Below are 57671 nucleotides of genomic sequence, written 5' to 3'. Positions count from 1 at the left end.
TGGCTGGTGGAGCAGGTGCGACAGCGTTACGCCCGCCGGCCGACGCTGCTCAGCTGACGGCCACCGCACCGACCGCCCGTCAAGCCGGCCGCCGGCCGTAGCCCCACCCGGTAGGAGAGCTTTCCGATGAGCACCCCGCAGCCCATCTTCGCGCCCGGTTCGCGGATCGTCGTCCGCGACGAGGAGTGGCTGGTGCGTACGGCGACACCGGCCCCACCCGACGGCACGATGATCAAGGCGGTCGGGGTGTCCGAGTTCGTCCAGGACATCGAGGCAACCTTCTTCACCGGGATCGACACGGTGCGATCGATGCGGCCGGAGGAGACGATCCTGGTCCAGGACAGCACATCCCGGTTCCGGCAGAGCCGACTGTTCCTGGAGGCGGTGCTGCGCCGCACCCCGCTGCCCCGGTCCGAGCGCAACCTGGCGCTCGCCGACAGGTTCCTGCTCGACCCGTTGACCTACCAGCTGCGCCCGGTCGAGCTGGCCCTCGCCGGGCTGCGGCCACGGATCCTGCTCGCCGACGTGGTCGGCCTCGGCAAGACCCTGGAGATCGGTCTGATCCTCGCCGAGCTGATCCGGCGTGGTCGAGGGGAACGGATCCTGGTGGTCTCGCCGCAGCAGGTGCTGGAGCAGTTCCAACGGGAGCTGTGGACCCGGTTCGCGATCCCGCTGGTGCGGCTCGACTCCACCGGCATCCAGCGCATCCAGCAGGAGATCCCGGCCGGGCGTAACCCGTTCACCTACTTCAAACGGGCGATCATCTCGGTCGACACCCTCAAGGACGCCGGCCAGTTCGGCCACCACCTCGACGCGATCACCTGGGACGCGGTGGTCATCGACGAGTCACACAATCTCATCAACAGAGGCACCCAACGCAACGAGCTGGCCCGCCGGCTCGCCGCCAAGACCGACGCGCTGCTGCTGGCCAGCGCCACCCCGCACAACGGCGACAAGGAGTCGTTCGCCGAGCTGATCTCGCTGCTCGACCCGGCGGCGATCGTCGACAAACGTAACTACCAGCCCGACGACATCGCCCACCTCTACCTGCGCCGCACCAAGATCAGCCCGGAGGTACGGGACCAGATCGGCGACCGCTGGGCCGACCGGGGGCCCTCGCTGCCGGTGCCCTGCCCGGCCACCCCGGCCGAGGAGGAGATCTTCGCCGAGCTGACCCAGGTGTGGCTGGCCGGCAAGTGGAGCGACGAACCGGCCCGCGGCCAGGACCGGCTGTTCCCGTACACGTTGTTGAAGTCGTTCCTGTCCTCGCACGTCGCGCTGGCCGAGACGGTCGCCGTCCGCCGCCGTAAGGCGACCGGCACCGAACGGGCGGCCCTGGACCGACTCGCCGAGCTGACCTCCGCGATGACCGACCGTGACTCCAGCAAACTCGACCATCTGATCGAGGAGCTGCGGTCCATCGGCGTCGGGCCGGGCAGCACCACCCGGGTGGTGATCTTCTCCGAGCGGGTGCAGACGCTGAACTGGCTCGCCGAGGTGGTGCCCGCCCGGCTCGGCCTCCGCCCGGCCGCCATCCGGGTGCTACACGGCGGTGTCGCCGACGCCGACGAGCAGCGGATTCTGCAGGAGTTCGAGCTGGAAGGCAGTACGGTGCGGCTGCTGTTTACCGGCGACGTCGCCTCCGAGGGCGTCAACCTGCACCGGCAGTGTCACCACCTGATCCACTACGACATCCCGTGGAGTCTGATTCGCATCGAGCAGCGCAACGGCCGGGTCGACCGCTACGACCAGCGGCGCAGCCCCGAGTTCCGGGCGCTGATCCTCACCTCCGAGGTGCCCGACGCCAAGGACGACCGGACAGTGGCGGAGAAGCTGCTGCACCGCGAGCAGCACGCACACCGCACCCTCGGCAGCGTCGAAGCGGCCACCGGCTACTTCGACGCCAAGGTGGAGGAGGACCGGCTGGTCAAGGACCTGCTCGCCGGCAAGACGGTCGAAGAGTCGTACGCCGAGGCCGGCGTCGAAGCCGAGCTGGACCCGATGGCGCAGCTGCTCGCCGAAGTCGGCAGCGCACCGGAGGCCGCCGAGGTGCCCCGGGCGCAGGTGCCGAAACTGTTCGACTCCACTCGCGACTTCGTCGACACCGCGCTGCGTGAGCTCTACGCCGACCGGCCCGAGGACGCCCTCGACCTGCGCCGTGAAGACACGCTGCTGACCTTCCACGCCCCTGACGACCTGGTGGCGCGCCTGTCCGACCTGCCCCGCTCCTACCTGAAAGCGCACCAGGAAGGCGACCAGCTGCGGCTCAAGGTCACCCTCGACCGTCGGCTCGCCCAGCGCAAACTCGCCGAGGCGCGGGAAAGCCGCACCACCGTCTGGCCGGAGATCGCCTACCTCAGCGACGTACACCCGATGATCGACTGGCTGGTCGACAAGGTGCTGATCCGGCTCGGCCGCCAGCAGGCCCCGGTGCTCACCGCCGACGTGCCCGGCCCGGTCTTCCTGATCCAGGGCGTCTACACCAACCGGCTCGGCCAGCCGACCGTGGTGCAGTGGATGGCCGTCGCCGGGCTGCCCGACACGCCGACGATCCGCCCGATGGACGAGGTGCTGCGGGAAGCCGGCGTCGGCCCCGACATGGTCAACCCCGCGCGGCCCGTCCCGCTGGACCCGCTGACCGACCTGCTCCCGGCCGCCGTCGACGCCGCCCGCGGCTACCTCGCCGCCCGCCGCGACGAGGTGACCGAGGCCAACGCCGAGCCGCTGCGCCACTACCGGGCACGGCTCGGCCGATTCGAGCAGGCCAGCCTCTTCGACGAGCTGTCGGCCGCCCAGCAGACCCGCCGCCGCCAGCGGGTCAGCGCCACCGTGCAGGAGCAGCACGACCTGCTCGACCGGCTGGAAACCGCCGGCGACCCGCTGCTGCGGGTGCTCGCCGTCCTCGCACCGTCCACGTTGCCCGCCTCGCCCGTCTCATCCACCTCGCCCGCCTCGTCGCCGGAGACCGCCGCATGAGTTTCGACGCACTGACCAACCGTGGCGAATACCTCTCCCCGCACTACCTCGCCGAGGTGCTGCCCACCACCCTCAAGGGCGGCCTGCTGAAACGCTGGGCCGAGGAGGAGAAATCCGGCCGGGTCACGCCCCGGGCCGGGCTGCGCGGGATGCGTCGGGACTACTTCGACGCCCGCACCGAGCTGGCCGACACCGACCTGTACGACGCGGAGCGGCTGCGCAAGCTGCACGACGAGGTGCTGCGCCGCCTCGGCTTCGACCCGGCCCCGCAGCTGCTCACCGTCGAACGCTCCGGCCAGGACCACGAGGTGCGGGTCGCCCACGCCGAGGTCAGCAGCACCGGCCAGGGCATCGTCGCGCTCGACTGCGGCTGGGCCGTCGACACCGACGCCGCCCAGGACCCCGGCGGCGCCGGCCGGCTGCTCGACCCGTTCACCCCGGCCGGCGGCGAGACGATCACCACCGGGCAGAAACTCGCCTCCTGGCTGTTCGCCGCCGAGCAGCCCAACCTGCGGTACGTGCTGATCCTCAGCGGTGGCGTGATCACCCTCGCCGACCGGGCCGCCTGGGGTGAGGGCCGCTACCTGGCGGTCAGCCTGGACACCGCGTACGCCCGCAACGACGAGCGTGAGCTCGACGTCGTCGCGGCGCTGTTCGGCGCCGATTCACTGCGCCCGCCCGCCGAAGGTGGCAGCGAGCCCCTCGCCGACCTGGTCGCCGGCTCCCGGTCGCACGCCGTCGGCGTCTCCGGTGAGCTGCGCCAGGGCCTGCGGGACTCGGTCGAGCTGATCGCCAACGAGGTGCTGGACCGCATCCGGGAAGCCGGTTTCCAGCCGCAGCAGGTGATGCAGCTGGACGAACTGGCCAAGGAGCTGGGCCGGGAAGCGCTGCGCTACCTCTACCGGATCCTGTTCCTGCTCTACGCCGAAGCCCGCCCCGAGCTGGGCGTGCTGCCGGTCGACGACCCCGAGTACGTCAGCGGCTACAGCATGGCCCGCCTCGGCGATCTGGTTGCCCGCCGGCTGCCGCCGTCCGCCGAAAACGGCTTCCACCTGTACGAATCCCTCGACCTGCTGTTCACCAAGGTCAACAAAGGACACCGGCAGCGCGACGGGGTGGCGGTGGCGGACAACGCCAGCGACGGCGTCGGCCTGCGGTTCGAACCCCTGCGCTCCGACCTGTTCCTGCCGGAGAAAACCCATCTGATCGGCCGGCGGCTGCCGCGCCCGGACGCCGACCCCGACGACCCGGCCGCCCCCACCATCGACACCCGGCTGCGCAACGCCACCCTCTACCAGGTGCTGCGCCGGCTGATGCTCACCAAGGGCGGGCGCAAACGTCGCGGCGGCTTCATCTCGTACGCCCAGCTCGGCATCAACCAGCTCGGCGCGGTCTACGAAGGGCTGATGTCCTACACCGGCTTCGTCGCCACCGAAACGCTCTACGAGGTGGCCAAGCACGGCGACCCGAAGGACGGCTCGTGGATGATCCCGGCCTCCAAGGCCGACGAGTACGACGACAGCGTCTTCGTCTACCGGGAGAACCTCTACACCGGGGTGCGGAGCCGGGTCAGCTACGAGCCGGGCCAGTTCGTCTGGCGGCTCGCCGGCCGCGACCGTCAGACCAGCGCCTCCTACTACACCCCGCAGTCGTTGACCGAGGTCACCGTCCAGCTGGCGTTGAAGTACCGGCTCGACCAGCACGGCACCGTCACCCGGGCGCGGGAGCTGCTCGACTGGACGATCTGCGAGCCGGCGCTCGGCTCCGGTGCGTTCCTCAACGAGGCGATCAACCAGGTCGCCGCCGAGTATCTGCGCCGCAGGCAGAAGGAGCTGGGCGTCAGCCTCGACCCGGAGGCGTATCACCTGGAGTTGCAGCGGGTTAAGGCGTACATCGCGTTGCACAACAGTTACGGCGTCGACCTCAACCGCACCGCCGTCGAGCTGGCCGAGGTGTCGATCTGGCTCAACGTCATGCACGCCGGCCTCCAGGCACCCTGGTTCGGCCTGCACCTGCAACGCGGCAACTCACTGATCGGCGGTGCCCGCAAGCTGTACGACCCGAAGCAGCTGGCCGACAAGTCGTGGCTGACCACCGCTCCACAGGACAAACCGTTCCGTGACGGCGACATCGAGCCGGGCACCATCCACCACTTCCTGCTGCCGGCCGACGGCTGGGGCGCGGTCGCGGGGGAGAAGGAGGCCCGCGAGCTGGCACCGACCGAGACCGAACGGCTCCGCAAATGGCGTACGGCGATGCGCCGCACCCCGAACGCGAAGGGCACCAAGGCCAAGCCGTCGCAGGTGGCCAGGCTGCAGGCCCTGGCCGGCCGGGTCGAGTTCCTGTGGACCCTGGTACGCCGTCGGCTCGCCCTCTCCGAGCAGGAGATCCGCCGGCACATCCCGGTCTGGGGTGCCGACGATCTGCCCCCGGTGACCGAGGCGGTGCCCCGCGAGGAGATCCTCGCCGACCTGACCGCCGCAGGAACGCCGTACTGGCGGCTGAAAACCCTGATGGACACCTGGTGCGCCCTGTGGTTCTGGCCGCTGGACAAGGTCGGTCTGCTGGATGGCTCCGATGCGTCGGCGTACCCGGCGGAGCCGGTCGAGGTCACCCATGTGCGGGAGGAGCCGTCGTACGACGATCCGGTGAGCTTCGAGCGCCTTCCGCTGTGGGGTGAGGTGCCGCCGCAGCAGTTGGCGATGCCGCTGCGGCCCACCGGGACCCGCAAGGTTAGCCGGCCTGAGCGGATCGACCGGCCGAGCGCCCTGACCAGCCTCGACGACTGGCTCACCTTCGCCGAGGCGTTGGTCGGCCGGCACGACATTCCGGCTGACTCACTCGTCAGCGGCTTCACCAAGCTGGAGGATTTGAGCGACTACGAGGACTCGCTGATCGGCCCGATGGGCATGGAACAGGCGCACCGCCTCGGCGGCCGATTTCCCTGGCTGTCCGTCGCCGAGGCGATCGCCGACCAGCGGGGCTTCTTCCACTGGGAGCTGACCTTCGCTCACGCCTTTGCCAACGGCGGCTTCGACCTCCAAGTCGGCAACCCACCCTGGGTCCGCCCGCGCTGGGACGAAGGTGGGGTACTTGCCGAGGATGCGCCGTGGTTTCGGCTGGAGGAGAAGCCGCCGACTGAGGTCTGGCGGGAGCGGAAATCGATTCAACTCGATATCAGCTCGATCCGACTGGGATTCCTGCGTCAGCTAGCGAGCAATTCTGGGATGGTGGACCTGCTGACGCACCGGGGAGCCTACCAACTTCTCGTCGGCACCCAGCCTGACCTTTACCGGGCCATGATGTGTCAGGTGTGGGCGCATCTCAGTTCGACTGGCACGGCGGGGATGGTGCATCCCGACACCCACTTTGGCGGTACGAAGGAAGGTACGCTCCGCGAAGCTGCTTATCGACACCTGCGGGTTCATGGCGGATTCGTCAATGTTGCCAATTGGGCCTTCGATGATGCGAGTCGTAATATCGAGTTCGGGGTTCACATCTACGGGAGTCGGCAGGAGATTCGGTTCAAACATCTAAGCCGACTCTATGGTGCCAGAGTATTGGCCGATTCCCTGGAGCACGACGGCAGTGGGCCGATCCCGGGCCAGCGGCACAACGGCTCCTGGGACATCAGGCCACATAGGTCCCGCGTGATCGAGGTGGATTCCGGCACTCTGCAACTTTGGCAGGCTCTGCGTGGGGACAGCGACGGGCGTCCGGAGCGCGCCAGCCTGTTGCAGCCGATCACCACGCAAGAGGAGCGGGCGATTGCCGCTCTCGGCAAGGTGAATCATCGGCTAGGCGATGTGAAGCTCTGGGTGAGCCGTGGCTACGACGAGGCGAACGGGAAGAAAGACGGCTTGATCCGATGGCACCAGGGGCAGCCAAGTTCGCTAAATGATCTGGTTCTGCAGGGTCCACACTTCGGCATCGCCACGCCGTTTGCCAAGCAGCCGCGTATGCCTTATCGTAGCAACAACGACTGGAATCCGGTCGACCTCACGTATTTGCCGCCGGACTTCGTGCCGGGCGCCAACTATGTACTCGCTGGTTCTGAAGCGGAAACCAAAGCGGCTCAAGATGTTTGGGATGAAACTCGCTACACGCAGCGCTACCGCCTAGCCTGGCGGCGAATGATAGCTTTTAATACGGAGCGGTCTCTTTTTGTGGCACTTATTCCACCGGGTGTATCGCATGTCCATGCCGTTCATTCGCTAGCTTTGGGTAGTGATCGATTGACTATACTTCAAGCTGGTCTCTGGTCTTCTATTCCTATTGACTACCTGTTGCGAATTTCTGCTCGCGCGGATCTGGGTACTTCGGACGCTGTTCTGCTGCCAATGATGGACGCCTCTCATCCATTATCATCCGATTTATTGTTGCGGACATTGCGTTTGAATTGCCTGACGGGTGCATATGTGATGCTGTGGTCCTACTTGTACCAATCAAGCTGGCGGACGGCAAGTTGGGCCGCTGGTTGGCTAAACCTTGAAGCATTGGGTCGGGTCGGGTCGGTTTGGGGAGAGGGAACTCCGCTCAGGAGTGATCGATCTCGGCGGGCGGCCTTGGTGGAGATCGATGCGTTAGTTGCGGTTTGGCTTGGTATCGGGATCGAGGAGCTTTGTGCAATTCTGCGGTCGCGGTTTCCGATACTGGTCGAGCGTGAGAGCCAAATGTGGTTTGATGCTACAGGTCGGAGGATTGCTGCTGATTCCTATGCGTTCGGGATTGGGCAGGCCAAGGAGCAATACGAGCAGTTGATGGCGTACTTGGAGGACCCGGAGCGGAATCCGGTGCCGGATGGGTACGCGGCGCCGTTTTATAAGGCTGATCGCGAGAATGAGTACCGTCAGGCGCATGCCGTGTTCAGCAAGCGACTCCAGGACGCCATCGATGCGGGCTGGGAGCCGTCGTAGCTCGCGCAGCCACGCGACGGGACCTGCGGGTTTCCGTTCCCGTCGGTGAGTCGGCCGACTGAGACCCGGCTGTCGGCGAGTGGGGGCGCTGCGCGTCGCCAGCGCGCGGTCAGGTCTGGGGCACCAGCACGGCGGTGCCTGACCAGTTGATGTGTTCGTGCCGGATGTGGTGCCACGGTTCGCCGTCCTCGTCGAGGCCGGTCAGCTCGGCGAGGTAGTGGCCGATGCCGTACCCGGCGGCCCGTAGGGTGGCGACGGCCCACGTGTGAAGCTGGTCGGCGACACGCTCGGGGTGGCGCTGGTCGAACGGAACCTCGATGACCCCGAGCAGGTCGTAGCGTTCGTTGACCGTACCTGGGTTGATCACCTGGCACAGCGAGAATCCGTACCGTTCGTGCTGCTCGCCGTCCACCCATGCCAACTGTCCTGCCACTGTGCCCTCCTTGACCAACTCATGCTGCTCTGTGGAGGAAGCATCGCGCGACAGGAAAGTTATATCAACCCCTTGTGTTGTTCATGATCACCTGGTGTGATGTTGTGGTCACCATCCAATCGCGAGGGAGGCCACCGATGGCACGTGCACCGAGGACACGTAAGACACCTACCAGCGCCGCCATGTCGCCCACCGTGCAGGCCATGGAGCTCGGCCTCCGGTTACGCGAGCGCCGCGAGGAGCTGGGCATGACCGCCGTCGGTGTCGGCCGCAGCAGCGGCATCACCCAGGCGTACGTCTCCGGAGTGGAGATCGGCAAGGTCAAACTCCCCGCCGACCGGCTCGCCCAGCTCGTCAAGATCTACGAGATCGACGACCAGGAGGCCGCCGAGCTGGAGGCGCTGCGGGTCGGCGCGATGGCCCGCGCCTGGTGGCACACGTACAAGCAGCTCTTCCCGGCCGAGTTCCTGCGTTTCCTCGGCTACGAAGCGGGCGCCGACCACATTCGCACCTACCAGGGCGAACTCATCAACGGCCTGCTGCAGACCCAGGCGTACGCCCGCGCGATCCTGCGTGGCGGCAACACCTACGTCCGGCTCACCGAGACCGAGCAGCGCATTGAGGTGCGCCTGGCCCGGCAGCGCCGGCTCGCCGAAGACCCGCCGCTGCGTGTCACCGCGATTTTCGGCGAAGGGGCGATCCGGCAGCAGGTCGGCGGCCCCGAGGTGATGCGCGCCCAGCTCGACCACCTGACGGACCTGATGACCCGGCAGCCGGAGCAGTTCCAGATCCACATCGTTCCGTACTCCGCCGGTGCGTACCCGGCGCTCGGTGGGCCGTTTCAGATTTTGTCGTTCCCGTCGACGCGGGTGCCGGATCTGGTCTGGCAGGAGGTGCTGACCTCCAGTGACATCATCGACCAGTCGAGCCGGGTCGCCGACTACACGATTACCTTCGGGGAGACGTTGGAGCGGGCGTTAAGCTTCGAGGAGTCCCTCGCCCTGATCCGCCAGGTCGCCCAGGAGATGGAATGACCGAGCAAGACCCCGTAAGTGGCTGGTTCAAGTCCTCCCGCAGCTCCGACAACGCTGCCTGCGTCGAGGTCCGCCTCAGCGCCGACACCATCGGCGTACGCGACTCTAAGGACCGCGGCGGCCCCGCGCTCGCCTTCGACCCGGCCGCCTGGACCGGCTTCCTCACCACCCTCAAGGCAACCGACCCCAGCTGACCGGCGACCTGCCGGGAATGCTCGTGCCGGGTACGTCGGGCCACACCTCGGTGGCCCGGCGTTCCGGCGTAGGTGGCGGTGCGAAGTGACGAGTTGAAGGCAGGCCGAGTGGCGCAGTGGGTGTTGCAGTGCAACCCGGAGCGGTGGCGGATCCACGACTTCTTCGCCTCTGGCCAGGAGCTGGGCTACTGGTCCATCACGCGGTACGCCTCGGAGGTCGCCAGCGGAGACCGGTTCGCGTTGTGGGTCAGCGGCAAGAACGCCGGCGTCGTCGGCCTGGGTGAGGTCGTGGGCAGCCCGACCGAGGAGGACCCGGGCGACGCGGCGGACGGCGTACAGTGGGCGGTCGCGCTCGGCCGGGGGCAACGCCGCTGGCTGCTACCGATCACCCTGACCAGCAACTTTGTTGACGATGCCGTGCCCAAAGCCGAGCTGGCGGCGGATCCGCAGTTCGCTGACAGCGCGATCATCCGGCAGCCCGTTCCGGGTGACCGACACGGAATGGGCAGCCCTGCTCCGACACGTCGGGGATCGCGGCGCAACACCCTTCGGAGCCGTGCTGCTGACATTGCCAGGTGCCCGCGCCTCCGGAAGCCCGCCGGTGGTCAGGCTGGCGGCACCCGACGAGGAGTCCGCAGCGGTCGGTGACTTCACCTTCGAAGGCGACCTCCGGCGTGTCGGCACTGCGGAACATCGTGGTGAACAGGCGTCCCTACGCCGCCGGCTGTTCGGGTCAGCCGCTGAAGCGACCTGCGCGCTGTGCGGCCAGCGATACCCGGTGCGCTTCCTCTGGGCCGCGCACATCAAGAAACGGGCCGCGTGCAGCGACGACGAGCTGCGCGACCTGGACAACATCGCCATGCCGGCCTGCCTGTTCGGCTGCGACGCCCTGTTCGAGGCCGGCTACATCGCTGTTGGCGACGACGGCCGGGTCATCGCGGCCGACCATGCCGACGCTGGTATCGCCCTTGCCGAACGGCTCGACCTGCTCGCCGGGAAAGAGATCGTTGTGTATGCCCCGGCCAGTGCTGGCTACTTCAGGTGGCACCGGGAGAACATCTTCCGGGGGTAGCTCCGTTCGCAGCATGGATGCGAGGCCCCTCAGGTGACCTTGATGATTTCCGACAGTGCTCGGCGGGTGACGGAACTTTAATCTGGTGGGGAGGTCGGTCGGGGACCGGCGGTGGGCCAGGTGGTGGCGGAGGATGCCGTGTCCGTTCGACGTGGACCGTCGGCGCTGCTTCTCGCGCCAGCGTACGACCATGGCGAGTACGTCTCCGCCGAAAGCCTGGGTCTTCGAGCCGTGGCGGCGGTGCTGCACCAGCTGGGTGCTGACGTGCACGTGATCGACGAGTGCCCGATGCCGCCTCCGGATGCTGTTCGGCAGTTCGCGCGCGACGCGGTCCTGGTCGGTGTCGGAGTGCTGTTCACGCGGCAGACTTCCGACGCGATCGAGCTGGTCCGCTGGCTGCGCCGTGACGCCCCGGCCGCCTACTACATGATCGGCGGCCAGGGACTCCAGTTCCTGTGGGAAGACGTCATGCGTGACTGCCCTGAGCTGGACTCGGCATGCATGTACGAGGGCGATGAGGTGATCGCCGAGGTCTGGTCGAGGCTGCTCAGCGACCGGGACGACCGCGGGGTGAAAGGCCTGTACGTACGTGATGGCGCCGGTGTCATGAGCGCCGGACCCCGTCCGCCAGTAGCCAGGCTCGATGACCTGCCGTTCGCGTACCGCGAACCGGACGCCGGGGCGTACCGGGGCGGGCACGCCACGATGTCGACCAGTCGTGGATGCGCCGCCCACTGCACCTTCTGCCAGTCCGGCAACTATGCCAATCGCTACCACGAACTGCCGCGATGGCGTCACCGCAGCGCCAGGTCGGTCGTTGACGAGATCGCCTACCTGCACGACGTCCACGGCGTCGACGCGGTCAGCATCGTCGACGACGACTTCCTCGGCGGCGCGGGTCAGGGGCGTGACCGCGCCTTCGAGTTCGCGGACCTGCTCGACCGCCTGCCGTTTCGGATCACCTACTCGATCGAGTGCCGGGTCGACGAGATCGACGAGCAGATTCTGGCCCGGTTGCGGTCGGCCGGGCTGCGGCATTTACTGATCGGCATCGAGTCGGCCACGGACCCCGACATCAAACTCTTCGGCAAGCGGACCACGACAGCGGCGGTGGAGGACGCCATCGCCACGCTGCGGCGGCTGAACATCGACTTCTCGACGGGCTTCATCATGTTCCAGCCGACGTCTACGCTGGACGGCGTGGCGGAGAATCTCGCCTTCCTCGCGCGGAACCGGATCACCAACTACCGTCGGCTCACGAACCGACTTGAGTTGTACCCGGGCGCCCCGCTGCTGCGCTTCTACGAGCGGCAAGGCTTGGCGCTGCGGGCCGACGGCTACCGGGTCTACTACGACTTCGCCGATGATCTGGTGTCGCACCTGTACTCCGGCATGCGCCAGGTACTCGCGCCGTACCGGCAGGTCGAGACGATCTGCGAGTCGCAGAGGTTCGAGGCCGCGCGGAGTCATGACGAGGCCTCGGATCAGCGCCTCGCCCTGCTGCGCGCCTACTCGGACGAGATCTCGTCATCTCTGGTCGCGGCGGCTGTCGGCGGCCGGTAGATGCCTGTCCGAGGTGTCCGAGGAAGGGCTGGCCGCGTCGTTCGGACAGGTCACCGCAGAGGTCGCCATCCAGACGTCACGACTTGCGGCAACGCTGCGACCGGAAAACCTCACGGCCGAGACGACAAGGAGGAGACGGGGGTGATGATGCGATGAAGCGCGACGGAGGTTGGGTCAATGGCAACGGCGGTGGCGGCTGACGAGGGAGTTTCATCGTGGGAATGACCGTGCGCGATGTCATGTACGGCGGCATGTACCTCGCGGAGTGCAGGTTCGCGAACGTCGATCGGTTCGTCGAGTTCGTCGCCGCGCGCATCGACCTGGACGCCGTGGTCACCGCGGAGGCCGGAGCCGCGATGCTCCGGGCGTTGGCCGACGACCTCGCGTCGCAGGGGCACGGGCCGGTCAGGGATGAAGCCTCGGCGCTGCACACCCTCGTCGCGGAGGACCTGCGGACAATCGCCGCGACGCCGCTGCCCGATACGGAATCCTCCGTGCGGGAGCGGATCGACGCGGCGGCCAGGTCCATCAAGACCAGGCTCACCCAAGCCGGCCTGGACCTGGGCGAATCGGACCTGCACATCGTGGACGAGTTCCCCGCACCGTTCAACCAGTTCGGATGGGCGGCGTTCGCGCCGGACCGGGAGGACGAGGAGCGCTACGACATCCGACCCGGCGTCTACTTCCGGCGCGACGCGCTCCGACCGATCTACAGCGAGGCGCTCTTCGCCCACGAACTCATCCACACGGTGCCGGGCCGGGTCGATCCGGAAATCTACGCGATGGGCTTGGAAGAGGGAATAGCCGAGGTGCTGGGCACCTGCTTTGCCGCGACCGCCGCTGTGCCGCTGGCCGCGTTGCGCAATGTGCTTGTCTACGGCCGTCACGGAGTGGAGCGACCGAAGCTCTGGTCGCTCTACCGGGACCACACCCGGCAGGCAAACCTGCTGTACCGGGAGTTCGGCATCGAGGGTCTCGTCGAGCTCGCCCATCGAGGACGCGCCAGCATCCACGCGGCGGAGATCGCGGTCTTCTCCGGAACGTTCGGCCAGCTCGACCTGCCGCGCGGTACCTGGAACGACGACACGACGGCGCTGCTCGACAGCTTCTGCGACGGGTATCTGCCGTCGCACGTGTTCACCCCGCTCGAAGTGGTGTTGCTCGACCAGGTGGACGAGGGACGTTCACTCGTCGAGGTGTGCCGGCAGGCCGACGTGCCGGCCGAGGTCGGCGTACCGGTGCTCAAACGCCTGGGCAGCGAATCGGCGCTGTTCGTCCGAGACGGTGAGCAGGTCGGCTACTCCAACGTGCGGCACTACCTCGCGATGAGCGAGGCGGCGAACCAGCCGGTCATCAGGTACCTACCGCCGAGCGGCAGTACGTCGCGGAGATGAGGTTCCGTGCACCCCCTCACGCCATCGCGCCGGACCCTGCTGGGAGCGCTCTCCGACCTGTACCGCAGTCGGGGACTGCTGCTCGGCACGCTGGCGATGGCCGTCGGGTTGCTGCTGATCCTGATCACTCCCTCGGAGAGCCCCACCATCACCAGCGGACCCGACGGGGCACTGACGATCTCGACACCGGCGAGTCTCTGGTCGAAGCTGCGGATCTACGACGTCGGGATAGCGGTGTTCCAGGCCGGACTGACGATCACCATCTTCCAGGTGCTGCTGAATCAGGTGGCGGAGGACCGGTTCATGGAGATGGTGCGGTCCGCGCTGGCGCAGCAGGAGGACAGGGTACGCACGGCGGTGGCCCAGTCGTTGGCGGCGGGCTCGCGGATCGAAGCGCTCCGGCTCGCGCCCGAGGAACTGGACCGGGTGATCGAAAACGCCGCGCGGCTGCGCAGTGGGAGCGCCGACCTGGGGACGGTGATCGCACGCAAGCTGCGTACCAACGTCTTCGAGTCCCATGAGCGGTGGCGCAACCTGGTGGTGCGGGCTGAGCTGTTCGGGCTGGACACCGCTGAGGCGAGCGGGCGACAGCACGACTACTACGACGTCTTTCTCCAGTTCGGTTACCACACGACGGATGTCAAGCGCACCAGATTCACCTTCAAGGTCGGCACCTGGCAGGAGGACTACGACCGCCTCCTGCGCTCCCCGGACATGGGCGTGGTCTGGCGGCTGCCGTCGACCGGCGAGTTCGACGGCCGGTGGGACGAGGGGTTCTCGCTGCTGAGCGTGAACTTCGGCGGCCAGCAGGTGCAGTTCCAGAAGAACGACCTGGAGCGTGAGTACGTCGCGTTTCCGCCGGCCGAGGAGTTCGCCGACCGGACCGACCTGTTCGTCCAGTACTCGTTCAACGCGAAGGTCCTGGCGGACGGCAACCTGCTCAGCTTCGAAGTACCCAGACCGACGTTCTCCGCGACCTACTCGATCAGCGTCTCCGTCTCGGACATCGCCCGGATCCGGGCGCTGGACTACTTCGGCCTCACCCGCCCGGCATCGGTGGAGTACGCGCCCGGACTCGACGACACCCGGTTCATCGCCATCTCCGTCGACGACTGGATCCTGCCCAAGGCCGGCGCGGTTGTCGTCTGGCGACGCCGTTAGCGCAGACCCAACGGTGGATGCGGACACCTGGCGTGATCGCAGTAGCATGCCCCGGTGAGTGCGTCATGAGGCCGACCATCGCCGCCGACACCCTGCGTGACACCCTGACGCAGTACCTCACCACCACCTTCGGGCTCAGTGAGGACCGGGTGCGCGACGGGCTGCAGCGCTTCCTGACCCACCCCGAGCACGGCATCTTTCGTGGCCCGTACCTGCGGATTCGCACCCCGTTCCGACCCGCCACGGGTGACTGGCGCGCGGACCTGGACTGGGCGCCTGCCGACTTCACGCCCTACCTGCACCAGGCCCGGGCGTTCGCCCGGCTCGCCACCAGGGACGGCCCGGCGCAGCCGACGCTGATCACCACCGGCACCGGATCCGGCAAGACCGAGTCGTTCCTGATCCCGGTGCTCGACCACTGCCGTCGGCGACGGGCCGCCGGGCACGTCGGCGTCAAGGCGGTCCTGCTCTATCCGATGAACGCGTTGGCCACCGACCAGACCCAGCGTGTCAACGAGCTGCTGACCGACCCGGCGCTGGCCGGAGTGACCGCCGGGCTCTACATCGGTGACGTGGCAGCGGTCGAATACCCGCACGTGATGACCAGACGGTCGGAGATGCGCCGCACCCCACCGGACGTCCTGATCACCAACTACAAGATGCTCGACCTGCTGCTGCAACGCGCCGACGACCTGCCGCTGTGGGCAGGCGCCGACCCAGCGTACGTCGTCCTCGACGAGTTCCACACCTACGACGGCGCGCAGGGTACCGACGTGGCGATGCTGCTGCGGCGGCTCGCCGCCGCCCTCAACCTGGCCCGCCCGGACCGGCCACTCGGCCCAATCTGCCCCGTCGCCACCTCCGCCACCCTGGGCGAAGGTGGCGGCCGGGACGGCGGCACCGCGATCCGCGGCGTCGCCGAGCAGGTCTTCGGCGTCGCCTTCGACGACACCTCGGTGATCGGCGAGGAACGCTACGACCCGGACGAGTTCGTCGCCGAGCAGGAGTACGGCCTGCCGCTGCCCAGCCCCGAGGAGCTGGCCGCGATCCGGGACAGCGACGGTGACGGTGGTCGGTCCGCCGCCGATGACGCCGCCGAGCTGCTGCTCGGTGAGCGCTGCGCCGCCGATCCGGCGCGGCTCGGCCGGCTGCTGCGCCGGCACCCGCTGACCCGGGCGGTGCTCCAGGCCATCGGACCCCGGCCGCGTACCCTCGCTGAGGTCATCGACGTGCTGCCGCGCAAGAGCGTCACCGGCTGGGGCGGCGCGCTGCGGACCCGTCCGGAGATCACCGCACGGGCGTTGGCCCGTTTCGTCGGGTTGCTGTCCCTGGCCCACAACCCGGACGACCCGACCCGGCCACTGCTGCACATCGAGACCCACCTGTGGGCGCGGTCGGTCTCCCGGCTGTTGCGCGCCGTCGCCCCACGACCCATGTTCGGCTGGTACGGCGAACCGCACCGCAGCCTCGAACTCGTCGGCTCCGAAGACCACGACGAGGTCGTCGCCGGTGCCCGCCACCAGCTGCTGCCCGCCATCTACTGCCGGCACTGCGGACGGTCCGGGTGGGCGGCCCTGTCGCCGGAGAAGGACCCGCACGAGCTGGACGACGACCCGGACAAGACCTACCGGGCCAGCGTGGGGCGGGACAAGCGCCGGGTCCGAGCCTTCATCGCCGCCACCGACGACGAGGTACGCCAACGGTCCCGCACCCTGCTGGTATTGGAGCACGGCCACCGGGTCCGCCCCTTCGACAGATTCCGCGACCGGGAGATGACCGACGACGCGGTGATCGTGCTCGGCGAGCTGACCAACGTCGAGGCGGCCGAGCGGGACCGCTGCCCGTCCTGCGGGCTCGACCACGGCATCCGGTTCCTCGGTGCCGGCCTGGCCACCCTGGCCTCGGTGGCGATCACCCAGCTGTTCACCAGCGGCGAGTTGGCGGCGCAGGAACGCAGGACGCTGCTGTTCAACGACTCCGTGCAGGACGCGGCGCACCGGGCCGGCTTCGTCGCCAGCCGCTCCTACGGCTTCTCCCTGCGTACGCTGCTCGCCGCCCAGCTGACGGCCGGCGAGCCGGTCGGGCTCGACGACCTGCTCGCCGGCATGGTCGCCGCCGCCACCGATCCGCAGACCCTGGCCAGCGTCGTCCCGCCCGACCTGCACGACCAACCCGGCGTCGATGGGCTGCTCGCCGGGGAACACACCGGCGACCGGGAAACCTGGACGTTGATCGCCGAACGGCTCGTCTTCGCCGCGATCATGGAGACCGGGTTGCGGGCCCGGCAGGGCCGCACCCTGGAGTTGACCCGCAGCGTCGCCGTCGAGGTCGCCCTCGACGACCCGGCCTGCGCGGCGGCGCTCTGCCGCGACGTGCACCTCACCGACCCCGGGCAGCTCACCGATCCGCCCGATGACGCCCGTTACCTGGCCTTTCTACGTGGCCTGCTGGAGCGGCTGCGCAGCAGGGGAGCGGTCTACCACGAGTGGCTGCGGCCGTACCTCAAGCGGGGCGGCACCCGCTGGCAGATCTGGGGCGGCCGCCCGCCCGGCCTGCCGGCGTTCCCCCGGGGACTGTCCGCACCGGCGTTCCTGCTCGCCAGCCCGCAGTCCCGCTCCGAGTTCGACGCGATCACCGCGAAGGGCAACTGGTACCAGGACTGGGCGATCCGCTGCCTCGGTCTGGAGCCGACCGACGCCGCCGGCTACCTGAGCCGGCTGCTGCCCGCGCTCGCCGCCGCCCAGATCGTCGCCGCCGGCAGCACCGAGGGCGGCAACACCGTCTACGGGCTGCTCCCTGGCCACCTGCGGGTCACCCGGCTGGACGACGACGCGGCCGTCGCCGCCGGAATCGGCTGCGACACCTGCCACTGGCAGCAGACCGAACACCCGGATCGGGTGGTCGACTGGGTCGGCCAGCCGTGCCGGCAGTACCGCTGCTCCGGCCGGCTGCGCCCGGCCCTGGACGGCACCGCCCCAGACGACTACTACCGCCGGCTCTACCTGCACCGGCCGGTGTTCCGGGTGGTGACCGGTGAGCACACCGGCATGCTGACCCGGGCGCAGCGGGAAACCGTCGAGCGGCAGTTCCGCGACGGCGTGCGCTACACCGACCCGAACGTGCTGGCCTGCACACCCACGCTGGAGCTGGGTATCGACATCGGGGCGTTGTCGGCGGTGGTGCTGGCGTCACTGCCGCGTGGCCCGGCCAACTACGTGCAACGCGCCGGGCGGGCCGGTCGCCGCAGCGGCAACGCCCTGGTGCTGACCCTGCTCGGCCGCAAGGAACGGGACCGCTACTACCTCACCTCACCGCGCGACATGATCGCCGGGCAGATCGTGCCGCCGGGCTGTTTCCTGTCCGCGGTGGAGATCCTGCGTCGGCAGTACCTCGCCCACCTGATCGATCTCGCCGCCCGTGACCAGGTGCCCGGGCTGACGCAGCCGCTGCCGCGCCGCGCCCATCTGCTGTTCGGCCCGACCGGCTGGCTGACCGGGCTGGCCGACGCCGCCCGCCGGGACGCCAGCCGGCTCGTCGAAGGATTCCTCGCGCTCTTCGGCGACCGGGTGCTGCCGACCGCTGCCGAGGAGCTACGTGACTTCGCCCGGGGCGGCATCAGCGACCGGGTGGCCGAGGCCGAACAGTCCTGGGACGACCGGCTGTCCGACCTGCGCCGTCGCCTCGACGAAATACGGCAGACCCGCGGCACGCTGGTGAGGACCGACCCGGGCCACGCCCGTGAGCTGAAACAGCTGAGATCCGAGGCGAAAGCCGTCCGTAACCGGATGAACGAGATCAACTCGGCTGCCGCGCACGGTGCCATGGTCGAGCTCGGGCTGCTGCCCAACTACGCCCTCATCGACACCCGTACCGCGCTGGAAGCCACCCTCACCTGGGAGGAACGCAGCGGCGAGGGCGACCGTCGGTTCCGCAGCGAACTGCGGGAGTACGACCGACCGGCCCGCCAGGCACTGCGCGAACTCGCCCCCGGCAACAACTACTACGTACGCGGCTACCGGCACGAGATCTCCGGGCTCGACGTCGGCACCCCCGACCGGCCGGCGTACCGGCAGTGGCGGGTGTGCGCCCAGTGCGGCTACGTGCGCACCCACCTGGCGGCCGAGGACCTGAGCGCCTGCCCACGCTGCCTCGACCGGGGCATCGCCGACCACGGACGACTGTTCAACGTGCTGCGACCGGCCCGAGTGCTCAGCCGGGACAAACGCGACGACGCCCGGATCCGCGACGACAGCGACGACCGCGAACACCGGTACTACTCGACCACCGTCGCGGTCGACATCGACCCGGAGCAGATTGACTTTTCCTGGCGACACGCCCGCGACACGTTCGGCGTCGACTACAGTCGCCGGGCGGTGATCCGACACTTCAACCTCGGCGCTCAACGCTACGACCGGGCCACCGAGCTGTTCGCCGGCGACGAAGTACGGATCAACCACTTCCACACCTGCACCGCCTGCGGCGGCACCACAGTCGACGGCGAGCCTGCCACCAGTCAACAGGTCGCCGCCCACGACTCCGGCGTTACCGTCCCGCAGGGCGCCGAACACCACCGGCCGTGGTGCCCGCACCGGCGGACAGCAGCCGGGCCGACCAACCACGTCAGCCTGATCCTCGCCCACGAGCTGGAAACCGAGGCGCTGCGGATCCTCATCCCGGCGGTGACCGCCGCCGTGCGCGAGCGACTGGTCTCCTTCGCCGCCGCCATCCGACTCGGCATCGCCGCCCGGTACGGCGGCGACCCTGCCCACCTGCGGGTGGTGCTCGCCACGATGCCCGACACCGCGCCTCGCCGCACAGGTGAGGTCGGCAGCGGCGAGACCCGAAACTTCGTCGTCGTCTTCGACACCCAACCGCAGGGCACCGGATACCTGCACCGGCTGGCCCGCCCCGAGGAGTTCCGCTCGGTGCTGCGACTGGCCCGCGACCGGATCCTGAGCTGCGAATGCTGGCACGAGGGCCGGCCGGTCTGCCACCGCTGCCTGCTGCGCTACGCCCGCGACGACGAGTTCCCGCTGATGAGTCGGGCCGAAGCGCTCGGGATGCTGGAACGGCTGCTCGACGGCTGGCAGATCCGGGAAGGCACCCGGACCGACGAGATCTCCCTGATCGACCAAGTCGAGAGCGAGCTGGAGCTGCTGTTTCTCAACAAACTGCTGGACCGGCCCAAGCAACCCGACTCCAGGCTGCGCATCGAGCGCCGTACCGACCGGGCCGGGGCCCGGCTGGCGGATCTGACCTTCACCGACACGGACGGGCGACACGTCAGCCGCTGGCAGATGAAGCTGCAGAACACCATCCGTGGCACCCGCCCGGACGTGCACTTCAAACGCCTCGACGCGTCGTCACCGGACGTCGTCGTCTACCTCGACGGCTTCCGTTACCACGGGCAACCCCCGTACAACCGGTTGGCTGACGACGCTGACAAGCGGGCCCGGCTGCGCGACCACGACTACCTGGTCTTCGCCGCGACCTGGGAGGACGCACGTTCCTGGGGTGACGAGGGAGATTCGGGTCGCTGGTCGCCGTACGGCGGGGTCAGCCGGCGGAACGCGCGAGCGTCATACCAGGACGGCAGCGGTGACCCGGACGAGCTGGAACGCGCGGTCTGGGCCAACCCGATCGACCAGCTGATGCACTTCCTGGCCGACCCCGACCTGGACCGGTGGCGGCGTCGGGCGCAGGCGGTCGTCTTCGGGTTGTTCAAACAGGCCCGGGAGCACACCGTGGTGGATTCCGCCCGAGTCCCGGACGCCGTGATCGCCGCGCTACAAGACGAACCGTTGCCAGTGAAGACCGCCGGCCGGATCATCGTCGCGCGAGCCACCGACGACGACGGGTGCCCGGTGACGCTGCTCGCCGACACCCGCCATCAGCCGCCGGCCTGGTCGGCCTTGGTCGCCATCGACGACTCGGCTACCGGCGTCGGCGAACCGGGCCATCGGCGACGCTGGGGCAGTTGGCTCGCCTGGGGCAATGTGATTCAGTTCCTCGCCCTGGGCGACGGTGACGGCCGGCAACTGGCCCGCTCCGCGCTCGGTACCGCGTTCGACCCGGCGCTGCTGCCGGCCGCCGAACAGACCGGCGTCGCGCCGACCCACCGCGTGCCGCCGCTGGACGACGAGACAGCCACCTGGCTCGGGGTGGTCGCCGACCCGACACCACCGCAGGCGGCGCCGGACGACGTCGACACGCAATGGCAGGACGTGCTGCGCTACCTCGACCGCGACGAAACCACTCTGGACCGGCTCGCTCGGCAGTTGGCGAGCCACGGCCTGCCCGCTCCGGTCGTCGGTTACGAACTGGGCGACCAGGGCTGGCAGGCCGAGCTCGCCTGGCCAGACAAGCGGATCGCCATCGTGCTGGCCGGGCCCGACGACGACCCCGAAATTGAGGGGCGTGACCAGGCGTACGCGGCGGACGGTTGGCACGCCCGACCGGCCCGGGACTGGTCGGTCGCCGACCTGGTGGAACGGATCGCAGCCAACGGCAAAGGAGAGGGATGACGAACACCAGGGCGGGTCTGCAGATGCTGGATCGGGCCGACAAGGAGGTCATGAAGCTCACCCGGGCCGACAAGGGCGCCGTATACGAGTTCATGCACAAGTTCCGCGATAACCCGGACAACCCGGGCCTGCATCTGAAGCCGCTGAATGGCGACTCCCGACTGATGTCGGCCCGGATCAGCCGGGAACTGCGGGCTCTGCTGCTGCATATCGAAAATCGCGAGTATCTTCTCGTCGCGGTGAAGCACCGGGGTGAGGTGTACGACAACCTCGACCGCTACGCGTACCGGATCAACCGCGTCACCGGCGGCATCGAGGTGGTCGACCTGACCCCGGTCGGCGACAGCATCGTCGGCCGGGTCCTGCCGCCTGAGCCCGAGCCTGAGCCCGCCAGCAAGGCGCTGTTCGACGCCTACACCGATGAGCAACTGGTCTCGCTCGGCGTCGCGGAGCCGCTGCTGCCGCAGATCCGTGCACTCGCCACCGAAACCGACCTGCTCGGGCTGATCGACCGGGCCCCACAGCTCACCGTCGACGTGCTGCTCGCCCTGTTCGACGGCCGGCCGATCGACGAAGTGCGCGAGTACATCACCGAACCGGTACGGGTCCAGGAGTCGGTGGACCCGGAGGACTTCACCGCCGCGCTGCAGCGACCCGCCACCCAGGTATCCTCCGACGACGAGGCCCTCCAGGCCATGCTCGACCTGCCCTTCGAGCGGTGGCAGGTCTTCCTTCACCCCGCCCAGCGCGAGCTCGCCGAGAAGAGCTTCCGCGGCCCGGCCCGGGTCGGCGGCGGACCGGGCACGGGCAAGACGATCGTCGCCCTGCACCGAGTCGCCCACCTGGTCAGGCAGCTCCCCCCAGGCATCGACAAGCCGGTCCTGCTCACCACTTTCAACCGCAATCTCGCCGCTGACCTGCGCACCCGGCTACTGGCGCTGGGCGGTGAGAAGCTTGTCGAGCGGGTTGACATCGTCAACATCGACCGGCTGGCGGGCCGGGTGGTCGCCGAGGCCAACGGTGGCGGGAGCCGGCGGATCGTCGACGACGACCGAGTGCTGCGGCTGTGGGAGCAGTACCTGGCCGAGACCGGCACCACGGACTGGGACGCCGAGTTCCTGGCCGCCGAGTGGAACCATGTCATCCTCGGGCAGGTGCTCGCCTCGCGTACCGACTACTTCCGGGCTCGCCGCCCCAACCGGGGTCGCAGTCTGAGCCGGGCGGAGCGGGACCGGATCTGGCAGATCACCGAACGGTTCGTCAGCTGGCTGGACGGCCAGGGTCTGTGGACCTGGCGGCAGGTCGCCCAGCGGGCGGCGCGGCTGGAGATGGACCGGGTCGCCCTCGCCAACTCCGCCAGCGACTCGTCAGGCGGCTTTCACCGGCCCAGGTACCAGCATGTCGTCGTCGATGAGGCCCAGGATCTCAGCGCCGCGCACTGGAAGCTGCTGCGGGCGATGGTGGCATCCGGTCCCAACGACATGTTTCTAGCCGGTGACACACATCAGCGCATCTACGACAACCACGTCACGCTGGGCAGCCTCGGCATCAACATCCGGGGGCGTTCCCGCCGGTTGACACTCAGCTACCGCACCACCCGAGAGATCCTCGTCGACGCGCTGGAAATCATGACCGGCGAGGTCTACGACGACCTCGACGGGGGCGAGGAGACTCTCGCCGGGTACCGGTCAGTGCTGCGCGGTGCCCGACCGGTTCTGCAAGGTGCCGCCACCTGGGCCCAGGAGCGTGACCTGATCGCCGAGCAACTGCGTGACTGGGGAAGCCCCGAAGACGGCTCGGTCGCGGTCTGCGTACCAACCCAGGGAATGGCGGCCGAGGTAATGGCCCGGCTGGCGGCGGACGGCGTACCCGTCGGGGAGATTGGCCGGGACGGACCGAAGCGGCCCGACGGCGTCCACGTCGGGACCATGCACCGGTTCAAGGGCTTGGAGTACCAGCGGATGATCATCGCGGGGGTCAGCGACGGGCTGGTGCCCCGGCAGCGGATCAACCGGTACCGGGCCACCGACCCCAAGCGGTACCAGCGGGAACGGAAGCGCGACCGGTCGCTGCTATTCGTGGCGGCCACCCGCGCCCGTGATGAACTCGTCGTCTGCTGGCACGGCACACCGAGCCCGTTCCTCACCAGCCGACTTGTCCAGCGTAGGGCGACTGAAGACTAACGGGCGGCAGCGGAAGCCACCGGGGACCGGATCCGGCGGACCGCCATCTGGCGATCTCGCTCACAGACACCGACCCGGTGGACTGTGAGAGTGGGCGGGTGCGTTCACCAGCCCACCCCAAGCCGGCTGCGGCGGTGCCGCCGCGCCCAGCGGCGGCCGGGCCAGCGTCGGTGCCCTCGGCGGCCGGGGTCCTGCCGCCCTGGCCGGCGCTGGTCGTCGCCGGGGTCGGTGGGGTGGCGTCCGCGTCGCAGAGCGCGGTCACCGCCGAACTCGGCACCCGGATGGGCAGCGCACCGGTCGGCGCGATCATCAATAACATCGTCGGCTCGTCGCTGATCGCCCTCGGGCTGGCTCCGGCGGGCCGGCTCGCGGTCAGCGGTCCCCGGGTCGCCGGGGCGGTGCTCGGTGTCGTCGCGGTCGCGGTCGCCCAGCTCGGCCGCCCGGTCGGACAGCTGGCGGTCGGGCTGGTCGCCGTCGCGGTCGTCGCCGGACTCGCGGTCGCGGTGCAGTCGGCGCTCAACGGGCGGGTCGCCGCGGCCAGCTCCACCACCGCCGCCACGGTGGTCAACTTCGCTGTCGCCACCCCGTTCGTGCTGGGACGGCGGCGCTGCTCGGCGCGGTCGGCGCCGCGACGCGCGGCGGCTGGCCGGGGGAGTGGTTCCTCTACCTGGGCGGCCTGTTCGGGGTGCTGGTGATGATCGGCCTGCTGGTCGGGGTCCGGTCGGTGGGCGTGCTGCGGACCGGGCTGGCCGTACTCGGCGGGCAGCTCGTCTGCGCGCTGCTGATCGACGTGCTCGTCCCGGGCGGGCCCTCGACGGTGCCGGCATGCTGGTCGGCGCGGCACTGATCCTGCTCGCCGTCGTCGTGTCCGGTCGCGGCTCAACTCCTCGTACGGGTGACGCCGGTTCCTGAGGTGGATTCGGTGCTGGTGCGGGAAGGTATGGAGGATTCGGATTCCGACCGGCTGGAGGTTCCTCATGGCACTACTCGACACGACGACGTGGCACGGCATGATCTTCAGCGACGGCTGGACTGAGGCGGCCGGCGGCACCAGGGTCGTCACCTCACCGGCCACCCGGCAGGAGATCGGCCGGGTCGGTGTCGGCAACGCCGACGACGTGACGCGGGCCTGCGTCCGGGCCGCGCAGGCGCAGCGCGACTGGGCCGCCACCAGCTACCTGGAGCGGGCCGCCGTGCTGCGCCGGGCCGGTCAGCTGTTCGAGCAGTACGCCGACGACATCGGTGGCTGGTTGATCCGCGAGGCCGGGTCGGTGCCGCCGAAGGCCGAGGTGGAGACCACCACCGCCGCCCAGGAGTGCTACGAGGCGGCCACCCTGCCGTCGCACCCGACCGGTGAGATCCTGGCCAGCGGCCAGCCCCGGCTGAGTTTGGCGCGCCGGCTGCCGGTCGGAGTGGTCGGCGTCATCGCACCGTTCAACTTCCCGCTGATCCTGTCCATCCGGTCCATCGCGCCGGCCCTGGCGTTGGGCAACGCGGTGGTGTTCAAGCCCGATCCGCGTACGGCGGTCTGCGGCGGGGTGTCGATCGCCCGGATCTTCCAGGAGGCGGGCCTGCCCGACGGGCTGCTGCACGTGCTGCCCGGTGGGGCGGCCGTCGGCGAGGCGTTGATCGTCGACCCCCGGGTCCGGGTGGTCAGCTTCACCGGCTCCACTGCCGCCGGGCGCAAGGTGGGCGAGGCCGCCGCCCGCCATCTCAAGCGTGCCCACCTGGAGCTGGGCGGCAACTCGGCGTTGATCGTGCTCGACGACGCCGACCTGGATCTCGCCGCCTCGGCCGGCGCCTGGGGGTCGTTCCTGCACCAGGGGCAGATCTGCATGGCCACCGGCCGGCACCTGGTGCACGAGCGGATCGCCGACCGGTACGTCGAGCAGTTGGCGGCCAAGGCCGACCACCTGCCGGTCGGGGATCCGGCGGCGGCGCAGGTGGCGCTCGGCCCGATCATCGACGAGCATCAGCGGGACAAGATCCACTCGCTGGTCACGGCCAGCGTCGACGCCGGGGCCCGGTTGGCGGCCGGCGGTACCTACGACGAGCTGTTCTACCGGCCGACGGTGCTGGCCGACGCCAACCCGACCACCCCGGCGTTCGCTCAGGAGGTGTTCGGCCCGGTCGCGCCGGTGGCGACCTTCGCCGACCTGGACCAGGCGGTCGCGATGGCCGGCGACACCGAGTACGGCCTCTCGCTGGGCATCCTGAGCCGGAACGTGATGAAGGCGATGGCGCTGGCCGACCGGATCCCCAGCGGCATCGTGCACATCAACGACCAGACCGTCGACGACGAGGCGGTGGCGCCGTTCGGCGGCGTGGGCGCCTCCGGCACCGGCAGCCGGTTCGGTGGACCGGCCGCCAACATCGAGGCGTTCACCGAGACCCAGTGGCTCACCATGCAGGGCGGCATCAGCCGCTTCCCGTTCTGATCCCGGCTCGCGCGGGCCCGGGTTGACGCTACTGGGCGGGCGGTGCCACGATCAGGGCCGATGTTTACGTAAACATCGGCCCTGATCGTACGCCGAAGGAGGCCGTCCACCGTGCCAGGACTCAAGCCGGCCCGCCGACCCGGTGCCGCGCTGTGCGCCCTCGTCCTCGCCGCCAGTGTCGCGGCCGTCGGGGATCCCGCCACCGGAGTCGCCCGCGCCGGCACACCCGGTCCCGTCGCCGACGCCCCGGCCCCGGTGGTCACCGTCCGACCCGACCCGGCCTACCGGGGGCAGCAGTTCCAGGGCTGGGGCACCAGCCTGGTCTGGTTCGCCAACGCCACCGGCGGCTACCCCGACGAGATCCGTGACCGGCTCGCCGAACTGCTCTTCGGCGATGACGGGCTGAACCTCAACATCGCCCGGTACAACATCGGCGGCGGCAACGCCCCGGACGTGCCCGACTACCTGCGACCCGGCGGTGCCGTACCCGGCTGGTGGCAGGCCCCGGACGGCACCACCCGCGACGACCGCGACTGGTGGGACCCGGACGACCCGACGCACTGGAACTGGGCCGCCGACCCTGCGCAACGCTGGTGGGTCGACCGGATCAAAGCCGACGTCACCCACTGGGAGACGTTCAGCAACTCGCCACCGTGGTTCCAGACGATCAGCGGCTACGTCTCCGGCGGCTTCGACGCCACGGCCGACCAGATCCGCCCGGACACTGTTAACGACTTCGCCACCTATCTGGTGCGGGTCACCGAACACCTGGAGCGGTCCCACGGCATCGACGTCGCCACCATCGACCCGCTCAACGAACCGAACACGCCGTACTGGTCGACCCGGCTCGGCCCGGACGGCCAGCCGGTCGGTGGTCGCCAGGAGGGCGCCCACGCCGGTCCGACCAGCCAGCAGCAGGTGATCGAGGCGGTGGACGCCGCACTGCGGGCCGCCGGCAGCGACACCGTGATCTCGGCGATGGACGAGACCAACCCGGGCACCTTCCTGACCAACTGGCACGCCTACGGCACCGACGCACGCGACCGGATCGCGCAGCTCAACGTGCACACCTACGGCACCGGGCAGCGCACCGCCGTGCGCGACGTCGCCAAGGCCGAAGGTAAACCACTGTGGATGAGCGAGGTGGAGGGCTCGTACGGCAGCGGCGGGCAGGACTTCACCAGCATGCTGCCCGGTCTGGGCATCGCCCAGCACGTCGTCGACGATCTGCGGGAGCTGGAGCCGTCGGCCTGGGTGCTGTGGCAGCCGGTCGAGGACTACGACAACATGGCGCCCGGCGGCGAGTTTCCGCTCGGCTCCAACTGGGGCAGCATCCAGGTGCCGTTCGACTGCACCGCCGCCGACACACTGCAGACCTGCCCGATCTACACCAACACCAAGTTCGACACGCTGCGCAACTTCACCCACCACATCCGCCCCGGTGACCGGCTGATGGCCGTCGACGACCCGAACAGCGTCGCCGCCATCGCCACCGGCAAACGGGCCACCGTGGTGCACGTCAACGCGAGCACCGACGCCCGTACCGTGGCACTGGACCTGTCGGCGTTCCGCGTCGTCGCGCCCGACGCCACCGTCACTCCGGTCGTCACCAGCGCCGCCGGAGCGCTGCGCCCCGGCACCCCGGTGGCCGTCACCGACCGCACCGCCCGCCTCGACGTGCCGGCCCGGTCGGTGACCACCTTCCTGATCGACGGCGTCTCCGGCGTGCTGCTCGACGAGACCCTGATCCGGGACAACCACGTCTACCGGATCGACGGTGTGCCCAGCGGCCGGTCGCTCACCCCGGCCGGCGACGCGCCGGTCATCCGCACCGGCACGCCGCACGATCCCGCCCAACTGTGGCAGCTCACCCGGTTGACCGACGGCTTCGACAACCAGGCCCGGTACGCGGTCGGCACCGTCGACGGACAGCGCCGCCTCGCCGTCGTCGACGCCGCCGCCGCCGCGATCGTGCCGGCCGACGGCGAGCCCGCCCCGGCCGCCCAGTGGATGCTGTCCACCACCGGCGACGGGACGTACACCTTCGTCAACGTTGCCACCGGCCGGCTGCTCGACGTCAGCGGGCAGGCCACCCACGACGGGGCTGCGGTCTCCGTCTGGCTGCCGAACTCCGGCGCCAACCAGCGCTGGCGGATCCTCGACGAAAAGGTCGTCGGGCTGGAACCGGTCGACCTGTTCACCACGCCCGGCACCGCGCCGACGCTGCCGGCGACCGTCGTCGCGCTGCACCGCGACGGCCCCGGCGGCCCGCTCCCGGTGACCTGGCGCGACGTCGCCCCGGCGCGGTGGAAGCAGCCCGGTACCGTCCCCGTCACCGGTCGGGTCACCGACGCGCAGGGCCGCACCCACCTCGCCCGTGCCAGCGTCGTCGTCGACACGCTCACCGCCACCGAACCGGCCCGCGCGAAGGCGTTTGTCGGCGGCCGGCCGGACCTGCCGGCGACGGTCACCGCGCTGTCCAGCCAGGGCCTCGCCGTCGACCGCCCGGTGCGGTGGGACGCCGCGCCGCCCGGCGCGTTCGACCAGCCCGGGGTGGTCACCGTCACCGGCCGGGCCGACGCCGGCGACGGTGCGGAGCTGCCCGCTACGGTCCGGGTCCAGGTCACCCCGCCGGTCGAGGCGACGACCGCGGTCAGCGGCATCGACGCCACCTTCACCGAGCCGGGCTACTCGACCGTGGGTCTGACCAACGGCAACCGCACCGACAAGGCCTGGTCCAACTGGCGGCCGGGGGCCAAGAACCCCACCGACACGCTCACCGTGACCCTGCCCCGGGAACACTCCGTCGCCCGGGTGGCCGTGCACTTCTACCGCGACGGCTCGGACAGCTACGCCAGCAGTCTGCGGGCCCAGGTCCGCGACGCCCACGGTGACTGGGCCGACGCCGGCGGACCGGTGGACGTACCCACCGGCACCCCCACCGCGCCGGTGGTCGAGGTGCCGGTCACGGCCGTCACCGACGCGGTGCGGATCATCCTCACCGCGTACCCGGACCGGCACATCACCCTCAGTGAGATCGAGGTCGCCGTGGCGGTGCCGGGGACGTCCGCGCAGGCGGACGCCGCCGCGATCGCGCTCGACGGGGTACCGCTGGCCGGCTTCGATCCGGCGACGACGCGGTACGCCGTACCGGCCGGCCCGCAGCTGCCGCACGTCACCGCGACCGCCGTCGACCCGTACGCCGAGATCACGGTGACCCAGGCGGACGCGCAAGGCCGGGCCGCCACCGTGGAGGTCACCGGCGAGGACGGCACCCGGACCCGGACCTACCGGATCGACTTCACGTGACAACCCGAGCGGGCCGTCGCAGGCACCGTCGTGGCCGGCTGTCAGAGTGACCGGGTGACACCATCGGACCCCACGCCGGCCAGCAATCCGCCCCAGCGGACCCCGCGCCGCCTCGCCGGGGTGCTGCCGCCCTGGCTGGCGCTGGCCGTCGCCGGGCTCGGCGGGGTGGCGTCCGCGTCGCAGAGCGCGGTCAACGCTGAACTCGGTGCCCGGATGGGCAGCGCCGCCATCGGAGCGGTGGTCAACAACATCGGTGGATCGCTGCTGGTCGCCGTCGGGCTGCTGCTCCTGCCGTCGATGCGCGCCGGGTTGCGGACCCTGCGGGCCGCCCGGCTGCCCTGGTGGACCTACCTCGGCGGGGTCGGCGGGGCATTCTTCGTCACCGCCGCCGCCTACGCGGTGCCGGTGCTCGGGGTGGCGGTGCTGACCATCGCCCAGGTCGCCGGGAACAGCCTCGGCGGCCTGGCGGTGGATCGGGTCGGGCTGGCCCCGGCCGGCCGGCTCGCCGTCACCGGGCCCCGGCTGGTCGGGGCGCTGCTCGGCATCGGCGCGGTGGTGGTGGCCCAGGTCGGCCGGCCGGTCGGGCAGCTCGCGGTCGGGGTGATCGCGCTGGCGATGGCCGGCGGGCTGGCGGTGTCGGTCCAGTCGGCGCTCAACGGGCGGGTCTCGGCGGCCAGCACCACCGCAATGGGCACGGTGGCGAACTTCGTGGTCAGCACGCCGTTGGTGCTGGTCGCGGCCGGCCTGCTCGGTGGCTACCGGGCGGCGGCCGGCCGGGCGTGGCCGGGCGAGTGGTACCTCTACCTCGGTGGGCTGTTCGGCGTCTGCATCGTGGTGGCGCTGTTGGTCGGGGTCCGGTCGGTCGGGGTGCTGCGGACCGGGCTCGGAGTGGTCGCCGGTCAGCTCGTCGGGGCGCTGCTGATCGACGTCCTGGTCCCCGGCGGTCCCGGCGTCAGCCCGGGTCTGATCGCCGGTGCCGCGCTGATCATCGTCGCGGTGCTGGTGTCCGGCCGGGGTGCCCGCCGGTCCCGGCCGGTCGGCCGCGACGGTGCGGTGGCAGACTTTACCGGGTGGCAGACGAGCCGACCTACCCGACCGCCGAGTTGACCGGCCCGCTGGTGGTGCGTGCCCGCCGGCTGCGGGTGATGTGCTGGTCGCTGGCCGCCGCGCTGCTGCTGGTCTTCACCGCGGTCAGTTTCGGCCTGCAGGGGTCCACCGGCGCGAACATGGGCAGCTTCCAACGTGGCGACCAGGCCGCCATGATCGGTCTCGGCCTGGTGGGGGCGGCCGTGATCCTGCTGTTCACCCGGCCCCGGGTCGAAGCCGACGCCGACGGGGTACGGGTGCGCAACGTACTGCGCACCTACCAGCTGCCGTGGTCGCTGGTCACGGCGGTCCGCTTCGACCGGGACGCCGCCTGGGCCAGCCTGGAGTTGGCCGATGACGAGCTGGTGCCGGTGCTGGCGCTGCAGTCCGTCGACCGGGAGCACGCCGTCGAGGCGGTCCGGGCGTTGCGCCGGCTGCACGCTGCGGGCCGCGCGGCGACCACCGCCGGCTGACGCTGCGGGCCGACCGCCGTTGGCCGGCACCGGTTGTTGACACCGGACCGGGCGTACGGCTACGACCGGAGCCTGATAGGCTTGCCGCGTCGACCACGCTGCCCTCGACCGGCGGCGCCGGCGCGAGCCGGCAGCCGGGCGGAGGTAGTCGCGAAAGCGGAGCGCCTGCTCCCACCTGTACCGCGGACCATCATCCAGCGGGCGGGTCCGGTCTCCCGTTGGCGGTCCGTCCGCCACCGAGCCGACGCCGTCGACGGCGTCACCGACCGGTCGAGCAGGCCCTGGCATGTGCCAGGGCCTTCTGCTTTCCCGGGGCGTCCCCAACCGGGGGCCGGCCCGGGGTGCGACGGCACCACGGAGATTACCGACTCGAGGAGGCCCCATCAGCGTCGAACCACGCGTGAACGAGCAGATCCGGGCACGTGAGGTCCGACTGGTCGGCCCTGAGGGTGAGCAGGTGGGCATCGTCCCGCTGGAGCGCGCCCTGCAGCTGGCCGCGGACGTCGACCTGGACCTGGTTGAGGTTGCGCCGATGGCGCGCCCGCCGGTGTGCAAACTCATGGACTTCGGCAAGTTCAAGTACGAGAGCGCACTCAAGGCGCGCGAAGCGCGGCGTAACCAGCAGCAGACCGTCATCAAGGAAATGAAGCTCCGGCCCAAGATCGACCCGCACGACTACGAGACCAAAAAGGGTCACGTGGTGCGGTTCCTCAAGGCCGGAGACAAGGTCAAGGTCACGATCATGTTCCGGGGCCGGGAACAGAGCCGGCCGGAGCTGGGCTACCGGCTGCTGCGCCGGCTCGAATCGGAGATCTCCGACCTGGGGTACGTCGAGGCCGCACCGAAGCAGGACGGCCGGAACATGATCATGGTGTTGGCCCCGCACCGGGCCACCAAGGCCGCTGCGGCCGCCGCGACGGCGGCCCGGGGCGGCGGAGCCTCCCGGGACCGGGAATCCGGTGCCGTTGAGGCACCACCACCGGCCGCCACGGCCGGACCCGCCGGGAACACCGGCGAGTGACAGGGGAGAGACGCGACACATGCCAAAGATGAAGAGCCACACCGGTATGGGCAAGCGGGTCAAGGTGACCGGCCGTGGCAAGATCCTGGCCGAGCAGGCGGGGAAGCGCCACCTGCTGGAGGGCAAGTCCTCCACTCGGACCCGCCGGCTCACCGGCACCGTCGAGGTGTCGCCGGCCGACGTCAAGCGCATCAAGAAGCTGCTCGGCCGCTGACGCGCGCCACTGACCCGAAGGAGTAGGTGAAATGGCACGCGTCAAGCGGTCCGTCAACGCCCAGAAGAAGCGCCGTACCCTGCTGGAGGATGCCAGCGGCTACCGGGGCCAGCGGTCCCGGCTGTACCGCAAGGCTAAGGAGCAGGTGCTGCACTCGATGCAGTACGCCTACCGGGACCGCCGCGACCGCAAGGGCGACTTCCGGCAGCTGTGGATCACCCGGATCAACGCGGCGGCCCGCGCCAACGGGATGACCTACAACCGCCTCATCCAGGGCCTCAAGCTGGCCGGCGTCGAGGTCGACCGCAAGGTCCTCGCGGACCTGGCGGTCAACGACGCCACCGCGTTCGCCGCCCTGGTGGAGGTGGCCCGCACGGCGGTCGCCGCCGAAGGCACCGGCGGCGCGGCGGCCCAGGCCGCCTGAACCGGCGCGACCCTGACCCGCATATGGCACGAATCGAGGCGTCCGGCATGACCGCACCACGGCCAGCCGGGCGCCTCGACTGTGTCCCGGCCACCACCACCGGCGGGGCCGACGACCGGCAGCCGACGTTCACCACTCGTACCCCCCGGATCGTGGCCGCCCGGCGGCTGCACCGGCGCCGCGACCGCGACGCGACGCGGCGTTTCCTCGCCGAAGGCCCGCAGGCCGTCCGGGAGGCGCTCGCCGTGCCCGGCCTGGTCCGCGAGATGTTCGCCACCGCCGCCGGTCGTACCCGGCACACCGACCTGGCCGTCGCGGCGGCCAGCGCCGGCATCGACGTCTCCACCGTCGACGACGCGGCGCTCACCGCGCTGGCCGAGACCGTCAACCCGCAGGGCGTCGTCGCCGTCTGCGACCACCTCGACGTCACCCTCGGCGGCGCGCTGCGCCGCCGGCCCGCGCTGGCCGCCGTGCTGGTCGAGATCCGCGACCCGGGCAATGCCGGCACCGTGCTGCGCACCGCCGCCGGCGCCGGCGCCGGCGCCGTCGTCTTCGCCGGCGCCGCCGTCGACCCGTACAACGGCAAGTGCGTGCGGGCCAGCGCCGGCAGCCTGTTCCACGTTGACGTGGTCCGCCACGGCGACCCGGCACACGTCGTCAGCGAGCTGCGCGCCGCCGGCCTGCGGGTGCTCGCCACCACCGGCCACGGCGACACCGACCTCGACGACCTCGCCGATTCGGGCGCGCTGGCCGCGCCGACCGCCTGGCTGTTCGGCACCGAGGCGCACGGCCTGCCGGCCGAGCTGGCCGACCGGGCCGACGCCCGGGTCCGGGTGCCGCTGTACGGCCGCGCCGAGAGCTTGAACCTGGCTGCCGCCGCAGCCGTCTGCCTGTACACTTCGGCCAGAGCACAGCGCGCAGGAAGGCCCACGCGATGAGCGTCCGCAGCTACCCGGCGCGCGTCGACGACCAGCCGACGCGCCGCGACCGGCGGCCCGGCTGCGGTGTGCCACCTCATCGGCTGTTTACCCGGCCCGCCGGTTCCGGCGGGCGGCAGGGCTGACCGACCCTTCCTGCCTGCGCACCCTACCGGCGGGCTGCGGCAGCGCCGCGCGTCCGTAGACTCTTGCCGGTCATCGGCCCCGGTGACCGCACGCCGCGAGGGAGTGCCCGCACGTCATGACCTACCGCAACGACCCATACGATCCGAAGCAGGTCGCGCTGCTCGACCCGGCCGCGCTCACCGGTGCGGTCGCTGACGCCGAAGAGGCGTTCGCCGCCGCCGCCGACCTGGACGCGTTGACCGCGCTGCGACCCCAGCACCTCGGCGACCGCGCCCCGATCTCGCTGGCCCGCCGGGAAATCGGCGCGCTGCCGCCGGCCGCCAAGGCCGACGCCGGCAAGCGGGTCAACGAGGCGCGTACCGCGGTGCAGACCGCGTACGACGCCCGGCGCGGCGAACTCGAAGCCGAGCGGGCCCGGCGGGTGCTTGCCGAGGAACGCGTCGACGTCACCCTGCCGTACGACCGCCGCCCGCGCGGCGCCCGGCACCCGCTGACCACCCTGATGGAACGCATCGGTGAACTGTTCGTCGGGATGGGCTACGAGATCGCCGAAGGCCCCGAGGCCGAGCTGGAGTGGACCAACTTCGACGCGCTCAACATCAGCCCCGACCACCCGGCACGCGGGCTGATGGACACCTTCCACCTTGACCTGCCCGGCCTGGTGCTGCGTACCCACACCTCACCGGTGCAGGCCCGGACCATGCTGACCCGCACCCCGCCGATCTACGTGGTCTGCCCGGGGCGGGTCTACCGCACCGACGAACTCGACGCCACCCACACCCCGGTGTTCCACCAGGTCGAGGGGCTCGTCGTCGACCGGGGTATCACCATGGCGCACCTCAAGGGCACCCTGGACCACTTCGCCCGGGCGATGTTCGGCGCCGCCGCCCGGACCCGCTGGCGGCCGCACTACTTCCCGTTCACCGAGCCGTCCGCCGAGTTCGACGTCTGGTTCCCGCAGCACCGCGACGGGCCACGGTGGGTCGAATGGGGCGGCTGCGGCATGGTCAACCCCCGGGTACTGCGCGCCTGCGGCATCGACCCGGAGGTCTACTCCGGATTCGCGTTCGGTATGGGCATCGAACGCACCCTGATGTTCCGCCACGGCATCAGCGACATGCGCGACATGGTGGAAGGCGACGTGCGGTTCACCCGCGCGTTCGGGATGGAGGTCTGAGACATGCGGATCGCACTTTCCTGGCTGCGCGAACACGTCGACCTGCCGGCCGACCTGACACCACAGCAGCTCGAAGACGCCCTGGTCGGGCTCGGCCTGGAGGTCGAGTCCATCGTCGACCTGGCCGGCACCGTCACCGGCTCCCTCGTCGTCGGCGAGGTCCGCGAAATCGAGGAACTCACCGGCTTCAAGAAGCCGATCCGGTTCTGCCGGGTCGACGTGGGCACCGCCAACGGCACCGGTGAGCCGCAGGAGATCGTCTGCGGCGCCACCAACTTCGCCCCCGGCGACAAGGTCGTCGTCATCCTGCCCGGCGGGGTGCTGCCCGGCGGGTTCGCCATCGGTGCTCGCAAAACCTACGGGCGCAACTCCAACGGCATGATCTGCTCCGCCCGGGAGCTGGGCGTCAGCGACGACCACGCCGGCATCATCGTGCTGACCCCGGACGTCACCGCCGCGCCGGGCGACGACGCCCGGCCCGTCGTCGGCCTCGACGACGTCGTGGTCGAGGTCGAGATCACCCCCGACCGGGGGTACGCCATGTCGGTGCGCGGCATCGCCCGGGAACTCGCCCAGGCGCTCGGCGTACCGTGGCGGGACCCGGCCGCGATCGACGCACCCGGCGCCACCGACACCCCGGCCTACCCGGTCGAGGTCCGCGACACCGTCGGCTGCGACCGGTTCGCCGCCCGGATGGTCCGCGGCATCGACCCGACCGCGCCGACGCCGGCCTGGATGGCCCGCCGGCTGACCACCGCCGGGGTACGCAGCATCGGCCTCGCCGTCGACATCACCAACTACCTGATGCTCGAACTCGGCCAGCCGATGCATGCCTTCGACGCCGACCGGCTCGCCGGGCCGCTGGTGGTCCGTCGCGCCGTCGCGGGGGAGAGGCTGACCACCCTGGACGGGGTGGCCCGGGTTCTCGACGCCGAGGACATGGTGATCTGCGACGACACCGGACCGATCTCGCTCGCCGCGGTGATGGGCGGCGAGACCAGCGAGGTGGTGCCCGGCACCCGCGACGTGCTGTTCGAGGCCGCGCACTGGGATCCGGTGATGGTCGGGCGTACCGCCCGTCGGCACAAGCTGTTCAGCGAGGCCGCCAAACGGTGGGAACGCGGCGTCGACCCGGCGCTGCCGCTGGTCGCCATCGACCGCGCCGTCGCACTGCTCACCGAACACGCCGGCGGCTCCGCCGGCGCGGAGATTCTTGACATCGACCACGTCGCCCCGCCGGCCCCGATCGTCCTCGACGCCGGGCTGCCCAGCCGCCGGGTCGGGGTGGCGTACCCGCCGCAGCGGGTAGTCGACCTGCTGGAGGCGGTCGGCTGCACCGTCGCCACCGGGTTGACCGCCGGGGCGGCCAGCGCCAGCGTCGTCGCCACCGGCGTGGCCACCGCCACCTCGGCGGCGTCGGCAGCCGACGACGGTACGGCGCCGCTGGTCGTCGGCCCGCCGAGCTGGCGGCCCGACCTGACCGACCCGGCCGACCTGGTCGAAGAGGTGGTCCGGCTCGACGGCTACGACAACGTGCCGAGCGCCCTGCCGCCCGCCCCGGCCGGCCGGGGGCTCACCGCCGGCCAACGCCGCCGCCGGTCGGTGGCGCGGGCGCTGGCCGAGACCGGTCACGTCGAGGCGCTCTGCTACCCGTTCGTCTCCCCGCAGGTCGCCGACGACCTGGGGCTGCCCGCCGACGACCCGCGCCGCGACGCGGTCCGGCTGGCCAACCCGCTGGCTGACACCGACCCGCTGCTGCGGACCAGCCTGCTGCCGCCGTTGCTGGCGACGCTGCGGCGCAACATCGGCCGGGGTCAGCGCGACGTCGCCCTCTACGAGATCGGCGTGGTGTTCAAACCCCGGCCGGGTGCCGCCGCACCGCCGCCGATGGGGGTCGACGACCGCCCCGCCGACGAGGTGTTCGCGGCCGCCGACGCCGCTGTACCGCACCAGCCGTGGCACGTGGCGGTGGTGCTCGCCGGTGACGTCTCCCCGGGCGGCTGGTGGGGCGCCGGCCGGCCGGCCAGCTGGGCCGACGCCGTCGAGGCCGGCCGGGTCGTGCTCGACGCCGCCGGTGTCCCGGCCGACCGGGTCGAGGTCCGCGCCGGCGAGTACGCGCCCTGGCATCCCGGCCGCTGCGCCGAACTGCTCGTCGACGGGGTGGTGGTCGGCCACGCCGGGGAGCTGCACCCGGCGGCGGTCGCCGCGCTGGAACTGCCCCGGCGTACCTGTGCGATGGAGCTGGATCTGGACGCGGTGCCGCCGGCCCCGGTCGTGCCGGCACCGGACTTCTCCAGCTTCCCACCGGCGTTGATCGACGTGGCGCTGGTCGTCGACGAGGCCACCCCGGCAGCGCAGGTCCGCGCCGCGCTGGTGGCCGGTGCCGGCGAGCTGCTCGAATCGGTCCGGCTCTTCGACGTGTACGCCGGCGAGCAAGTTGGCGCCGGGCGCAGGTCACTGGCGTACAAGTTGGTGTTCCGCGCCCCGGACCGCACGCTGACCGTGGAGGAGGCGGTGGCGGCCCGCGACGCGGCGGTCGCCGAGGCCGCGTCACGGCTCGGGGCCACGCTGCGCGGCGCCTGACCCGACCGACACCGGGTCCCGGCGCCGGTCCGCCGTGACGACACGGCGGACCGGCGCCGGGACCACCGGTGACCGGTGTCAGCGCCGCAGCAGCGCGGCGAGGTCGACGGCGTCGGCCATCGCCGCGCAGCCGTCATCGTTGGGATGCAGGTGGTCACCGCTGTCGTAGGCGGTAGCCAGCCGGGTCGGGTCGGCCGGGTCGGCCAGCGCCGCCGCGAAGTCGATCACCCCGTCGAAGGCGCCGCTGGTGCGGATCCAGTGGTTGACGTCGCGCCAGATTTCCTGCCGCTCGGGAGTGTCCAGGAAGGAGCCACCGAACGGTGGCACGGTGCCGCCGAGGATCGGCAGCCCCTGGGCCCGGGTCTGCGCGATCACCTGCCGGTAGCCGGTGATGATGTCGGCGACCGGGGCGCTGTAGCCGATGTCGTTGGTGCCCTCCAGTAGGATCACCGCCCGGACCCCGGTCTGCGCGTAGACGTCGCGTTCCAGCCGAGCCAGCGCCGGCACCCCCCAGTACGGTTCCCCGTCACGTGGGGCGAGTAGCCGGTTGCCGCCGAGTCCGGCGTTGACCACCGACAGGGTGGGCCCGCGCTGGTCGTGCAGGCGACGGGCCAGGTAATCGGGCCAGCGCCGGTTGGCGTTGCCGGTGGTGTTGCCGGTGTCGGTGATCGAGTCGCCGAGCGCGACCACGGAGCCGACGACCCGGGGACCGGCCTGCACGTCGATTCCGTCGACCAGCATCCAGCATGGCGTGTCGGCGTACCCGTCGGCGGTCGGTGCGGCGGCCCGGTCACCGGCCGCAAGATGGTTGCCCTGGGCGGTGAACGGATGGTTGGTCACCGGTCCGGTCGGCTCCGGTACGTACACACTGACCAGCAGGGTGCTCAGCGCGGCGACCCGCAGCGGGACCGGGTCGCTCAGCGCCCGACCGCCAGCGGCGACGGTGACCTCGTGGCTACCGCCGAAGCTCAGCTCACGCATCGAGCCGGGCACGGCGGTCGCGCCGGCGTGCTGCACGGCGACCGAGGCTCGGCCGACGGTCAGCTCCCGGCTGCCGAACGTGTTGGTGATCCGTACCCGGACGGCCCGGCCACCGGCGCTGACGAAGGCGACGTTGCGTACCGTCTGGTTGGTCAGCCCGTCTCCGGCCGGGCAGTCCGACCAGGGGATGGTGCTGCCCTCGACCGGGCTGGGCGCCCAGGCGGCGACCCAGGTGGCCGGGTGTCGGTCGGGGCCGGCAGGGCTGGTGGAGGCGGTGTCCCCGGTGGTCGCGGCCAACGCCGACGTCACGGTGACTGCCAGGACCGCGACGCCGGCCAGGGCCGCCGTGCCGGCTGATCGGGTGCGACGCCGGGCCAGGGCCGCCGGGCCGGTGTGATTCTCCTTGGGACGCACGCCCCACCTCCTCCTCGGTCGAGCCGGCGGGTCACCGGGTCGACCGATAATGATAGAGGCATATCTATCTGGGCGGTGCCTGCGCGGTCCGTCGCCGAGCGCGCCCCGAGCCCGGCTGGCGGGTCCAGAGCCGGGTTCAAAGCCGGGCCAGGGGTGGGCCCGGTCGACCCTCCGACTAGGATCGGACGATGCCTCGATGGCGCAGGACACGCCTTGCCGCCAGCGCCTCGATCGCCGTGGCGGCCGTCGCTGCCTTCGTCAGTGGTCAGGCGCACTGGGGCTGGTTTCTCACGCTCACCGTCGGGCTGCCGTACGCGGTCCTGGCCGTACCGGCGCGCTGCGGTGAGTCGCTGTGGCGTGACGGGGGCTGCCCCTACCTGGGGTCGGGTCTGCTGATCGGCTGTCACCTGCACCGCCTCGACAAGATCGAGCGGCTGCTCGGCGCGCAGCCACGGGCCCGGACCGGCACCCGGCAGGGTGGCGCAGCCGCCGGATTGCCGCCGAGCCGGGTTCCCATCGTGACCCGTCACGTCCGGGAAGGGCTGGGCTTCGTCGCCGTGCTCCTGGGCGCCGTCTCCGGTTTGCTCATCCTGCTCGGTGTGACACCGTCCGGATAGCGCGGCCCGGGTTCCCCGCTGGCGGGTCGGCCGGTAGCGGGTGCGCCGACCATAGCGGACGATGGGCGCCGGTGGTCGAACTGTCCGCTGCGCGACAGCCATGCGCGACAGGCGTGGTGGCTACTCTGGCAGTATGCCGAAGGCCATCTGGAACGGACTCGTGATCGCCGAGAGCGACGATACGGTCGTCGTCGAGGGAAACCACTACTTTCCCCGGTCGTCGCTGCGTGACGACCTGGTGCGTGAGTCGGACACCCACACCCACTGCCCATGGAAGGGCGACGCGTCCTACTACTCGTTGGAGCGCGATGGTCAGCGCAGCGCCGACGCGGTCTGGTACTACCCGGAACCGCTGCCGGCGGCCGACATGGTCCGCGACCGGGTCGCCTTCTGGCGCGACGTGGAGGTCGTCGACACCTGACGGGCGGATCGGCGGGCACCTGACAGGCAGGTGGACAGGGTCTTGTCGGCTCGGATGCATCCTGATACCGTCCTCTGCATAGATATGCGGAGGTGGGTATGGGCATCCGGGTCGCCGTCGCCGGCGCGAGCGGGTACGCCGGGGGAGAGCTGCTGCGGCTGATCGCCGGGCACCCCGAGCTGGACCTGGTCGCCGCCATGGCGCACAGCCGGGCCGGTGCGCCGGTCGCCGCCGTACATCCGCATCTGGCCGGCCTCGACCTGGTGTTCGTCGCCACCGATCCGGCCGACCTGGCCGCCGCGGACCTGGTCTTCCTGGCCTTGCCGCACGGCGAGTCGGCCGCGCTCGCCGCCACCCTGCCGGCCGACGTCAAGGTCGTCGATCTCGGTGCCGACCACCGGCTCGCCGACGCCGCAGCCTGGTCCCGCTACTACGGCGGCCAGCACACCGGCGCATGGACGTACGGCCTACCGGAACTGTCCGGCCAGCGGGACCGGGTCGCCGCCGCCGACCGGGTCGCGGCAACCGGTTGCTACGCGGTCGCCACCACGCTGGCGCTCGCGCCGCTGATCGCCGCCGGAGTGGTCGCCCCGGACGACGTCGTGGTGGTCGCTGCCAGTGGTACCTCCGGTGCCGGTCGGTCCGCCAAGACCCACCTGCTGGCCAGTGAGGTGATGGGCAGCCTGTCACCGTACAAGGTCGGCGCCCACCAGCACGTCCCGGAGATCAAGCAGGCCACCGGCGCGACCAGCCTGTCCTTCACCCCGGTGCTGGCTCCGATGCCGCGCGGCATCCTGGCCACGGTCACGGCCCGCCCGGCCGACACCGCCGCCGACCCGGCCGCCGCCGCGCGCGAGGCGCTGACCGCCGCGTACGCCGACGAGCCGTTCGTGCGCCTGTTGCCCGCCGGTAGTTGGCCGGTCACCGCCGCGACCCTCGGATCCAACGCCTGCCAGCTGCAGGTGACCACCGACGTCGACTCGGGACGGGTGATCGTGACCAGCGCCATCGACAACCTCGGCAAGGGCGCCGCTGGTCAGGCACTACAGTGCGCCAACCTGATGCTCGGTCTGCCGGAGACCACCGGCCTGACTGCTCTTGGGGTCGCGCCATGACGGTGACCGCGCCGAACGGGTTCCGGGCGGCCGGGGTGGCCGCCGGGCTGAAGAGCGGCGGCGCCGCCGACGTCGCCCTGGTCGTCAACGACGGACCGGCCACGGCCGCCGCCGGGGTGTTCACCGCCAACCGGGTGCAGGCCGCGCCGGTGCGGTGGAGCCGGCAGGTCCTGCGCGCCGGCAAGCTGCGCGCGGTGGTGCTCAACTCCGGCGGAGCCAACGCCTGCACCGGGCCGGGCGGCTTCCAGGACAGCCACGCCACCGCCGAACACGTCGCCGCGACACTGTCCGGCACTGGCACTGGCACTGGCACCGACGTCGGCGCCGGTGAGGTCGCGGTCTGCTCGACCGGGCTGATCGGCGAACGGCTGCCGATGGACAAGCTGCTCGCCGGGGTGACGGCGGCGGTCGCCGGGCTGGCCGACGACGCCGGACCGGCCGCCGCCGAGGCGATCATGACGACCGACACCCGGCCGAAGACCACCGTCGTCGCCAGCGGACCGGCTGGCGCCGCCGGACCGGCCTGGCGGGTCGGCGGGATGGCCAAGGGCGCGGGCATGCTCGCCCCGTCCATGGCGACGATGCTCTGCGTACTGACCACCGACGCGCTCGCCGACCCCGCCGACCTCGACGCCGCTCTGCGCGAAGCCTGCCGCACCACCTTTGACCGGGTCGACTCCGACGGCTGCCTGTCCACCAACGACACGGTGCTGCTGCTGGCCAGCGGTGCCTCCGGGGTCACCCCGTCGGCCGGGGAGCTGACCGCCGCGGTCACCGCCGCCTGCGCCGACCTGGCCCGGCAACTGATCGCCGACGCCGAAGGCGCCAGCAAGGAGGTCGCCATCGAGGTGGTCGGCGCGGCCAGCGAGACCGACGCGGTGCAGGTCGGCCGGGCGGTGGCCCGCAACAACCTGGTCAAGACGGCGCTGTTCGGCAACGACCCCAACTGGGGACGGATCCTCGCGGCGGTCGGCACCACCAGCGCGGTGTTCGACCCCGACCAGCTCGACGTGGCGATCAACGACGTGTGGATCTGCCGGGACGGGGCCGCCGCCGCACCCCGCGACCAGGTCGACCTCACCGGCCGGCAGGTGCACATCCGGATCGACCTGCACGCCGGTGCCGCCACCGCGACCATCTGGACCAACGATCTGTCGCACGCGTACGTGCACGAGAACTCGGCGTACTCGACATGACCGACACCACCCGGCCGACCGCGCCGCACAGCACGCTGAGCCGCGATCTCAGCCTCGCCCAGGCCAAGGCCGCCACCCTGATCGAGGCGCTGCCCTGGCTGGCCCGCTTCCACGGGGCCACGGTAATCGTCAAGTACGGTGGCAACGCGATGATCGACCCGCAGCTGCAGCGGGCCTTCGCCGCCGACATGGTGTTCCTGCGGTACGCCGGCATCCGACCGGTCGTGGTGCACGGCGGCGGCCCGCAGATCTCCAGCATGCTGCGCCGGCTCGGCATCGCCAGCGAGTTCAAGGGCGGCCTGCGGGTCACCACCCCGGAGGCGATGGACGTCGTCCGGATGGTGCTCGTCGGCCAGGTCGGCCGGGAACTCGTCGGCCTGATCAACGAGCACGGGCCCTACGCCGTCGGGCTGTCCGGCGAGGACGCCCACCTGTTCACCGCCGTCCGCCGCCCCGCCTGGGTCGACGGCGAACCGGTCGATGTTGGCCAGGTCGGCGACGTCGACACGGTCAACCCGTCGGCGGTCGCCGACATCATCTCGGCCGGCCGGATTCCGGTGATCTCCACGGTCGCACCCGACGTCGACGGCGTACTACACAACCTCAACGCCGACACGGCCGCCGCCGCGCTGGCCGTCGCACTGCGGGCCCGCAAGCTGGTCGTGCTCACCGACGTGCCCGGCCTGTACGCCGACTGGCCCGACACCGGCAGCCTGATCAGCCGGATCACCGCCGACGACCTGGCCGGCCTGCTGCCCACCCTGGCCGCCGGCATGGTGCCGAAGATGGAGGCGTGCCTGCGGGCGGTACGCGGCGGGGTGCCCGCCGCGCACGTGGTTGACGGCCGGGTAGCCCACTCCACCCTGCTGGAGGTCTTCACCTCGGAGGGCTTCGGCACCATGGTCACCGATCCGACGAACGACGGGGAGTCCTGAATGGCGTCGCTGCGGGACCGCTGGTCCGCATCGTTGATGGACAACTACGGCACACCGCCGCTGGCGCTGGTGCGCGGCGAGGGCACGACTGTCGTCGCTGAGGACGGCCGACGCTACCTCGACCTGTTGGGCGGCATCGCGGTCAACTCGCTCGGACACGCGCACCCGGCGGTCGTCGAGGCCGTCAGCCGGCAGATCGGGACCCTCGGACACGTCTCGAACCTCTACGTCGCCGAACCGCCGGTGGCCCTGGCCGAACTGCTGCTCGCCCTCACCGGACGCCCCGGCGCCGTCTTCTTCTGCAACTCCGGGGCCGAGGCGGTCGAAGCCGCGTTCAAACTGTCCCGGCGTACCGGTCGGACCCACGTCGTCGCCACCCACGAAGGCTTCCACGGGCGGACCATGGGGGCCCTGGCCCTGACCGGGCAGCCGGCCAAGGCCGACCCGTTTCGGCCGCTGCCCGGCGAGGTCACCCACGTGCCGTACGGCGACGCCGAGGCGCTCGCCGCCGCCGTCACCGACCGCACCGCCATGGTGATCCTGGAACCGATCCAGGGTGAGGCCGGCGTGGTGGTGCCCCCGCCGGGCTACCTGGCCGCCGCCCGGGAGATCACCAGCCGGCACGGTGCCCTGCTCACCCTCGACGAGGTGCAGACCGGGGTGGGACGGACCGGCCACTGGTTCGCCCACCAGGCCGACGGGATCACCCCGGACGTCGTCACCCTGGCGAAGGGTCTCGGCGGCGGGCTGCCGATCGGTGCCTGCATCGCCTTCGCTGACACCCAGGTCGGTGGCGTGGGCACTCCGGCCGCGCTGCTCACCCCGGGCAGTCACGGCAGCACCTTCGGCGGCAATCCGGTCTGCTGCGCCGCCGCCCTCGCCGTGCTGCGCACCATCGCCGCCGAAGGGCTGCTCGACCACGTCAAGCGGGTCGGCGAGCAACTGCGCCGGGGCGTCGAGTCGCTCGGCCACCCGCTGATCGCCGGGGTTCGGGGTGCCGGTCTGCTGCTCGGCGTGGTGCTCACCGCGCCGGTCTCGGCCGCGGTCGCGGCCGGGCTGCGCGACGCCGGGTTCCTGGTCAATCCGGCCCAGCCGGATCTGATCCGGCTGGCTCCGCCGCTGATTCTCACCATGGAGCAGGTCGACGAGTTCCTGGCCGCGCTGCCGGCGGTCCTCACCGCCGTCGCCGATGCCGTGGCGACCACTGGAGCGGCGTCGTGATCCGGCACCTGCTGCGCGACGACGACCTGAGCCCGGCCGAGCAGTCGGCGGTGCTGGATCTGGCGGCGGCGATGAAGGCGGACCGGTACGGCCACCGGCCGCTGGCCGGCCCTCGCTCGGTCGCGGTGCTGTTCGACAAGCAGAGCCTGCGGACCCGGCTGTCGTTCGACGTCGGCATCGCCGAGCTGGGCGGCAACCCGATCGTGGTGGACACCCAGGCCACCCATTTCGGTCGCGGGGAGACTCTGGCCGACGCCGGTCGGGTGCTGTCGCGGTACGTGTCGGCGATCGTGATGCGTACCTTCGGCGACGACCGGCTCGCCGAGGTCGCGGCAGGGGCGAGCGTACCGGTGGTCAACGCGCTCACCGACGGGTTCCACCCCTGCCAGCTGCTCGCCGACCTGCTGACCGTGCGGGAGTACTGCGGCGACACCACCGGACGGACCCTGGCGTACGTCGGCGACGCCGCGAACAACATGGCGAGTTCCTACCTGCTTGCCGGGGCCACCGCCGGGATGCATGTGCGGGTCTCCGGGCCGACCGGGCACGACCCGTCCCCGTCGGTGGTTTCCCGGGCCGGGGAGATCGCCGCCTGGACCGGCGGGTCGGTGCAGGTCATCCGGGACCCGAAGGAGGCGGTCGACGGCGCCGACGTGCTGGCCACCGACACCTGGACATCGATGGGCCAGGAGGCCGACGGGCGGGACCGGCGTACTCCGTTCTGGCCGTACCAGGTCAACCAGGATCTGCTCGACGCCGCCGCGTCGGAGGCGATCGTGCTGCACTGCCTGCCCGCCCACCGGGGTGAGGAGATCACCGACGACGTGCTCGACGGCGCGCGCAGCGCCGTGTTCGACCAGGCAGAGAACCGGCTGCACGCGCAGAAAGCGCTGCTTACCTGGCTGTTGCGCCAGCAGGACGGGCCGTCGTGACCGGGCCGGCGACCCGGACCGCCCGGCACGCCCGCATCGTCGAGCTGATCCGGGCCAGGGCGGTCCGGTCACAGACCGAGCTGGCCGAGTTGCTTACCGGCGACGGTATGCAGGTCACCCAGGCGACACTGTCGCGGGACCTGGAGGAACTCGGCGCGGTCAAGGTACGCGGCCGCGACGGCGGCCCAGCGGTCTACCTGATTCCCGAGGACGGCAACCCGACGCTGCGGCCCGCCGAGCAGGCCCCGGCCCGCCTGGTCCGGCTGCTGCACGAGCTGCTCACCGGAGTCGACGCCAGCGGCAACATCTGTGTGCTGCGTACCCCACCGGGTGCGGCGCAGTTCCTGGCCAGCGCGCTGGACCGGTCCGGGCTGCCGGACGTGGTCGGCACCATCGCCGGTGACGACACCATCCTGGTCGTCGCCCGCGGCCCGGCCGGCGGTGCCGACCTGGCCGGAAAGCTCTCCACCTGGGCCGCCACCCCGCCCGGCCCGAACACCCCCTGAACGGCCCGAACACCCCCGCTGAACCGCCTGACCACCACCTGATTTTCCCGATACGCACATCCAACGAGGAGCACGACATCATGACTGAGCGGGTGGTACTCGCCTACTCCGGCGGCCTGGACACCTCGGTCGCCATTCCGTACCTCGCCGGGGAACTCGGCGCCGAGGTGATCGCCGTCGCGGTCGACGTCGGCCAGGGCGGCGAGGACATGGACGTCATCCGGCAGCGGGCGCTGGACTGCGGTGCCGTCGAATCCGAGGTGGTCGACGCCCGGGACGAGTTCGCCGCCGACTTCTGCCTGCCGGCGCTGCGGGCCAACGCCCTCTACATGGACCGGTATCCGTTGGTGTCGGCGCTGAGCCGGCCGCTGATCGTCAAGCATCTGGTCGCAGCGGCCCGCAAGCACGGCGGCACCGTGGTGTCACACGGCTGCACCGGCAAGGGCAACGACCAGGTTCGCTTCGAGGTCGGCATCGGCGCGCTCGCGCCGGAGCTGAAGGTGGTCGCCCCGGCCCGCGACTTCGCCTGGACCCGGGACAAGGCGATCGCGCTGGCCGAGGAGAAGGGGCTGCCGGTCGACGTTTCGCACAAGTCGCCGTACTCGATCGACCAGAACCTGTGGGGCCGGGCGGTGGAGACTGGCTTCCTGGAGGACATCTGGAACGCCCCGATCGAGGACCTGTACGCGTACACCGCCGACCCGGCCGTGCCGCGCGACGCCGACGAGGTGACCATCACCTTCGACGCCGGCGTGCCGGTGGCGATCGACGGCGAGACGGTCACCCCGTACCAGGCGGTGGTGGAGCTCAACCGGCGGGCCGGCGCGCAGGGCATCGGGCGGCTGGACATGGTCGAGGACCGGCTCGTCGGGATCAAGAGCCGCGAGGTGTACGAGGCCCCGGGCGCGATCGCGCTGATCAACGCCCACCAGGAGCTGGAGAACGTCACCGTGGAGCGCGAGGTGGCCCGGTTCAAGCGGACCGTGGACCAGCGCTGGGGCGAGCTGGTCTACGACGGCCTGTGGTTTTCCCCGCTCAAGCAGGCCCTCGACGCGTTCATCGACGAGACGCAGCGGCACGTCACCGGCGAGATCCGGATGGTGCTGCACGGCGGCCGGCCGGTCGTCGTCGGCCGGCGTTCCGAGGCCAGCCTGTACGACTTCAACCTGGCTACCTACGACACCGGTGACACCTTCGACCAGAGCCAGGCGAAGGGCTTCGTGCAGCTGTGGGGACTGTCCAGCCGGCTGGCCACCGCCCGCGACACCCGGCTCGCCGGCCCCGGTGGGCAAACCCGGCTGCCCGGCTCGCAGGCCTGACCCTGACAATGGTCGCCGTGGACGACAAGAGCCTGACCGAGAACACCGCCAGCCCGAACCGCACCAGCCTGTGGGGTGGCCGCTTCGCCGGCGGGCCGGCCGAGGCACTGGCCCGCCTGTCGGTCAGCGTCCAGTTCGACTGGCGGCTGGCCCCGTACGACATCGCCGGCTCCCGGGCGCACGCCCGGGTGCTGGCCGCCGCCGGCCTGCTCGACCCGGACGAACTGGGCCGGATGCTGGCCGCGTTGGACGACCTGGAGGCGGCCTGCGCCTCCGGGTCGTTCCGGCCGACCGTGGACGACGAGGATGTGCACACCGCGCTGGAACGCGGCCTGCTGGAGCGGCTCGGCTCGCTCGGCGGCAAGCTGCGCGCCGGCCGGTCCCGTAACGACCAGGTCGCCACCGACCTGCGGCTGTACCTGCGCGACCACGCCCGTGGCCTGGCAGCACAGCTGGTCGAGCTGGCCGCTGCCCTGGTCGAGCAGGCCGAGCGGCACCTGGAGACCCCCGCGCCCGGGATGACCCACGTGCAGCACGCCCAGCCGGTGACGTTCGGGCACTGGCTGCTCGCCCACGTCCATCCGCTGCTGCGCGACCTGGACCGGTTGCGCGACTGGGACGACCGCACCGCCGTGTCACCGTTGGGTGCCGGCGCGCTGGCCGGCTCCGGCCTTCCGCTGGATCCGGCTGCGGTGGCCAAGGAGTTGGGATTTCGGACCTCGTTCGCCAACTCGATGGACGCGGTCGCCGACCGGGACTTCGCCGCCGAGTTCCTCTTCGCCACCGCGATGGTCGGGGTCCACCTGTCCCGGCTGGGGGAGGAGGTGGTGCTCTGGACCTCGCAGGAGTTCGGCTGGGTGGAGCTGGACGACGCCTTCGCCACCGGGTCGTCGATCATGCCGCAGAAGAAGAACGCCGACATCGCCGAGCTGGCCCGGGGCAAGTCCGGCCGGCTCGTCGGCGGGCTGGTGGCCGTGTTGACCATGCTCAAGGGGCTGCCGCTGACCTACGACCGGGACATGCAGGAGGACAAGGAGCCGGCGTTCGACGCCGTCGACACCCTGCAACTGCTGCTGCCGGCCCTGGCCGGGATGATCTCCACCATGACGGTACGGGTGGACCGGCTCGCCGCCGCCGCCCCGGCCGGGTTCACCCTGGCCACCGAGGTGGCGGACTGGCTGGTCCGCAAGGGTGTGCCGTTCCGGGACGCGCACGAGGTAACCGGCAAGCTGGTGGCGCTCTGCTCAGCCCGGGAGTGCGCGCTCGACGAGGTCTCCGACGACGACCTGCGGCTGGTCAGCGAGCACCTGGACGCCGGCGTCCGAGACGTACTCTCGGTGCGGTCGGCGCTCGCGGTGCGGACCACGCCGGGCTCGACCGGCCCCGGTCCGGTGTCCGACCAGTTGGTTGCCGTTACGGAGCAACTGAGCGGGTGGCGGCAGTGGGCGGCGGAGTCGGTGGTGCCCCGCTGACCTGGCCGCCAGCCGGGTCCGGGTCACCGGGTGGGTGACGGGAACCGGTAGGCCCGCTCCACCCGGGCCACGTGCACCGCGAAGCTGGCGTACCACCGGGCCCGCCCATCGGCCTGGGCGACCAGATGCTCGACGTGTCGACGCCAGGCGGCGATCGACTCCTCGTCACGCCAGTAGGAGACGGTGATGCCGACCCCGTCGGGGTCCCGGGCACTGTCCACGCCCAGGAAGCCTGGCTGCGCGTCGGCGAGTTCCAGCATCCGGCGGGCGGTGGCCGCGTAGCCGTGGTCGTCGTCGGTGCGGGTAGAGGCGAAGACCACCAGGTAGTACGGCGGTGGCGGGGTGTCGGCGGGACTCATCGGTCGCTCCCGGGCGGTGGTGTGCTGGGTCGCTGTGCTGTGCTGGCACCATGAGACCACCCGCGCCGATCGGCGATCTCGCGACGGTGCTCGCCGGACCGGTCGACGTTGCGGCCCGCGCGTTGCTGGGCTGCCGGGTCGCTGTCGGCGATGTCGAGGTCCGGCTTACCGAGGTCGAGGCGTACGCCGGGGTCGGCGCCGACCCCGCCTCGCACGCCCATCGGGGCCGTACGCCGCGTAATGCCCCGATGTTCGGGCCGCCCGGGCAGCTGTACGTCTACTTCAGCTACGGCATGCACTGGTGTGGCAACGTGGTCACCGGCCCGCCGGGACAGGCGGCGGCGGTGCTGCTGCGGGCCGGCGAGATCGTCGCTGGTCACGGGGCGGCCCGGCACCGCCGTGGCGTACGGGTGCCGGACCGGGACCTGGCCCGTGGTCCGGCCCGGCTGATGGCCGCGCTCGGGCTGGACGGCACGGCGAATGGTACGTCGGTGCTCGACGGCACCGGCCCGCTGTCGCTGACGCCACCGCCGGTGCCGATCCCGGCCGGAGCTGTCCGCACCGGCCCCCGGGTGGGGGTGGGTGCGGCCCCGCACACGCCATGGCGCTTCTGGCTGGCCGGCGAGCCGACGATCAGCGCGTACCGCCGGGCCGCTCCCCGGCCGCGCGGCGGCCGGACCGGGGCGCCGAGCGTGACCGGATGACGGGCGACCGCTGCGGCCCTCAGCGGGCTGCGCGCCTCGCGACGGGCGGCCCGGGCCTGGGCCGAACTTGGTGACGTGCTGGCCGTCACCGGCGATCCGGTCGGTGCCGTCGAGGCGCTGCGCGGCGCAGGGCCACCGCCGCAGTGCACCTCGGCCTTCAGCCATCCCGCCGGGCCGGGTATCCCCAGCCCTTGGCAACCTCGAACAGCGGACCCGGCAGCGCCACGTCGGCCGGCAGTTCCCGAGGCGGCTGGACCGTGCCGGTACGGATCCGCCCGGTCCAGTCACCCAGCCCGGCCTTGATCCGGCCATGGTCGAACCGGCCGTACTCCACCATGTCCGACTCCCACTCCAGACCGAGGAACTCGCAGATGCGCCGGGTCTCGGTCGTCGGATCGGCGGCCAGATCCTCGTAGCGGACCGTGTGTCCGGGAAGTACCCGGCGTGCCTCGGCGAGTTTGGTCAGGTACCGGCCGACGCTCTCGGCTGCCTCCTGCGGCGTCTGCTGGGGTCGAGCCCTGCTCCACGAGTCGAGGATCGCGGCCGGGTGGCGTAGTAGGAACACGAACCGCGCGTCCGGCCACACCCGGGCGATCCGGGGCCAGATGAACACGTTGTGCGGAGTCTTCTCGACCAGGACCTGTTTGCCACTGCGCTGCAACGCCGCGTCCAACACCCGGTCCCACAGCAGGTGGGTGATTTCCTGAGCGTCCCAGCCCAACTCGCCCATGCTGTCCGTGATGTAGTGGTCACTGAACTCCACCCGCAACTTACTCAGATGCAGCTCGTGCGGAGCGTAGAGCGAAGAGTGGCTGTTCAGCATCATTCGCAGCAGTGTCGACCCCGACCGGACCGACGACAGAATGAACACCGGTTGGCGCAGCAGTCGGTGCGGGCGGCGGACGAAGGCGGGACGGCCGCCCCGGCGGGTGATCTGCATTCCGGTTGACCGGGCGATCCGTACGGCAAGGTGATGCTTCCAGCTCATACGACCCGACACTACGAAACCTTGCTGAGAAAATGCTAGGAGGGTCTTCGCCGAAAATGCTAGGAGGGTCTTCGCCCGCCGCCGGGCACAGACTCGCGCCGGATGCCAGGTGACCGGCGGCCCGGTTACCGGACGGATGGCAGGATTCGCATCCGGCCCGGGTGGGCAAAGCAGGCCGCAGCATACCGGCGACGGAATCCGGGTCACGACGGCGGCGATGGAAGGTGCGTACGTGCAGGGGTACGGAACACAACTCGCGCTGGTCGGGATCCTGGTGGTGCTGAACGCGGTCTTCGCCGGTAGCGAGATCGCCCTGGTGTCGCTGCGCGACAGCCAGCTGCAGCGGCTGGAACGGTCCCGCCGGGCGGGTCGGGTCCTGGCCAAGCTCGCCAAGGACCCGAACCGGTTCCTCGCCACCATCCAGATCGGCATCACCCTGGCCGGGTTCCTGGCCTCCGCCACCGCCGCGGTGTCGCTGGCCCAGCCGTTGGTGCCAGCGCTGGACGTGCTCGGCCGGGCTGCGGAGCCGGTGGCGATCGTGCTGATCACCCTGGTGTTGACCTTCGTCACACTGGTCTTCGGCGAGCTGGCCCCGAAGCGGGTGGCCATGCAGCGGGCCGAGCGGTGGGCGCTGGCGGTGGCCCGGCCTCTCGACATGATGGCCAGCCTGGCCCGGCCGGCGGTCTGGGCGCTCGGTGCCACCAGCGACCTCGTGGTCCGCCTCGTCGGCGGCGATCCGAAGGCGACCCGCGACGAAATCAGCCCGGACGAACTGCGCGACATCGTGGCCGGTCACCGGGCGTTCACCGCCGAGCAGCAGACCATCATCTCCGGGGCACTGGAGATCGCCGACCGGCGGCTGCGGGCGGTGCTGGTGCCCCGGCTGGAGGTCTTCACCCTGGACAGCGGTACGTCTGCCGAGGCGGCCCGGATCGTGCTGGCCACCTCCGGGCACTCCCGCGCGCCGGTGGTCCGTAACGGGATGCTGGACGACACCGTCGGCGTGATCCACCTGCGTGACCTGGTCGGCGTACCCGTCGACCGGCCGGTCGACGCGGTTGCCCGCCCGCCCATGCTGCTGCCCGAGTCGCTGCCGGTGGTCGACGCGTTGCGGCGGTTCAAGACACACCGCCAGCACATCGCGCTGGTCGTCGACGAACGCGGTGCCGTCGACGGCATCGTCACCCTGGAGGACGTACTGGAGGAGATCGTCGGCGAGATCTACGACGAGACCGACCGGGACATCCGCGCCGTACGCATCGAGCCGGACGGCACCATGCTGGTCCCCGGGACCTTCCCCGTGCACGACCTGCCGGACATCGGGGTCGACCTGCCCGGCCGCCCGGCCGGCGACTACACCACCGTGGCAGGTCTGGTGCTGGCCCGGCTCGGCCACATTCCCACCGACGCGGGCGAGTCGGTCCGGGTCGACGGCTGGACCATCACCGTCGCTTCCGTTGACCACCACGCCATCAGCGGTGTACGGCTGCGCCGATCCTCGCGGACCGACGGCGACCGTGCGGGTGACGGCGACCGTGCCGACGCCGAGAACCGCCCGCTCAGCTCGGCCGCTGAAAAACCAGACAGTAGTCGCCGGTCAGCCAGTCGGGCTGGTGGTCCCAACACAGGAACGACTCCTGAAGCAGAGTGAGGTGGGCGCGGATCACCCGACCCACGTCCCAGGCGAGGGTGGTCACCCGACCGTCAACCCGCATGTTCGCCACGTTCACCACGGCGTGGCCGCCCGGCCGCAGCAACTGGGCGACCTGACCGAACACGTCACCGATCTCGTCGAGGTAGCTGGTGTAGTCACCGTCGAGGGTCTCGTAGGCGTTGAGCGGGTTCTCCGGATGGTCCGTCGCGTCCATGTAGGGCGGTGAGGTCAGGCAGAGGTCGAACGGCCCGTCGACCAGACCGATCAACTTCCGGGCGTCACCGTCGACGATCTCGGCACCGGCCGCCCCGGCGAGCCGCTGCCGGATCAGCGCGACCCGGTCGGGCAGCAGTTCGACGCCGGTCGCCCGTCGACCCATCCGCGCTGCCGTCACCAGTGTGGTGCCATAGCCGGCGAACGGGTCCAGCACCGCCTGCCCGGGCGTGGTGTACTCGTCGATCACCGCCTCGACCAGAGCCTCCGGAAAGTGCACCTGCTGGTCCTCACCCGCCGGCAGTTGGGCGATCAGGTCAGCGCTGGTCAGCTGCAGCCACGGTTTCACCCGACCATTGTCCCTCGCCGCAGTCGCGGCGGCCGGCCGCCCGGCGTCGGCGGCTGCCGGACTACTCCGACGATACCGGACTACTCCGGCGCCGCGTCGTCGTGCTGCCCGGACTGGCGACGGTTGCGCAGCGCCACCCAGGTGGCACCGAACACAATCGCTCCGGCCAGACAGACCGCGACCACGTGACCGCTGCCAGTCCAGCCGAACCAGTCCTGCAGCAGCATCCGGGAGCGGGACGTGGGATCCACCAACGTGATCGCCACGAACGCGGCGACCAGTACTCCGGCGCCGAGGGCGAACGCGGTCGCCCACGGCCCGCTCGGTCCGAACCGGCCGTGCAGCACTAGCACAGCGCGCACGATCCGTCGGGCCCGGACCAGCCGCAACGTGCCTACCGTGTAGATCAACCGGAACACCTGCAGCGGCCCCAACGCCAAGATGGTGACCGGGACCACGATCAGGGTCAGCGTCACCAGCCCTCGGTTGCGCCGCAGCCACGCCAGCCGGTCGGCGGAGAAGGTCAGCAGTACGGCGGTCTCGGCGACCAGCACCGCTCCGCTCGCCCAGTGCAGTACCTCACCGACCGTTGCCAGGGCCCCGCCGGCGAGGGTGAGGAACACCGCCGGAACCGAGGCCAGCGCCGCGATCAGCACCGGCACCGCCAGTCGCCGTTCCCACCGGGCGGATCGGTCCCGGCCGGACCCGCCGGCCGGCTGATCGCTTCCAGTTCGGTCGTCGGCGCGGGTCATCCCGATGTGTCGGCGGCCCGCCGTCCGACGGTCGCCGACGGAGCCCGGACCGCGATTTCCACCCCGAGCTGCGCACCGTCGCTCAGCCGGAGCCGGTCACCGCTCCAGAACCGGCCCGGGTCGTACCAGTTGGTCCGCCGGCCTGTTGGCAGCAGCCCCATCGCCTCGTAGGTCACCGCGATCACCTCGGCGCAGTAGACACTCTCCAGATCCGTTCGGCCGGCAGCACCGTCAGGCGACGGTCCGGCGCCACCCGACCCCTCGGCTGCTTCGGCGCCACCCGTACCCCGACCAACCGGCGGTAACCAGCTGGCCAACCGTTCGTGTACCGCGCCGGCCAGCGGCGCCCGCCGTACGGACGGGGTACGACCCCGCAGCCACCGCCAGGCCAGCGCGGCGGTGGACGGGAACGGGGTGCCGTCCAACCGGGCGACGGTCCGTAGCACGGCATCCTCCATCGCGCTGTCGGCGGGCGGCTCCAACTGCCGGAGCCAGGCCCGCTGACCGTAGCGCCGTGCCCAGACCGTGACCGCGTCGCGCAGGTCGTGCAGCTGCACCCCTCTGTGGTGGCTGCCCGACCACATGTCCGGCAGTGACCGACCGAGCTCGGCGTGCCACAGCAGCGGTGGGAGATCTTCGATCACCACCGCCATCCCCACGTGGTTCACCGGGCTGTTGGTGGTCATCTGGATCGCCCGGTCGGGCATCGTTCGCCCGCGAAACAGCCACAGGTCACCGGTGCGGGTCAGCTCGACCGCCGCGTCGAGGGAGAGTGGTTCGCCGGTCACTCGACTACCCTAGGCCGATGCGTTGGTGGAAGGTAATGGGCCTGGCCGCGTTCGTCGGGGTCGCCGCGACCGGAGCGGTCGTCGTCCGGGCCGAACGACGCCGTCGGGCCTACACCGCGGAGCAGATCCGAGACCGGCTCCGACAGCGCCTCGTCGAGGCCGGCCCGGTGGACGCCCCGCCGCCAGACTGAGCCGCCGGTCAGCTGAGCCGCCGGCTCCGGCAGCCGGTCACAGCAGCCACGCCTCACGCAGCAGGTGTGCCAGGCCGGCACCGTCGGGCGCGGACAACCACCGCCGGCCATCCGGCCCGGCAGCCCTGGAGGTCTCACCGGCCGGTGCCGGCAGGTTGCCGGCCAGGACCGCCTGGGTCGGCGAGAGCCGACGGATCGCCACCGCAGCCAAGCTGTCCGGGTGTTGCGCCGCGAACTCGGCGTAGATCTCCGGATCGTGCTGCCCGTCGTCGCCCACCAGCAGCCAGCGGATCTGCGGGAACTCCTCCGCCAACCTGGCTAGGCTGGCGCGCTTGTGCTCCCGACCGCTGCGGAACCACCGTTCGGTGGTCGGACCCCAGTCCGTCAGCAGCAGCGGGCCGGCCGGGTAGAGATGCCGGGACAGGAACCGGCTCAGGGTCGGCGCGACGTTCCAGGCACCGGTGGACAGGTAGAGCACCGGTGCACCCGGATGCGCGGTGACCAGGCGTTCGTACAGCACCGCCATCCCGGCGACCGAGGCCCGGGCGTGCTCGTCCAACACGAACGTGTTCCACGCGGCCAGCATCGGCCGGGGCAGCGCGGTCACCATGACCGTGTCGTCGACGTCGGAGATGATGCCGAACCGGACCTGCGGGTCAACGATACGTACCGGCGCGTCGACCGGCTCGGAGTCACCGCTGTGCAGCCGTACCGACGTCCAGCCGGGCTTCAGATCGGCCGGCACGACCGTGTCCACGAACCCGCCCCGGTCGGCCTGGACCTCGTGCCGCTTGCCGCCGGCTTCGATCACCACCGGCGCGTCCTTCACCGGCAGGGTGGCGAAGCTGCGCCAGCCCCGTACCTTCTTCGCTCGCCGACGTGGCGGATCAGGCCGACCCAGCAGCACCCGGGCCATCACCCGTACCCAGCCCGGCGCGCCGTAGCCGGTGTACGGAATGAGCGTGAGATCCCAACCTCGTCGCCGCAGCCGGCGTTCCAACAAGGCATGGATGGCATCCTCGAGCCGGACGGCTCGGTGGGCGCCACGCGCCGCCGGGCTCACGGGTGTCATCGCCACGGTGCCACCCTGCCACAGCCGCCCGTTGCGGGCACGGCGTGGTGATCGATGACGTGAAACCCGCTCGGTCGGCCGTGCCACCGCCGACACCGGTCATCGCTGCAGGTCAGGTAGCGGCCGGCGTAGTACGCCACACACGACGTGAGCGCGGCGACGAACAACTCGACCGGCGCTGATGCGCTGTCCGAGCCGGCGCCGCTCACCGGCTGGTCGACGACGATCTGGTGGCCACGGACCTGTACTGCGTGCCGTTCGCTGTCGGCGTGCCGCACGGTCAGCCCGGGCTGCCCTGCCCGGCGGGCTGTCCGGCCTGGTCCGGTCAACGACAGGTCCCGATGGGTCCACGGGTTCGGGGCGAGCTGCGCCGCAGGTCGGAAACCGGATGTCCCTGCTGGTCCGCGATGAGGGACAATCGCGCCGTGACGGACGAACAAGACCCGGCCGGTACGCCTGACGTGCTGGACGAGCTGCGTTGGCGAGGACTGATCCAGGATGCCACGGATGTGACCGAGCTGGGTCGGCAGCTGAGCGACCCCACCACCTTCTACGTCGGCTTCGATCCGACGGCCCCCAGTCTGCATGTGGGCCACCTGGTCCAAGTGCTCACCGCCCGTCGGCTGCAACTCGCCGGGCACCGGCCGTTGCTGCTGGTCGGCGGGGCCACCGGGCAAATCGGGGACCCGAAGGAGGGCGGTGAGCGAAACCTGAACCCGCCTGAGGTGGTGGCGGGCTGGGTCGACCGGATCCGCGACCAGCTCGCGCCGTTCGTATCGTTCACCGGACCGGTTGCGGCGCGGGCGGTCAACAACCTGGACTGGGCCGGGCCGATGTCGGTCGTCGAGTTTCTCCGGGACGTGGGCAAGCACTTTCCGGTCAACCGGATGCTGGCCCGTGAGGTGGTTCGGGCCCGGCTGGACAGCGGCATCAGCTTCACCGAGTTCAGCTACCAGCTGCTGCAGGCGAACGACTTCTTCGAGCTGCACCGGCGGCACGGTTGCCTGCTGCAGTTCGGCGGCTCCGACCAGTGGGGCAACATCACCGCAGGGGTCGACTACGTACGGCGCCGTGGAGCCGGCCCGGTGCACGGTTTCACCACGCCGCTGGTCACCCGGTCGGACGGCACCAAGTTCGGCAAGACCGAGGGCGGCGCGGTCTGGTTGGACGCCGCCCTGACCAGTCCGTACGCCTTCTATCAGTTCTGGGTCAACGTCGACGACCGCGACGTCGGGCGGTTCCTGCGCTACTTCAGCTTCCAGGATCGCGAGACGATAGCCGAACTGGAGCGGGAGTCAGCGGCCCGGCCGGCGGCGCGGATCGCCCAGCGCGCGCTGGCTGAGGAGCTCACCGCCCTGGTGCACGGTCCGGTGGAGGCTGCCCAGGCGGTGGCCGCCAGCCAGGCCCTGTTCGGCCGGGGGTCACTGGACGAACTGGCTCCGGAGACACTGCACGCCGCGTTGCGTGAGGCGGGCCTGCTCACCGTGACCGGCGAGATGCCAGCAGTGGCCACGTTGCTGAAGGAGTCGGGACTCGTCGGCAGTCTCAACGAGGCACGCCGGGCGATCGCCGAAGGCGGTGCGTACCTCAACAATCAGCGGGTGTCGGACGTCGAGGCGGTGGTTGCAGCCGAGACGCTGCTGTACGGCCGGTTCCTGGTGCTGCGCCGCGGCAAGCGAACGTTTGCCGGGGTTGAGCTGGTCAGATAGGCGTCGATTGACGTTGTGACGTGGGACGCGTTCGCTCGATTTGACGACTGATCGGGCGGGCGCGTAACTTTCTCTCTGCCCGCAGGGGAACGGACGGAAACACCGGAGCCGCAATCGCAGCCGAGGTGACCGGCCGGAACTGTGGGACAACCTCCAGGTCCGGGTGTTCGCACCGAACGGAGCTGGCGGGCGGGGTCGCGAGGGTCGCACCGGCAGCGCCGGGGCCGATTTGGAGCGGCGAGACCGACCGGCTAGGGTTGATGACCGCAGGGCACCGGGCGAGTCGACGGAAACGTCGCGGCCGGCCTGCAAACCGGGTACGGACACACGGGTGACACCGTGCGCTCGTCCAGGTGGTCAAACCGGCACGAAGCGCCACGATCCGGAAAAACCCGGGTTGACGGGGCAAATGAGTCGGAGTAAGGTAGTAAAAGTGCCCGACGGAAGTCGGGTGGGACGGATCGCCCTGGTGGGGTTGCCTGCTTGGTGTGGGTGGTTCTGCTGGTGTGTGTTTGTTCTTTGAG

General features: G+C 71.0%; 46 protein-coding genes (1 of these 46 running past the window's edge). 38 read left to right on the top strand and 8 right to left on the bottom strand.

Features of this window, described 5'->3' with window-relative positions; genetic code table 11:
* The 3 genes from ACFHWU_RS05675 to ACFHWU_RS05665 form a co-directional block, all read left to right on the top strand.
* Positions 1 to 57: the final stretch of a serine/threonine-protein kinase gene (locus tag ACFHWU_RS05675; RefSeq protein ID WP_416589972.1), read on the top strand. Its footprint begins 1053 nt before the window's first position; only the last 57 of its 1110 coding nucleotides appear in the window; its start codon lies beyond the left edge, outside the window; its stop codon occupies positions 55 to 57.
* A gap of 69 nt (positions 58 to 126) precedes the next feature.
* Positions 127 to 2976, top strand: coding sequence for a helicase-related protein (locus ACFHWU_RS05670; protein ID WP_416589971.1), 2850 nt, complete (start codon positions 127 to 129; stop codon positions 2974 to 2976).
* A 308-nt stretch (positions 2977 to 3284) separates the two neighbouring features.
* Positions 3285 to 7892, top strand: a complete 4608-nt coding sequence (locus ACFHWU_RS05665) for a class I SAM-dependent DNA methyltransferase (RefSeq protein ID WP_416589970.1) — start codon at positions 3285 to 3287, stop codon at positions 7890 to 7892.
* A gap of 109 nt (positions 7893 to 8001) precedes the next feature.
* Here the strand turns inward: ACFHWU_RS05665 and ACFHWU_RS05660 are convergent, their stop codons facing one another.
* Entirely contained in the window at positions 8002 to 8325 is a 324-nt protein-coding gene (locus tag ACFHWU_RS05660; RefSeq protein ID WP_416589969.1) for a hypothetical protein, read from the bottom strand.
* Positions 8326 to 8462: 137 nt separating this feature from the next.
* Between ACFHWU_RS05660 and ACFHWU_RS05655 the strand changes: the two genes are divergently transcribed.
* The 21 genes from ACFHWU_RS05655 (at position 8463) to ACFHWU_RS05555 (ending at position 37239) form a co-directional block, all read left to right on the top strand.
* Entirely contained in the window at positions 8463 to 9359 is an 897-nt protein-coding gene (locus ACFHWU_RS05655; protein WP_416589967.1) for a DUF5753 domain-containing protein, read from the top strand.
* Positions 9356 to 9553, top strand: coding sequence for a DUF397 domain-containing protein (locus tag ACFHWU_RS05650; RefSeq protein WP_416589966.1), 198 nt, complete (start codon positions 9356 to 9358; stop codon positions 9551 to 9553). The genes ACFHWU_RS05655 and ACFHWU_RS05650 overlap by 4 nt, the downstream gene beginning before the upstream one ends.
* Before the next feature lie 78 nt (positions 9554 to 9631).
* Positions 9632 to 10201, top strand: a complete 570-nt coding sequence (locus tag ACFHWU_RS05645) for an EVE domain-containing protein (protein WP_416589965.1) — start codon at positions 9632 to 9634, stop codon at positions 10199 to 10201.
* The gene (locus ACFHWU_RS05640; RefSeq protein WP_416589964.1) at positions 10155 to 10625 is read left to right on the top strand and encodes a hypothetical protein; all 471 of its coding nucleotides are present in this window, start codon (positions 10155 to 10157) and stop codon (positions 10623 to 10625) included. The genes ACFHWU_RS05645 and ACFHWU_RS05640 overlap by 47 nt, the downstream gene beginning before the upstream one ends.
* Before the next feature lie 138 nt (positions 10626 to 10763).
* Positions 10764 to 12188 (top strand): B12-binding domain-containing radical SAM protein, encoded by a 1425-nt coding sequence (locus ACFHWU_RS05635; RefSeq protein WP_416589963.1) that lies wholly within the window; start codon positions 10764 to 10766, stop codon positions 12186 to 12188.
* A 215-nt stretch (positions 12189 to 12403) separates the two neighbouring features.
* Positions 12404 to 13582, top strand: coding sequence for a hypothetical protein (locus ACFHWU_RS05630; protein WP_416589962.1), 1179 nt, complete (start codon positions 12404 to 12406; stop codon positions 13580 to 13582).
* A 6-nt stretch (positions 13583 to 13588) separates the two neighbouring features.
* Positions 13589 to 14743, top strand: a complete 1155-nt coding sequence (locus tag ACFHWU_RS05625) for a hypothetical protein (protein WP_416589961.1) — start codon at positions 13589 to 13591, stop codon at positions 14741 to 14743.
* Between the two features lie 65 nt (positions 14744 to 14808).
* Complete coding sequence (locus ACFHWU_RS05620; RefSeq protein ID WP_416589960.1) at positions 14809 to 21267, top strand: DEAD/DEAH box helicase; 6459 nt, start codon at positions 14809 to 14811, stop codon at positions 21265 to 21267.
* Positions 21264 to 23450, top strand: coding sequence for a UvrD-helicase domain-containing protein (locus ACFHWU_RS05615; protein WP_416589959.1), 2187 nt, complete (start codon positions 21264 to 21266; stop codon positions 23448 to 23450). Before ACFHWU_RS05620 ends, ACFHWU_RS05615 begins: the two co-directional genes overlap by 4 nt.
* Before the next feature lie 98 nt (positions 23451 to 23548).
* Complete coding sequence (locus tag ACFHWU_RS05610) at positions 23549 to 24145, top strand: hypothetical protein (protein WP_416589958.1); 597 nt, start codon at positions 23549 to 23551, stop codon at positions 24143 to 24145.
* Positions 24145 to 24297 (top strand): hypothetical protein, encoded by a 153-nt coding sequence (locus ACFHWU_RS05605; RefSeq protein ID WP_416589957.1) that lies wholly within the window; start codon positions 24145 to 24147, stop codon positions 24295 to 24297. Before ACFHWU_RS05610 ends, ACFHWU_RS05605 begins: the two co-directional genes overlap by 1 nt.
* Positions 24298 to 24427: 130 nt before the next feature.
* The gene (locus tag ACFHWU_RS05600; RefSeq protein ID WP_416589956.1) at positions 24428 to 25888 is read left to right on the top strand and encodes a benzaldehyde dehydrogenase; all 1461 of its coding nucleotides are present in this window, start codon (positions 24428 to 24430) and stop codon (positions 25886 to 25888) included.
* 111 nt (positions 25889 to 25999) lie between these two features.
* A complete protein-coding gene (locus tag ACFHWU_RS05595) occupies positions 26000 to 29197 on the top strand; it encodes an Ig-like domain-containing protein (RefSeq protein ID WP_416589955.1) in 3198 nt (1065 codons plus the stop codon).
* Between the two features lie 54 nt (positions 29198 to 29251).
* Positions 29252 to 30304, top strand: coding sequence for a DMT family transporter (locus ACFHWU_RS05590; RefSeq protein ID WP_416589954.1), 1053 nt, complete (start codon positions 29252 to 29254; stop codon positions 30302 to 30304).
* A 38-nt stretch (positions 30305 to 30342) separates the two neighbouring features.
* Complete coding sequence (locus ACFHWU_RS05585) at positions 30343 to 30756, top strand: PH domain-containing protein (RefSeq protein ID WP_416590087.1); 414 nt, start codon at positions 30343 to 30345, stop codon at positions 30754 to 30756.
* A gap of 400 nt (positions 30757 to 31156) precedes the next feature.
* Positions 31157 to 31777, top strand: a complete 621-nt coding sequence (infC, locus tag ACFHWU_RS05580) for a translation initiation factor IF-3 (RefSeq protein WP_123601270.1) — start codon at positions 31157 to 31159, stop codon at positions 31775 to 31777.
* A gap of 19 nt (positions 31778 to 31796) precedes the next feature.
* Entirely contained in the window at positions 31797 to 31991 is a 195-nt protein-coding gene (gene rpmI, locus ACFHWU_RS05575) for a 50S ribosomal protein L35 (protein ID WP_416557062.1), read from the top strand.
* Positions 31992 to 32022: 31 nt separating this feature from the next.
* Positions 32023 to 32415, top strand: a complete 393-nt coding sequence (rplT, locus tag ACFHWU_RS05570; protein WP_123601272.1) for a 50S ribosomal protein L20 — start codon at positions 32023 to 32025, stop codon at positions 32413 to 32415.
* Between the two features lie 47 nt (positions 32416 to 32462).
* Complete coding sequence (locus ACFHWU_RS05565) at positions 32463 to 33353, top strand: TrmH family RNA methyltransferase (RefSeq protein ID WP_416589953.1); 891 nt, start codon at positions 32463 to 32465, stop codon at positions 33351 to 33353.
* 241 nt (positions 33354 to 33594) lie between these two features.
* Entirely contained in the window at positions 33595 to 34656 is a 1062-nt protein-coding gene (locus ACFHWU_RS05560) for a phenylalanine--tRNA ligase subunit alpha (protein ID WP_416557060.1), read from the top strand.
* Positions 34657 to 34659: 3 nt separating this feature from the next.
* On the top strand, positions 34660 to 37239 hold the full coding sequence (locus ACFHWU_RS05555; RefSeq protein WP_416589952.1) for a phenylalanine--tRNA ligase subunit beta: 2580 nt from the start codon (positions 34660 to 34662) through the stop codon (positions 37237 to 37239).
* 78 nt (positions 37240 to 37317) lie between these two features.
* Here the strand turns inward: ACFHWU_RS05555 and ACFHWU_RS05550 are convergent, their stop codons facing one another.
* Complete coding sequence (locus tag ACFHWU_RS05550) at positions 37318 to 38634, bottom strand: SGNH/GDSL hydrolase family protein (RefSeq protein ID WP_416589951.1); 1317 nt, start codon at positions 38632 to 38634, stop codon at positions 37318 to 37320.
* A 188-nt stretch (positions 38635 to 38822) separates the two neighbouring features.
* On the opposite strand from ACFHWU_RS05550, the gene ACFHWU_RS05545 reads away from it, so the two are divergent.
* The 10 genes from ACFHWU_RS05545 (at position 38823) to argH (ending at position 48368) form a co-directional block, all read left to right on the top strand.
* Complete coding sequence (locus tag ACFHWU_RS05545; protein WP_416557058.1) at positions 38823 to 39251, top strand: hypothetical protein; 429 nt, start codon at positions 38823 to 38825, stop codon at positions 39249 to 39251.
* Between the two features lie 133 nt (positions 39252 to 39384).
* Positions 39385 to 39672: a DUF427 domain-containing protein gene (locus ACFHWU_RS05540; protein ID WP_416557057.1), complete on the top strand. Its 288-nt coding sequence runs from the start codon at positions 39385 to 39387 to the stop codon at positions 39670 to 39672.
* 98 nt (positions 39673 to 39770) lie between these two features.
* On the top strand, positions 39771 to 40787 hold the full coding sequence (gene argC / locus ACFHWU_RS05535) for an N-acetyl-gamma-glutamyl-phosphate reductase (protein ID WP_416557056.1): 1017 nt from the start codon (positions 39771 to 39773) through the stop codon (positions 40785 to 40787).
* Positions 40784 to 41983, top strand: coding sequence for a bifunctional glutamate N-acetyltransferase/amino-acid acetyltransferase ArgJ (gene argJ / locus ACFHWU_RS05530; RefSeq protein ID WP_416589950.1), 1200 nt, complete (start codon positions 40784 to 40786; stop codon positions 41981 to 41983). Before argC ends, argJ begins: the two co-directional genes overlap by 4 nt.
* Complete coding sequence (gene argB, locus ACFHWU_RS05525) at positions 41980 to 42918, top strand: acetylglutamate kinase (protein ID WP_416557054.1); 939 nt, start codon at positions 41980 to 41982, stop codon at positions 42916 to 42918. The genes argJ and argB overlap by 4 nt, the downstream gene beginning before the upstream one ends.
* Positions 42919 to 44139, top strand: coding sequence for an acetylornithine transaminase (locus ACFHWU_RS05520; RefSeq protein ID WP_416589949.1), 1221 nt, complete (start codon positions 42919 to 42921; stop codon positions 44137 to 44139).
* Positions 44136 to 45071, top strand: a complete 936-nt coding sequence (gene argF, locus ACFHWU_RS05515) for an ornithine carbamoyltransferase (protein WP_416589948.1) — start codon at positions 44136 to 44138, stop codon at positions 45069 to 45071. The genes ACFHWU_RS05520 and argF overlap by 4 nt, the downstream gene beginning before the upstream one ends.
* Positions 45068 to 45577: an arginine repressor gene (locus ACFHWU_RS05510; protein ID WP_416567760.1), complete on the top strand. Its 510-nt coding sequence runs from the start codon at positions 45068 to 45070 to the stop codon at positions 45575 to 45577. Before argF ends, ACFHWU_RS05510 begins: the two co-directional genes overlap by 4 nt.
* A gap of 80 nt (positions 45578 to 45657) precedes the next feature.
* The gene (locus tag ACFHWU_RS05505) at positions 45658 to 46896 is read left to right on the top strand and encodes an argininosuccinate synthase (RefSeq protein ID WP_416557050.1); all 1239 of its coding nucleotides are present in this window, start codon (positions 45658 to 45660) and stop codon (positions 46894 to 46896) included.
* 8 nt (positions 46897 to 46904) lie between these two features.
* Positions 46905 to 48368: an argininosuccinate lyase gene (argH, locus tag ACFHWU_RS05500; RefSeq protein WP_416567761.1), complete on the top strand. Its 1464-nt coding sequence runs from the start codon at positions 46905 to 46907 to the stop codon at positions 48366 to 48368.
* A 23-nt stretch (positions 48369 to 48391) separates the two neighbouring features.
* On the opposite strand, the gene ACFHWU_RS05495 is transcribed toward argH, so the two are convergent.
* Positions 48392 to 48727, bottom strand: a complete 336-nt coding sequence (locus ACFHWU_RS05495; RefSeq protein WP_416557048.1) for an antibiotic biosynthesis monooxygenase family protein — start codon at positions 48725 to 48727, stop codon at positions 48392 to 48394.
* Between the two features lie 50 nt (positions 48728 to 48777).
* Here ACFHWU_RS05495 and ACFHWU_RS05490 point away from each other — a divergent pair, with 50 nt between their 5' ends.
* Positions 48778 to 49431, top strand: coding sequence for a DNA-3-methyladenine glycosylase (locus ACFHWU_RS05490; protein ID WP_416557047.1), 654 nt, complete (start codon positions 48778 to 48780; stop codon positions 49429 to 49431).
* Between the two features lie 157 nt (positions 49432 to 49588).
* On the opposite strand, the gene ACFHWU_RS05485 is transcribed toward ACFHWU_RS05490, so the two are convergent.
* A complete protein-coding gene (locus ACFHWU_RS05485; protein ID WP_416557046.1) occupies positions 49589 to 50419 on the bottom strand; it encodes a sulfotransferase family protein in 831 nt (276 codons plus the stop codon).
* Positions 50420 to 50651: 232 nt separating this feature from the next.
* Here ACFHWU_RS05485 and ACFHWU_RS05480 point away from each other — a divergent pair, with 232 nt between their 5' ends.
* Positions 50652 to 52070, top strand: a complete 1419-nt coding sequence (locus tag ACFHWU_RS05480; protein ID WP_416557085.1) for a hemolysin family protein — start codon at positions 50652 to 50654, stop codon at positions 52068 to 52070.
* Here ACFHWU_RS05480 and ACFHWU_RS05475 read toward each other — a convergent pair.
* From ACFHWU_RS05475 to ACFHWU_RS05465, 3 genes are all read right to left on the bottom strand, one after another.
* The gene (locus ACFHWU_RS05475) at positions 51979 to 52635 is read right to left on the bottom strand and encodes a TRM11 family SAM-dependent methyltransferase (protein WP_416557045.1); all 657 of its coding nucleotides are present in this window, start codon (positions 52633 to 52635) and stop codon (positions 51979 to 51981) included. The two genes, ACFHWU_RS05480 and ACFHWU_RS05475, sit on opposite strands and share 92 nt — an antisense overlap.
* An 80-nt stretch (positions 52636 to 52715) precedes the next feature.
* The gene (locus ACFHWU_RS05470; RefSeq protein WP_416557044.1) at positions 52716 to 53387 is read right to left on the bottom strand and encodes a hypothetical protein; all 672 of its coding nucleotides are present in this window, start codon (positions 53385 to 53387) and stop codon (positions 52716 to 52718) included.
* Positions 53384 to 54175 carry a hypothetical protein gene (locus ACFHWU_RS05465; protein ID WP_416557043.1) on the bottom strand — a complete coding sequence of 264 codons (792 nt, stop codon included), beginning with the start codon at positions 54173 to 54175 and terminating at the stop codon, positions 53384 to 53386. Before ACFHWU_RS05465 ends, ACFHWU_RS05470 begins: the two co-directional genes overlap by 4 nt.
* A gap of 17 nt (positions 54176 to 54192) precedes the next feature.
* On the opposite strand from ACFHWU_RS05465, the gene ACFHWU_RS05460 reads away from it, so the two are divergent.
* Positions 54193 to 54366: a hypothetical protein gene (locus tag ACFHWU_RS05460; protein WP_416557042.1), complete on the top strand. Its 174-nt coding sequence runs from the start codon at positions 54193 to 54195 to the stop codon at positions 54364 to 54366.
* 37 nt (positions 54367 to 54403) lie between these two features.
* Here the strand turns inward: ACFHWU_RS05460 and ACFHWU_RS05455 are convergent, their stop codons facing one another.
* A complete protein-coding gene (locus ACFHWU_RS05455) occupies positions 54404 to 55438 on the bottom strand; it encodes an App1 family protein (protein WP_416557084.1) in 1035 nt (344 codons plus the stop codon).
* Positions 55439 to 55863: 425 nt separating this feature from the next.
* On the opposite strand from ACFHWU_RS05455, the gene tyrS reads away from it, so the two are divergent.
* Positions 55864 to 57147 (top strand): tyrosine--tRNA ligase, encoded by a 1284-nt coding sequence (gene tyrS / locus ACFHWU_RS05450; RefSeq protein WP_416557041.1) that lies wholly within the window; start codon positions 55864 to 55866, stop codon positions 57145 to 57147.
* Positions 57148 to 57671 lie beyond the last annotated feature (524 nt).

This window comes from Micromonospora sp. LOL_015, from assembly GCF_048060275.1.
Taxonomy (GTDB): Bacteria; Actinomycetota; Actinomycetes; order Mycobacteriales; family Micromonosporaceae; genus Micromonospora_E.
The sequence above is the reverse complement of the archived record's forward strand: the minus strand, read 5'-3'. Positions and strand labels throughout refer to the sequence as shown.

Bases quoted from the DNA above. Each gene is read 5' to 3' on its own strand.
- ACFHWU_RS05520 (WP_416589949.1), top strand. From the start codon at position 42,919: ATGGCGTCGCTGCGGGACCGCTGGTCCGCATCGTTGATGGACAACTAC.
- ACFHWU_RS05560 (WP_416557060.1), top strand. From the start codon at position 33,595: ATGACCTACCGCAACGACCCATACGATCCGAAGCAGGTCGCGCTGCTC.
- ACFHWU_RS05650 (WP_416589966.1), top strand. From the start codon at position 9,356: ATGACCGAGCAAGACCCCGTAAGTGGCTGGTTCAAGTCCTCCCGCAGC.
- ACFHWU_RS05585 (WP_416590087.1), top strand. From the start codon at position 30,343: ATGTGCTGGTCGCTGGCCGCCGCGCTGCTGCTGGTCTTCACCGCGGTC.
- ACFHWU_RS05555 (WP_416589952.1), top strand. From the start codon at position 34,660: ATGCGGATCGCACTTTCCTGGCTGCGCGAACACGTCGACCTGCCGGCC.
- argH (WP_416567761.1), top strand. From the start codon at position 46,905: ATGGTCGCCGTGGACGACAAGAGCCTGACCGAGAACACCGCCAGCCCG.
- ACFHWU_RS05540 (WP_416557057.1), top strand. From the start codon at position 39,385: ATGCCGAAGGCCATCTGGAACGGACTCGTGATCGCCGAGAGCGACGAT.
- ACFHWU_RS05565 (WP_416589953.1), top strand. From the start codon at position 32,463: ATGACCGCACCACGGCCAGCCGGGCGCCTCGACTGTGTCCCGGCCACC.
- argB (WP_416557054.1), top strand. From the start codon at position 41,980: ATGACCGACACCACCCGGCCGACCGCGCCGCACAGCACGCTGAGCCGC.
- rpmI (WP_416557062.1), top strand. From the start codon at position 31,797: ATGCCAAAGATGAAGAGCCACACCGGTATGGGCAAGCGGGTCAAGGTG.
- ACFHWU_RS05670 (WP_416589971.1), top strand. From the start codon at position 127: ATGAGCACCCCGCAGCCCATCTTCGCGCCCGGTTCGCGGATCGTCGTC.
- ACFHWU_RS05600 (WP_416589956.1), top strand. From the start codon at position 24,428: ATGGCACTACTCGACACGACGACGTGGCACGGCATGATCTTCAGCGAC.
- ACFHWU_RS05485 (WP_416557046.1), bottom strand. From the start codon at position 50,419: ATGAGCTGGAAGCATCACCTTGCCGTACGGATCGCCCGGTCAACCGGA.
- ACFHWU_RS05460 (WP_416557042.1), top strand. From the start codon at position 54,193: ATGCGTTGGTGGAAGGTAATGGGCCTGGCCGCGTTCGTCGGGGTCGCC.
- ACFHWU_RS05620 (WP_416589960.1), top strand. From the start codon at position 14,809: ATGAGGCCGACCATCGCCGCCGACACCCTGCGTGACACCCTGACGCAG.
- ACFHWU_RS05455 (WP_416557084.1), bottom strand. From the start codon at position 55,438: ATGACACCCGTGAGCCCGGCGGCGCGTGGCGCCCACCGAGCCGTCCGG.
- ACFHWU_RS05490 (WP_416557047.1), top strand. From the start codon at position 48,778: ATGAGACCACCCGCGCCGATCGGCGATCTCGCGACGGTGCTCGCCGGA.
- rplT (WP_123601272.1), top strand. From the start codon at position 32,023: ATGGCACGCGTCAAGCGGTCCGTCAACGCCCAGAAGAAGCGCCGTACC.
- ACFHWU_RS05605 (WP_416589957.1), top strand. From the start codon at position 24,145: ATGATCGGCCTGCTGGTCGGGGTCCGGTCGGTGGGCGTGCTGCGGACC.
- argC (WP_416557056.1), top strand. From the start codon at position 39,771: ATGGGCATCCGGGTCGCCGTCGCCGGCGCGAGCGGGTACGCCGGGGGA.
- argJ (WP_416589950.1), top strand. From the start codon at position 40,784: ATGACGGTGACCGCGCCGAACGGGTTCCGGGCGGCCGGGGTGGCCGCC.
- ACFHWU_RS05545 (WP_416557058.1), top strand. From the start codon at position 38,823: ATGCCTCGATGGCGCAGGACACGCCTTGCCGCCAGCGCCTCGATCGCC.
- ACFHWU_RS05470 (WP_416557044.1), bottom strand. From the start codon at position 53,387: ATGACCCGCGCCGACGACCGAACTGGAAGCGATCAGCCGGCCGGCGGG.
- ACFHWU_RS05495 (WP_416557048.1), bottom strand. From the start codon at position 48,727: ATGAGTCCCGCCGACACCCCGCCACCGCCGTACTACCTGGTGGTCTTC.
- ACFHWU_RS05505 (WP_416557050.1), top strand. From the start codon at position 45,658: ATGACTGAGCGGGTGGTACTCGCCTACTCCGGCGGCCTGGACACCTCG.
- ACFHWU_RS05655 (WP_416589967.1), top strand. From the start codon at position 8,463: ATGGCACGTGCACCGAGGACACGTAAGACACCTACCAGCGCCGCCATG.
- ACFHWU_RS05615 (WP_416589959.1), top strand. From the start codon at position 21,264: ATGACGAACACCAGGGCGGGTCTGCAGATGCTGGATCGGGCCGACAAG.